The 56,270-nt window shown below is 68.3% G+C and carries 56 protein-coding genes and 3 pseudogenes (2 of these 59 cut by a window edge); 20 read left to right on the top strand and 39 right to left on the bottom strand.

The annotated features are described in order from the left end of the window. Positions 1-684: the 5' portion of a carboxylesterase/lipase family protein gene (locus A4R43_RS37295; protein WP_113696390.1), read on the bottom strand. Its footprint begins 855 nt before the window's first position; only the first 684 of its 1,539 coding nucleotides appear in the window; it begins with the start codon at positions 682-684; the stop codon falls past the left edge of the window. Then, a complete protein-coding gene (locus A4R43_RS37290) occupies positions 681-1,262 on the bottom strand; it encodes a TetR/AcrR family transcriptional regulator (RefSeq protein WP_113696389.1) in 582 nt (193 codons plus the stop codon). Before A4R43_RS37290 ends, A4R43_RS37295 begins: the two co-directional genes overlap by 4 nt. A gap of 82 nt (positions 1,263-1,344) precedes the next feature. Between A4R43_RS37290 and A4R43_RS37285 the strand changes: the two genes are divergently transcribed. Continuing rightward, a complete protein-coding gene (locus tag A4R43_RS37285) occupies positions 1,345-1,947 on the top strand; it encodes an SMI1/KNR4 family protein (RefSeq protein ID WP_113696388.1) in 603 nt (200 codons plus the stop codon). A 3-nt stretch (positions 1,948-1,950) separates the two neighbouring features. Here A4R43_RS37285 and A4R43_RS37280 read toward each other — a convergent pair whose 3' ends face one another. Then, positions 1,951-2,907: a glycoside hydrolase family 6 protein gene (locus A4R43_RS37280; protein ID WP_113696387.1), complete on the bottom strand. Its 957-nt coding sequence runs from the start codon at positions 2,905-2,907 to the stop codon at positions 1,951-1,953. A gap of 217 nt (positions 2,908-3,124) precedes the next feature. Here A4R43_RS37280 and A4R43_RS37275 point away from each other — a divergent pair. After that, positions 3,125-3,952: pseudogene (locus A4R43_RS37275) on the top strand (glycoside hydrolase family 16 protein); the annotation flags it as partial. Here the strand turns inward: A4R43_RS37275 and A4R43_RS37270 are convergent. The 4 genes and pseudogenes from A4R43_RS37270 to A4R43_RS37255 all read right to left on the bottom strand — a co-directional run. Continuing rightward, a pseudogene (locus A4R43_RS37270) lies at positions 3,952-4,614 on the bottom strand (MFS transporter); the annotation flags it as partial. The pseudogenes A4R43_RS37275 and A4R43_RS37270 overlap by 1 nt on opposite strands. A gap of 4 nt (positions 4,615-4,618) precedes the next feature. Beyond that, the gene (locus A4R43_RS37265) at positions 4,619-6,295 is read right to left on the bottom strand and encodes a recombinase family protein (RefSeq protein ID WP_113696384.1); all 1,677 of its coding nucleotides are present in this window, start codon (positions 6,293-6,295) and stop codon (positions 4,619-4,621) included. 118 nt (positions 6,296-6,413) lie between these two features. Beyond that, on the bottom strand, positions 6,414-6,917 hold the full coding sequence (locus A4R43_RS37260; RefSeq protein ID WP_113696383.1) for a hypothetical protein: 504 nt from the start codon (positions 6,915-6,917) through the stop codon (positions 6,414-6,416). A 36-nt stretch (positions 6,918-6,953) separates the two neighbouring features. Continuing rightward, positions 6,954-7,139, bottom strand: coding sequence for a hypothetical protein (locus tag A4R43_RS37255; RefSeq protein ID WP_113696382.1), 186 nt, complete (start codon positions 7,137-7,139; stop codon positions 6,954-6,956). 422 nt (positions 7,140-7,561) lie between these two features. On the opposite strand from A4R43_RS37255, the gene A4R43_RS37250 reads away from it, so the two are divergent. The 6 genes from A4R43_RS37250 (at position 7,562) to A4R43_RS37225 (ending at position 11,707) form a co-directional block, all read left to right on the top strand. Next, positions 7,562-7,780 (top strand): hypothetical protein, encoded by a 219-nt coding sequence (locus A4R43_RS37250; RefSeq protein ID WP_113696381.1) that lies wholly within the window; start codon positions 7,562-7,564, stop codon positions 7,778-7,780. Positions 7,781-8,424: 644 nt separating this feature from the next. Then, complete coding sequence (locus A4R43_RS37245) at positions 8,425-8,634, top strand: hypothetical protein (protein WP_113696380.1); 210 nt, start codon at positions 8,425-8,427, stop codon at positions 8,632-8,634. Positions 8,635-8,710: 76 nt separating this feature from the next. Then, complete coding sequence (locus tag A4R43_RS37240) at positions 8,711-9,757, top strand: helix-turn-helix transcriptional regulator (protein ID WP_236808499.1); 1,047 nt, start codon at positions 8,711-8,713, stop codon at positions 9,755-9,757. 107 nt (positions 9,758-9,864) lie between these two features. Continuing rightward, positions 9,865-10,119 (top strand): hypothetical protein, encoded by a 255-nt coding sequence (locus A4R43_RS37235; protein WP_113696378.1) that lies wholly within the window; start codon positions 9,865-9,867, stop codon positions 10,117-10,119. A gap of 166 nt (positions 10,120-10,285) precedes the next feature. Continuing rightward, on the top strand, positions 10,286-10,711 hold the full coding sequence (locus A4R43_RS37230; protein WP_113696377.1) for a helix-turn-helix transcriptional regulator: 426 nt from the start codon (positions 10,286-10,288) through the stop codon (positions 10,709-10,711). Between the two features lie 330 nt (positions 10,712-11,041). Then, positions 11,042-11,707, top strand: coding sequence for a hypothetical protein (locus A4R43_RS37225; RefSeq protein ID WP_113696376.1), 666 nt, complete (start codon positions 11,042-11,044; stop codon positions 11,705-11,707). 18 nt (positions 11,708-11,725) lie between these two features. On the opposite strand, the gene A4R43_RS37220 is transcribed toward A4R43_RS37225, so the two are convergent. From A4R43_RS37220 to A4R43_RS37130, 19 genes are all read right to left on the bottom strand, one after another. Then, positions 11,726-12,082 (bottom strand): hypothetical protein, encoded by a 357-nt coding sequence (locus tag A4R43_RS37220; protein WP_162788732.1) that lies wholly within the window; start codon positions 12,080-12,082, stop codon positions 11,726-11,728. Further along, positions 12,079-12,438 (bottom strand): hypothetical protein, encoded by a 360-nt coding sequence (locus tag A4R43_RS37215; protein WP_162788731.1) that lies wholly within the window; start codon positions 12,436-12,438, stop codon positions 12,079-12,081. Before A4R43_RS37215 ends, A4R43_RS37220 begins: the two co-directional genes overlap by 4 nt. 88 nt (positions 12,439-12,526) lie before the next feature. Continuing rightward, positions 12,527-13,411, bottom strand: coding sequence for a hypothetical protein (locus A4R43_RS37210; RefSeq protein ID WP_113696373.1), 885 nt, complete (start codon positions 13,409-13,411; stop codon positions 12,527-12,529). 10 nt (positions 13,412-13,421) lie between these two features. After that, complete coding sequence (locus A4R43_RS37205; protein WP_113696372.1) at positions 13,422-13,703, bottom strand: hypothetical protein; 282 nt, start codon at positions 13,701-13,703, stop codon at positions 13,422-13,424. Next, a complete protein-coding gene (locus A4R43_RS37200) occupies positions 13,700-15,661 on the bottom strand; it encodes a LamG-like jellyroll fold domain-containing protein (RefSeq protein WP_113696371.1) in 1,962 nt (653 codons plus the stop codon). Before A4R43_RS37200 ends, A4R43_RS37205 begins: the two co-directional genes overlap by 4 nt. 2 nt (positions 15,662-15,663) lie before the next feature. Further along, on the bottom strand, positions 15,664-18,708 hold the full coding sequence (locus A4R43_RS37195; RefSeq protein WP_113696370.1) for a glycoside hydrolase family 78 protein: 3,045 nt from the start codon (positions 18,706-18,708) through the stop codon (positions 15,664-15,666). Then, entirely contained in the window at positions 18,709-22,221 is a 3,513-nt protein-coding gene (locus tag A4R43_RS37190) for a hypothetical protein (protein WP_113696369.1), read from the bottom strand. 24 nt (positions 22,222-22,245) lie between these two features. Continuing rightward, positions 22,246-22,557 (bottom strand): hypothetical protein, encoded by a 312-nt coding sequence (locus A4R43_RS37185; protein ID WP_205215146.1) that lies wholly within the window; start codon positions 22,555-22,557, stop codon positions 22,246-22,248. A 17-nt stretch (positions 22,558-22,574) separates the two neighbouring features. Then, complete coding sequence (locus tag A4R43_RS37180) at positions 22,575-22,985, bottom strand: hypothetical protein (protein WP_113696367.1); 411 nt, start codon at positions 22,983-22,985, stop codon at positions 22,575-22,577. Positions 22,986-23,070: 85 nt separating this feature from the next. Beyond that, the gene (locus A4R43_RS37175) at positions 23,071-23,661 is read right to left on the bottom strand and encodes a hypothetical protein (protein ID WP_113696366.1); all 591 of its coding nucleotides are present in this window, start codon (positions 23,659-23,661) and stop codon (positions 23,071-23,073) included. Positions 23,662-23,746: 85 nt separating this feature from the next. Beyond that, complete coding sequence (locus tag A4R43_RS37170) at positions 23,747-24,193, bottom strand: hypothetical protein (RefSeq protein ID WP_113696365.1); 447 nt, start codon at positions 24,191-24,193, stop codon at positions 23,747-23,749. Between the two features lie 2 nt (positions 24,194-24,195). Further along, entirely contained in the window at positions 24,196-24,516 is a 321-nt protein-coding gene (locus tag A4R43_RS37165; protein WP_162788730.1) for an HK97 gp10 family phage protein, read from the bottom strand. Between the two features lie 181 nt (positions 24,517-24,697). Further along, positions 24,698-25,033, bottom strand: a complete 336-nt coding sequence (locus A4R43_RS37160; protein WP_113696363.1) for a hypothetical protein — start codon at positions 25,031-25,033, stop codon at positions 24,698-24,700. Between the two features lie 3 nt (positions 25,034-25,036). After that, positions 25,037-25,450 carry a hypothetical protein gene (locus A4R43_RS37155; protein WP_113696362.1) on the bottom strand — a complete coding sequence of 138 codons (414 nt, stop codon included), beginning with the start codon at positions 25,448-25,450 and terminating at the stop codon, positions 25,037-25,039. Positions 25,451-25,510: 60 nt separating this feature from the next. Further along, entirely contained in the window at positions 25,511-26,443 is a 933-nt protein-coding gene (locus A4R43_RS37150) for a phage major capsid protein (protein ID WP_113696361.1), read from the bottom strand. A gap of 88 nt (positions 26,444-26,531) precedes the next feature. Continuing rightward, complete coding sequence (locus A4R43_RS37145; RefSeq protein WP_113696360.1) at positions 26,532-27,146, bottom strand: phage scaffolding protein; 615 nt, start codon at positions 27,144-27,146, stop codon at positions 26,532-26,534. Positions 27,147-27,213: 67 nt separating this feature from the next. Beyond that, positions 27,214-28,371, bottom strand: coding sequence for a hypothetical protein (locus A4R43_RS37140; RefSeq protein ID WP_113696359.1), 1,158 nt, complete (start codon positions 28,369-28,371; stop codon positions 27,214-27,216). Beyond that, on the bottom strand, positions 28,355-29,869 hold the full coding sequence (locus A4R43_RS37135; RefSeq protein WP_113696358.1) for a phage portal protein: 1,515 nt from the start codon (positions 29,867-29,869) through the stop codon (positions 28,355-28,357). The genes A4R43_RS37140 and A4R43_RS37135 overlap by 17 nt, the downstream gene beginning before the upstream one ends. A 10-nt stretch (positions 29,870-29,879) precedes the next feature. Next, a complete protein-coding gene (locus A4R43_RS37130; RefSeq protein ID WP_113696357.1) occupies positions 29,880-31,385 on the bottom strand; it encodes a hypothetical protein in 1,506 nt (501 codons plus the stop codon). 378 nt (positions 31,386-31,763) lie between these two features. Here A4R43_RS37130 and A4R43_RS37125 point away from each other — a divergent pair, with 378 nt between their 5' ends. Continuing rightward, positions 31,764-32,402 carry a hypothetical protein gene (locus tag A4R43_RS37125; protein WP_162788729.1) on the top strand — a complete coding sequence of 213 codons (639 nt, stop codon included), beginning with the start codon at positions 31,764-31,766 and terminating at the stop codon, positions 32,400-32,402. Positions 32,403-32,408: 6 nt separating this feature from the next. Here A4R43_RS37125 and A4R43_RS37120 read toward each other — a convergent pair whose 3' ends face one another. From A4R43_RS37120 to A4R43_RS37110, 3 genes are read right to left on the bottom strand one after another with little or no spacing between them, the layout of a single operon-like run. Next, positions 32,409-33,086 (bottom strand): galactosyltransferase-related protein, encoded by a 678-nt coding sequence (locus A4R43_RS37120; protein WP_113696355.1) that lies wholly within the window; start codon positions 33,084-33,086, stop codon positions 32,409-32,411. Beyond that, positions 33,083-33,316, bottom strand: a complete 234-nt coding sequence (locus tag A4R43_RS37115) for a hypothetical protein (protein ID WP_113696354.1) — start codon at positions 33,314-33,316, stop codon at positions 33,083-33,085. Before A4R43_RS37115 ends, A4R43_RS37120 begins: the two co-directional genes overlap by 4 nt. Further along, complete coding sequence (locus A4R43_RS37110; RefSeq protein WP_162788728.1) at positions 33,313-34,362, bottom strand: glycosyltransferase; 1,050 nt, start codon at positions 34,360-34,362, stop codon at positions 33,313-33,315. Before A4R43_RS37110 ends, A4R43_RS37115 begins: the two co-directional genes overlap by 4 nt. A 67-nt stretch (positions 34,363-34,429) precedes the next feature. Between A4R43_RS37110 and A4R43_RS37105 the strand changes: the two genes are divergently transcribed. Continuing rightward, positions 34,430-35,089 carry a hypothetical protein gene (locus tag A4R43_RS37105; protein ID WP_113696352.1) on the top strand — a complete coding sequence of 220 codons (660 nt, stop codon included), beginning with the start codon at positions 34,430-34,432 and terminating at the stop codon, positions 35,087-35,089. Here the strand turns inward: A4R43_RS37105 and A4R43_RS37100 are convergent. The 5 genes and pseudogenes from A4R43_RS37100 to A4R43_RS37075 form a co-directional block, all read right to left on the bottom strand. Beyond that, positions 35,086-35,598, bottom strand: a complete 513-nt coding sequence (locus tag A4R43_RS37100; protein WP_113696351.1) for a helix-turn-helix domain-containing protein — start codon at positions 35,596-35,598, stop codon at positions 35,086-35,088. The genes A4R43_RS37105 and A4R43_RS37100 overlap by 4 nt on opposite strands. 91 nt (positions 35,599-35,689) lie before the next feature. Beyond that, positions 35,690-36,445 (bottom strand): hypothetical protein, encoded by a 756-nt coding sequence (locus tag A4R43_RS37095; protein WP_162788727.1) that lies wholly within the window; start codon positions 36,443-36,445, stop codon positions 35,690-35,692. Positions 36,446-36,944: 499 nt separating this feature from the next. Beyond that, positions 36,945-39,044 carry an AAA family ATPase gene (locus A4R43_RS37085; protein WP_162788726.1) on the bottom strand — a complete coding sequence of 700 codons (2,100 nt, stop codon included), beginning with the start codon at positions 39,042-39,044 and terminating at the stop codon, positions 36,945-36,947. Beyond that, positions 39,041-39,256 carry a hypothetical protein gene (locus tag A4R43_RS37080; protein WP_113696347.1) on the bottom strand — a complete coding sequence of 72 codons (216 nt, stop codon included), beginning with the start codon at positions 39,254-39,256 and terminating at the stop codon, positions 39,041-39,043. The genes A4R43_RS37085 and A4R43_RS37080 overlap by 4 nt, the downstream gene beginning before the upstream one ends. Positions 39,257-39,910: 654 nt before the next feature. Next, positions 39,911-40,519, bottom strand: a pseudogene (locus tag A4R43_RS37075) (MFS transporter); the annotation flags it as partial. Between the two features lie 50 nt (positions 40,520-40,569). Between A4R43_RS37075 and A4R43_RS37070 the strand changes: the two are divergent. After that, positions 40,570-41,010, top strand: a complete 441-nt coding sequence (locus A4R43_RS37070; RefSeq protein ID WP_236808497.1) for a YfgM family protein — start codon at positions 40,570-40,572, stop codon at positions 41,008-41,010. Here the strand turns inward: A4R43_RS37070 and A4R43_RS37065 are convergent. After that, on the bottom strand, positions 40,967-42,151 hold the full coding sequence (locus tag A4R43_RS37065; protein WP_236808495.1) for an MFS transporter: 1,185 nt from the start codon (positions 42,149-42,151) through the stop codon (positions 40,967-40,969). The genes A4R43_RS37070 and A4R43_RS37065 overlap by 44 nt on opposite strands. 52 nt (positions 42,152-42,203) lie before the next feature. Between A4R43_RS37065 and A4R43_RS37060 the strand changes: the two genes are divergently transcribed. From A4R43_RS37060 to A4R43_RS37050, 3 genes are read left to right on the top strand one after another with little or no spacing between them, the layout of a single operon-like run. Further along, positions 42,204-44,780: a glycosyltransferase gene (locus A4R43_RS37060; protein WP_113696344.1), complete on the top strand. Its 2,577-nt coding sequence runs from the start codon at positions 42,204-42,206 to the stop codon at positions 44,778-44,780. Next, positions 44,781-46,256 (top strand): radical SAM protein, encoded by a 1,476-nt coding sequence (locus A4R43_RS37055; RefSeq protein WP_113696343.1) that lies wholly within the window; start codon positions 44,781-44,783, stop codon positions 46,254-46,256. A gap of 9 nt (positions 46,257-46,265) precedes the next feature. Then, positions 46,266-47,336 carry a LacI family DNA-binding transcriptional regulator gene (locus tag A4R43_RS37050; RefSeq protein ID WP_113696342.1) on the top strand — a complete coding sequence of 357 codons (1,071 nt, stop codon included), beginning with the start codon at positions 46,266-46,268 and terminating at the stop codon, positions 47,334-47,336. Here A4R43_RS37050 and A4R43_RS37045 read toward each other — a convergent pair. Next, positions 47,333-48,163 (bottom strand): nitroreductase/quinone reductase family protein, encoded by an 831-nt coding sequence (locus tag A4R43_RS37045; RefSeq protein ID WP_113696341.1) that lies wholly within the window; start codon positions 48,161-48,163, stop codon positions 47,333-47,335. The genes A4R43_RS37050 and A4R43_RS37045 overlap by 4 nt on opposite strands. Positions 48,164-49,023: 860 nt before the next feature. Between A4R43_RS37045 and A4R43_RS37040 the strand changes: the two genes are divergently transcribed. Further along, positions 49,024-49,509 carry a SecDF P1 head subdomain-containing protein gene (locus A4R43_RS37040; protein ID WP_162788725.1) on the top strand — a complete coding sequence of 162 codons (486 nt, stop codon included), beginning with the start codon at positions 49,024-49,026 and terminating at the stop codon, positions 49,507-49,509. A gap of 2 nt (positions 49,510-49,511) precedes the next feature. Here A4R43_RS37040 and A4R43_RS37035 read toward each other — a convergent pair whose 3' ends face one another. Continuing rightward, on the bottom strand, positions 49,512-50,261 hold the full coding sequence (locus A4R43_RS37035; RefSeq protein WP_113696339.1) for an SAM-dependent methyltransferase: 750 nt from the start codon (positions 50,259-50,261) through the stop codon (positions 49,512-49,514). Between the two features lie 42 nt (positions 50,262-50,303). Next, positions 50,304-51,809, bottom strand: coding sequence for a flavin-containing monooxygenase (locus A4R43_RS37030; protein ID WP_113696338.1), 1,506 nt, complete (start codon positions 51,807-51,809; stop codon positions 50,304-50,306). A gap of 85 nt (positions 51,810-51,894) precedes the next feature. On the opposite strand from A4R43_RS37030, the gene A4R43_RS37025 reads away from it, so the two are divergent. From A4R43_RS37025 to trxA, 3 genes are read left to right on the top strand one after another with little or no spacing between them, the layout of a single operon-like run. Further along, positions 51,895-52,521 (top strand): TetR/AcrR family transcriptional regulator, encoded by a 627-nt coding sequence (locus tag A4R43_RS37025; protein ID WP_162788724.1) that lies wholly within the window; start codon positions 51,895-51,897, stop codon positions 52,519-52,521. 28 nt (positions 52,522-52,549) lie between these two features. Continuing rightward, positions 52,550-52,948 carry a MerR family transcriptional regulator gene (locus tag A4R43_RS37020; protein ID WP_113696336.1) on the top strand — a complete coding sequence of 133 codons (399 nt, stop codon included), beginning with the start codon at positions 52,550-52,552 and terminating at the stop codon, positions 52,946-52,948. Then, positions 52,945-53,271 (top strand): thioredoxin, encoded by a 327-nt coding sequence (gene trxA / locus A4R43_RS37015; RefSeq protein WP_113696335.1) that lies wholly within the window; start codon positions 52,945-52,947, stop codon positions 53,269-53,271. The genes A4R43_RS37020 and trxA overlap by 4 nt, the downstream gene beginning before the upstream one ends. Positions 53,272-53,312: 41 nt before the next feature. On the opposite strand, the gene A4R43_RS37010 is transcribed toward trxA, so the two are convergent. Then, positions 53,313-53,948 (bottom strand): TetR/AcrR family transcriptional regulator, encoded by a 636-nt coding sequence (locus A4R43_RS37010; protein WP_113696334.1) that lies wholly within the window; start codon positions 53,946-53,948, stop codon positions 53,313-53,315. Positions 53,949-54,079: 131 nt separating this feature from the next. On the opposite strand from A4R43_RS37010, the gene A4R43_RS37005 reads away from it, so the two are divergent. Both A4R43_RS37005 and A4R43_RS37000 read left to right on the top strand, forming a co-directional pair. Then, positions 54,080-54,988: an aminoglycoside phosphotransferase family protein gene (locus tag A4R43_RS37005; RefSeq protein ID WP_113696333.1), complete on the top strand. Its 909-nt coding sequence runs from the start codon at positions 54,080-54,082 to the stop codon at positions 54,986-54,988. A 104-nt stretch (positions 54,989-55,092) separates the two neighbouring features. Then, positions 55,093-56,270: the 5' portion of a cytochrome P450 gene (locus tag A4R43_RS37000; protein WP_113698140.1), read on the top strand. 46 nt of this gene lie beyond the right edge of the window; only the first 1,178 of its 1,224 coding nucleotides appear in the window; it begins with the start codon at positions 55,093-55,095; its stop codon lies beyond the right edge, outside the window.

The raw sequence follows: 56,270 nt of genomic DNA, 5'->3' as shown, positions 1-56,270 counted from the left end.
CAGCGTCATCGGGCTCTGCAGCACGGCGCGATGGAACAACCCGGCCGACGCGGGCGCGATCAGGTGCGCGCTCACCGCCTGGGCGCCGTACGACTCGCCCATCAGCGTGACGTTTCCGGGGTCACCGCCGAACGCCGCGATGTTGTCGCGCACCCAGCGCAACGCCGCCTGCTGGTCCTGAAGTCCGAAGGTGCCCGAGCCCACGAGGCCCGGGTAACCGAAGGCGCCGAACACACCGAGCCGGTAGTTGACCGTGACCACCACGGCGTCCCCGGTGCGCACCAGCGCGGACGGGTCGAACAGGCTGCCGCCGCCGACCACACCGTCGCCGTGGATCCACACCAATACCGGTTTGCCCTCCCCGGTTTTCGGCGTGGTGATGTTGAGGAACAGGCAGTCTTCGTTGGTGCTGCTGGTTTTTGCGTACTCGGTGCCCTCCTGCGGGCACAGGCTGCCCGGCTTGGTCGCGTCACGCGGTTCCGTCCACGGCTCGGCGGGCCGCGGCGGCTCCCAGCGCGCCGGCTTGGCCGCGTAGGGAATGCCGAGGAACTGGCGCTGGTGCTCGGTCACCACACCGCGCACCGGACCGGCCTGCGGGCGGGCGACGTCGGCGGGTTCCGGTTCCGGCGTGGCGCAGGCGGTGGCCAGCAGGAGCAGGGCGGCGAGCGCGGCGGCGATCCTCATCGGGTCCTCCTGGTGGCGAGATCGAACAGGGTGAGGAGTTCCTCGGTGTAGACGGCCAGGTCCAGGCCGGGATCGGCACGCAGCCGGAGCAGCAGGCCGTCACGCGCGGACCGAATGGCCATCGCCATCACGTCGGCGTCGAACTCCCGGAATTCACCGAGCCGCTGTCCTTCACGCAGCAACTCGGCCAGCCCGCGCAAATCGGCCTCCAGCAAGGGATCCGGGCCGTCGGACGGTTCGGCGCGCGCGACGTCGAGCATGGCCAGCAGGTGCGTCCGATGAGTGCTGGCGAATTCGACGTTCGCCGCGATGAACGCCCGCAGCTGCGCGGCGGGTCCTTCGCCGGTGTCGGTCCGCGCCAGCACGAATTCGGTGAACTCGGCCAGCACCGTGCGGACCACCTCGTCCATCAGCTCGCGTTTGTTCGCGAAGTGGTACGAGATCAGCCCGGTGCTGCTCAACCCGGCCTGCTTGGCGATGCGCCCGAAGGAGGCCTTCGCGTACCCGTCGCCCGCGATCACCGCCACCGCGGCGTCGACGATCTGCTTGCGGCGGGCCTGTTCCGTCACCGATGCCATGGTTGCTCACTCAAGCTAGATTTTGCTCAACTGAGCAAGACGCTATCGTGCCCTCTCACCGACACGCAACCTGGGGGAACGAATGCGGTCCTGGCACCACTGGCTGGACAAACTGGAAGCTCACGGCTTCGCGGTGCGCGACACGCTGCGGCCCGGCGCGTCCGACGCGGACCTCGCCGCGCTGACCGAGGCGACCGGGATCGTGCTGCCCGCCGAGGTGGAGGCGCTCTACCGGCTGTCCGACGGCCAGTCGGGCGGCCGCGAATACTCGGCGGCCGCGTACGTCTTCCCGCACTACCGGTTCCTGCCCATCGAACTGGCGATCACGCAGTGGCGGTTCTGGCAGGAACTCGCGGAGCAGGAGGGCCCGGACGGCATGGCCGACCACGCCGAGGCGGTCAGCGTGCCGGAGCCGGAGAAGGTGGCCGCGGAGTACTGGATCCCGGGCTGGCTGCCGATCGGGCTCGACGGCGGCGGCAACGCGATCGCCGTGGACACCACACCGCTCGACGGCGGCACGCACGGGCAGTTCATCATCATGGGGCCGGACGAGGACGAGCGACGCGTGCTCGCGCCCGGCGCCGACGCCTACTTCCAGGCACTCGCCGCCGAGGAACTCGAGATCTCCGAGTCCCCCGACGGCGAGCGCCTCTGGGAAGTCAGGTGGGCAGCGGGACTGCGCTGAGCACTACTTGCCGTCGATCAGGCGGACCGCGATCTCCGGGCTGAACTGGCCTGCCGGAATGCCCGCGCCGATCCCGCAGTCGCCGTCGGAGTCACCGGGCACCTTCACCCACAGCAGCAGGTCCGAGCCACCACCGAGCTGCGACGGCACACCGAGCTTGCGCCCGGCCGGGTTGCACCAGTCGTCACCGGGGCCGTTGCCGTTGCGGCTGGTGTCGATGACGAAGGTCTTGGTCAGCCCGCGCCCGGCCAGGCCGGACTTCACCGCGTTGCCGTAGGCCACGTTGTCCGCGGTGGTGTGGTAGTTCGACACGTTGAGCGAGTAACCGCGGACGTTGGCCACCCCGGCGTCGGCCAGGCGCTGCACGGTGGTCGCGGCCGGGTGCCAGCCCGAATGCCCGGCGTCGAGGTAGACCCAGGTGTTGGTGGCGTAGGTCTTCAGCTGCTCGGTGGCGTACTTCAGCAGGTCCAGCCGGATCTTCTTCCCGGTGGTGGGCACGCAGTCGAGCTGCGCGAGCGCGTCCGGCTCGAGGATCACCACGCTCGGCTTGCCGCCGATGCCCTTGGCGAACTCCGAGATCCAGGTGCGGTACTCCGCCTCGGTTTTCGCGCCGCCGCCGGAGTGGCTGCCGCAGTCGCGGCCGAAGATGTTGTACGCCACCAGCACCGGCAGCTTGTCCACCACGTCGGCGGCGTAGGTGTACTGGTCGGTGGCGGTGCGGATGTTGCCGCTCCAGTCGCCGAACCAGCGCGCGCCCGGTCTGTCCGCGATGGCCTGCTTGATCTTGGTGGCCCGCGGGTCGCTCGCGTGGTCGCGCACCCACCGGTTCGGGTTGGAGTCGGGATCGACGTAGAAACCGTTGGTCTTCTCCAGCGGATTGCCCTCGGCGGCGAGCGCGGTCGCCGGGGCGGCGGTGACCAGCAGGGCGAGCGTGCCGAGTGCGGCAGCGAGACGGCGCACGGAATCTCCTGACCAGAACGGGGAACAAGGACAGTTCCGGATCGTGGCACGCCGTCCGGTTTCGTGCCCAGGGACATTTGTCAGGAATCAGGACAGAAATTTTCCACCCGCAAGCCTTGTCCTCACCGACGGTCGCGGGCTAATTTGTTGTGGCTAGCAACAAAGGAGCTCCGCCCCCACCCGCGTCCCCACGAGGTGAGAGCTGATGTCAACGAAGATGTCGAAGGCGGCACGACGGCTGCTGGTCCCGCTCGCGGTGCTGGCCGCCGCCGGGGTGCTCGCCGTCCCGCTGAGCAGTGCCGCCCCAGCCGCACCGGCGGCCGTGACGTTCGAGGACAATTTCGACGGTCCGGCCGGCAGTGCCGTCGACGGCGGCAAGTGGCAGCTGGAAACCGGCGACAACAACGGCAACAACCACGAGCTGCAGTACTACACCAGCGGCACGAACAACGCCGCGCTCGACGGCAACGGGAACCTGGTGATCACCGCCAAGAAGGAGAACCCGGCCGACTACAACTGCTGGTACGGCCGGTGCGAGTACACCTCCGCGCGGCTGAACACCGCAGGCAAGTTCACCCAGACCTACGGGCGCTTCGAAGCCCGCATGAAACTCCCGCGCGGGCAGGGCATGTGGCCGGCGTTCTGGGCGCTGGGCGAGGACATCGGCACCAATCCCTGGCCGAACTGCGGTGAGATCGACTTCATGGAGAACGTCGGCTTCGAGCCGAACAGCGTGCACGGAACGCTGCACGGCCCGGGTTATTCGGGCGCGGGCGGCATCGGCGGGGTGTACACCGGCCCGAACTTCTCCGACGACTTCCACACCTTCACCGTGGACTGGGCGCCGGACAAGATCACCTGGTCGGTCGACGGCAACGCCTACCAGACCCGCACGCCCGCCGATCTCAACGGCAACAGGTGGGTGTTCGACCACCCGTTCTTCATGATCCTGAACCTCGCGGTGGGCGGTGACTGGCCGGGCGCCCCCGACGGCAACACCCAGTTCCCGCAGCAGCTGGTGGTCGACTACGTGCGGGTGACCAACTAGCGGATTTCGCCGAGGTCGACGCCCTTGGTCTCGCGGCTGCTGAGCACCGCGACCCCGGTGATCACCATGGTCACCACCAGGTAGGCGACGACCGCCCCGGCGCCGATGCCGTCGACCAGCGCGACGGCGATCAACGGCGCCGGGGCACCGGCGATGATCGACGAGCCCTGGAACACCAGCGAGGATCCGGCGTACCGGCAGTGCGTCGGGAACAGCTCGGCGATCCAGGCGGCCTCGGGACCGGCGAGCAGGCCGTGGCAGAACGCGCCGACACACACGCCGAGCCACAGCAGCGGCAGGCTTTCCCAGTGCACCAGCCAGAAGAACACCGGCGCCCAGACCAGCAGCGCCACCGCCGGCACCAGCATCGCGACCCGGCGGCCGACCCGGTCGGACCACCAGCCACCGCCGACCATGCCGATCAGCTGGCACACCGAAGCGAAGGTGACCGCGAGAATGACGTCGTCGCGCTGGAAGTCGAAGTAGTTCGTGGCGTAGGCGACCACAAAAACCGTGTAGATGTAGAAGGCGATGTTCTCGCCGAGGCGCATGCCGAGGCCGCGCAGCACCGCCTTCGGCCGCGCCAGTGCCTCGAGCACGCCGGACCGCGGTTTCTCCGCCGCGTGCGCCCGCGCCGCCTGGAACACCGGCGACTCCTCGGCGCTACCTGCTGTGGGTTACCGGACGGGTTAAAAAAGGGCCGTCCACTTGGGGAAGCTCGGGCAGGTACCCCTCGATCCGCAGCCGGGGTTGCTTGGACTGGTCCATTAGGGTGATTTTGGCCCCGAGCAGCTGCAGCACCCGGTGCTGGTCGGCCAGACCCAGCTGCGGCAGCCGGGCCGCCGCGTGGTCGGCGAGCTGTCCCACCGTGGCGACCTGGGCTCGCACGGCCGCCTCGCCCTGGGCTGCCGCCTGCAGCCGCGCCTGCTCCACCTGCAGGTCCTTCAGCTCGACCTCGATCCGCGCGACCGCCTCCGCGACCAGCTTCATCTCGAGTCCGGCCTTCATCGCGTCGGCCACCTGCGTGACCTTCGCCTCCTCCAGCCGCTGCGCCCGGCGCTGGACTTCCGCCAGCCGCCGCCCGGCGTCCGGTGCCTGCCGTTCGCTCAAGGCGGCGAAGTCGGCTGCCATCTGCTCCAGCCGCGCCCGGTCTGACAGCAACGCCGTCACTTCGGCCCAGACCGCAGCTTCTAGGGTGTCCGCCAGCAAGTACACGCAGCTGCACTTCGGTTCGTTCGGGCGAGGGCGCTTGCGGTTGCTGCACACGTAGTTGCGTCCGTTGCGGCGGTCGTTGCGGTAGAACCCGCCCAAGGTGTTGCCGCAGACGGTCTGCGCTCCGGACAGCGGGTACACCCGGTTTGGCGACCTGTGGCTTATTGCCGAGCGATCAAGCGCGACTTGCAACTGCTGGAACCGCTGCTCAGTCAGGATCGGTTCGAGCTGCATCCGGATCGGTTCGCCATAAATCGGGCTGCCGTCGCGACGAACCTGCGTGCGGCGGACTCGAGATTCGCGCTGTCTTTGGCGTCCCGGTTTGCCGGGCTTGCCCCAGATCACCTCCCCCAGCAGCGCGCGGTTACGCAGCATCCACTGCACGGTGTCCGCGGTCCACAGCTGCGGCACGCGGCTGCCGGGCCTGCCCGAGCCTCCCCGGGTCCGATACCCAAGCGCGTTCAGCCTCCGGGCCACATCGCCGGTGCTGAGCACCGCGCCGGAGCCGTCGCCGTCCACCAGCAGTTCGGTGGCGGTCAGCACGATCTCCACTTCGGTTGGGTCCAGCTCGACCACCGCCTTGGGGCGGACGCCCTCCGAGGTGCCCGGCCACACCAGGCGACGACCGTACGGCGGGATTCCGCCCGGCCAGCCGCCAACCAGAGCACGCGCCCGCTGGCCGTTTGCCATCTTGCGCAGCAGTTCGCGGCGGTCGTGCGACGAGACCACCGCCGAGATCCCGCGCATCAGCCGCTGGGTGTTGTTCTCCGGGTCGTACAATTGGCCGTCTGCGTGCACCCACACTTCGGCCGTGTCCAGGGCCCGGAAGATCTGCGCGAACACGAAGTCCTCGCGCCCGATGCGGCGAAGGTCGATCGCGACGACTACGTCCATCCGCCCGAGCTGGGCATCGTGCAGCAGTCGCATCATCTCCGGCCGCTCTTCCAGCGCCTCACCGGAGACGCCGGGGTCCACGTACTCGTCGACGAGGTCCCAGCCTTGGACCGTGCAGACCTCGCGGCCCCGTCGCAGCTGATCCGGGATGCTGGTTTGTTCCTCGCCCGCCTGCTTCTCGGTGGAGACCCGGGCGTAAATCACTGCTCTTCTGATCACGGACGGTTCGGGCATAAGGCTTCCGTTCAAAGGTGCTCAGGCCAGCGACCCGGCCCCGGTTCACGTTCGAGGCCGAGCCACCAGCAGGTCTATTGAGGCTAGCTGCTAGAACACGTTGCAGAACGCACAGTGTCTAGACCAGGGAAAACTTGCCAACGGTCTTCTCGTTTCCCTTTCCATCGGTGTAGGTCACCGCGATCGGAGTACCCGCCTCGTCCCGCGCCTCGATCACGCCGTCGTAGGTCCAGCGGCCGACCTTGACCTTCACGCGCTCCGGCTCAGCAGGCGCCTGCGGCTCCTGCGCCGGCGGCTCGTCCGGCGCCGCGGTGCCTCGCCCCGCCTTGGCCCACCGGTTGTGCGCAGCCGAGACGTACTTGGCGGCTAGGGCAGGCGTGAACACGCGCCGCAGGCTGTCGGCGACTTCGTTGATCCGGTCCTGGATGTCAGCCCGGTTCACCCCTGCCGACAGCCCCAGCCGCTCGATCCAATGCGCATCCAACTCGCCGTAGGTGGTGGTCGTCGCCAGGGTCGACACCAGACGCTGGTCGTGGCCCTGCAGGAAAGTGGACTTGCGCCCCTTCACAGGCAAGCCGCAGTTGTCGGCACAGGCACGCGGCGCGGTGGCAGTCTTGGTCATCTCGATTCCCCTTGCTCGATGGGTGGTTGAGGCGGATCAGGAGGCTTTGGCGAGCAGGTGGTCCGACACCCATTCGGGGGTCTCGCCCGGCACGAACGCCACGAAGGTTTCGGGGTGCGCGCCGTTGCGGGCCCGGACTACACCCGACCGACCCGAGGTGGTCGTTACCGTGTCGCCGGGCTTCCAGTCGTCGGCGGGGTCGAAACCGTATTCGTCGGTCATCTCAGCATCCCTAATCCGAATTACTAATTTACCATCTAGGTAAATCGAAACACGCAATCCAGACGACACACAATACTTGTACGCAATACCATTGCCATGCTTGTCTTTTCTTATGGCGGACAGCATCACAGTCGAGACCAGCCACCGGAGATGTGGCGTTTCCGGCTGTAGTCGGAAAGTCAGAACTAAAGGCTTTTGCGCATCTCACTACAAGGCTTACCGCAGGAAACTCAAGACCGACAACCCGGCAGAGCAGTGCGCGATTGATGGGTGCACGTACGTCCGCATCTGCTGGAAACTCTGCTACAAGCACTTCTTTCGCGAGTACCGCCGCCGACAGGCAGCGAAATAGCTGACCCCTGCCGAGGGCTTCCCCGTTTCGAACCAAGAGGGAGTTCTCACCGATGCTTTCCACAAATCGCGTGAAGGAATACGACGGGCTCGTCATTTGCGAGTTCTGCAGAGTATTCCACGGACAGACGGTTGCGTTCAACTCGATGTTCGGCCGGCTCGGGGTGATTGACCACCTGGATGACCACCGCGCCACCGGCGAGCAGATCTCACACAAGCTGATTTCGCGCGCTGTCGACTGGTGCCTGAAGTCGCCATTCCGCAGCAGCGGCGTTCAGACTGAAGACTAGAAATGAAATCATTTGGGGTTTGGTCGAAACGAATTCTGATTCGCGCAGGGCGCGCCTTGGCCTCGCGGCCGGAAGTGGTGTTCCCGCTGAGCTTTCGCTTCGCGATTTCCACAATTATTTGGGGGCCGATCGTCGCGGTGATCGTGACCGGTGGTCCGTGGCGGTACATCTGATGACCGAGACGATCACGGAGAAGCGCTGCAACCGGTGCCAGACCATCAAGCCGATCGACGCGTTCCGCACCTACCTGGGCAGCGACGGCGCCCCAGTTCACCGGAAGACGTGCCGGACCTGCGCCTCAGACCAACGCCGGGCCAGGCGCCACGCGACCGACGTCAGGCCCCAGCTCTACCGACAGGGAGACCCGGAACGAACCTGCCGGGATTGTGGGCAGACGAAGCCCATCGCCGAGTTCCCGCAGTACATGGAGAAGCGAGTCGGCCGCCGCAAGATGCGGTCCCGTTGCAGGCCCTGCCACGCACTGGATGTGGCCCGCCGCCGAGCTCGACGAACTGGCGAGACCGTTCCCGTGGCGCTGCGCACCGCCGTCACTCCGAGCGTGCCACTACCTACCGTTGAGGAGCTAGCCGCCTGGTATCGCGGCGGGTGTCGACTATGAAGGATCCGGAAGGTGAGGAGACCCCATGAGCGAGTTCATTTCGCAGCTCACGCCACGCCAGCTGGCTGACCGCTGCTTCACGTTCCGGCGGATGACCATCGCCTGCCCGAAGTGCGCCCGGTCGGTCCTCGCGGAGATGCGGCCGGGCGTGACCTTGCCCAAGTCCACCCGGTGGTACGGCGACTGCCCGGGGTGCGGCGCCGAGATCGCCGCGGTCACGAAGGACGACGAGTGACCACGCTGGCGGCGCACAAGCACCGCCCAGGTGACGAGTAGCCTGGAAGTGCACTTACGCACGAATGGGGACCGGGTTGGCGGAGACCTTTGGCGCGATGCTGAAGCGCCTACGGGAAGTGGCGGGATTTGCCTCGCAGTCCGCCCTCGCTCGCGCTGTCCCGGTCTCCCCGTCCAACATCAGCCGCTACGAGGCCGACCGGCAGGACCCGGATCCGACAGTGGTCGAGCGCCTGGACGCGCTGCTCGGGGCGGAGGGCGACCTAGTTCGTGCAGCCGCCGCTCGGCCGGCGGCTGCACTGCCGACTCCCAGTGGAATCGATCTTGTCTACGCGACCGCCTCCGACCTAGGTGCGGTGATCGCCGAGCAGACTCGGCAGTTCCAGCAGCTGGACGATTTCGTCGGTGGTCGTGAGCTGTACCCCGTCGTTCGCCGAGCGTTGGCGGCGGCCAGCCGAGCAGCCACGAGCAACGCCCGCGCCCTGCCGAACCTCGCCGAACTCGGCCAGGTCGGCGGCTGGGTCGCCTCGGATGCGGGCAAGCAGGACGCGGCGGCTGGGCACTACCTCACCGCGGCACAGGCAGCCGACCAGGCCGAACGCCCCGACCTCGCAGCCTCCGCGCTCTCCAGCCTGGCCTACCAGCTGGCGAACTCGGACTCGATGACCGACCGCGCTGAGGCGGTGCTATTAGCCTCGTCCGTCGCGGACCGTGCCACTGGTGTCGGGCAGGCGCTGCTGCTCGAACGTCTCGCGTGGGCGCATGCGCGCATCGGTGACGCCAGCTCGGCCGCACGAGTACTCGACGCGGTGGACGAGATCTACGCCACTGCCGACGAGCCCGCACCGCAGTGGGCGTACTGGCTCAACGAGGACGAGATCACGGTGATGCGCGGCCGATGCATGGTTGAACTCGACCGCCCCGCCGCAGCGATCGACCTGCTCACCACCGCGATCGACCGGTACGACCCGTCGCTGGTCCGGGAACGCGGGCTGTACACCACCTACCTGGCCGAGGCACTGGCGAAATCCGGCGAACTGGATGAGGCACGGCGCCTGCTTGCGGCCACCCCCGGCGCGGACAGCGCGCGCGTCGAGGCGCGTTTGCGAGCGTTGTGCGCATAGCTGTGCGCACAGCTCTACCCCTTCCACCAGGCAGTATCGCTAGCCGATGCTGGATTGGTGACTGAGAGCGACCAACCGCGAGCCCTCGCAGTGGGAGGGGCGCGACGATGAGCGCGAGGCTGAAATTCGGCGAGATCGAGCCGCTGCTGCCCACGTCCGGCGAGCTGCCGACGGTCGGTGAGCTACCGGTGCCGCGTTGGGAGGAACCCGAGAGCGCGGCAGCCGCGTTGCGCTGGTGGTGGTCGTGCGGCCGATGCCGCCGAAGGGCGCGGTCGATTTTCGACGTACTGATGCATCAGCGGCAGTGCCGGGGCGAGTGCGGCCCGGACTGGCCCACCGAGGACGAGGACGGCGCCCGGTGAGGGGCGGCAGCTCGGGTATCGGCGACGCGGCGGCGCGAGGCGCCCGGCTCTCGGACGAGGCGTACTCGGCCGAGTTGGGGCGCACGGCTCGGCGGCTCCAGGCCGAGCGGGAGGCGCGCGAGGCAGCAGCAGAGGAACAGCCTCCGGCGCGGGAGGGCGAGGGCTCATGACCTTCGACCGGACGTTCCAAGTCAGACTCGGCAAGAACATGCGGATCGCGCGGGCCGAGGCCATGCTGACCCGCGAGCAGGTCGGCGAGCGGATGTTGCCGCCGGTGAAGGAACCCACCGTCCGTAGCTGGGAAGCGGGTGAACGCTCCACACCGACATTTCGGCTGGTGGACTTCTGCCGGGTGGTCGGCCGCCCAGTCGCGGCGGTGATCCCGACGGACGACGGCCCGGCTCAGGTGATCCATGCTCCACGCCTGGTGCTGGCCGAGGATCCGAAGCTTCAGCCGCTCGCCGCGTGGGCACGCGGCTACGGGCGTGACCTGATCCGGCTCACCCCGGAGGCCATCGCCGTGGCGGCCGAGCTGTGCGGGGTGAAGCCGGACTGGTTACGGCGGCGGCTGCTGAAGATGCAGCGCATCTAGCCCAAAGACGGTCCGGTGTGCCTGCGCAACCCCCTCGTGCAGGCGTCCCGGACTCGCGGACCGACCGGTGTTCTGGCACCTCCCCCTCGACTGGGGCATCGGTTGGGTCCGCACCAACGGTCCCGCCTGCCGGGCCTCACCGGGCACCGGCAGCGGTCCCCGAGAACGCGCGTCTATCCCGTAGCGCGGCCGGGGGTCGGCCGGGGGCAGCCTGCTACGACACCCAGGCTGCCCCCCGGTGCGCATCCGGGCACGGCGAAGCCCCCGCACCGACCCGGCGAACCGGCAGTACGGGGGCTTTCGTTGCGGTCGTAGGTATGATCCCGCGCCATGGCAGTCCACAGGCGAGGTGCGGAGCGTCCAGAGTCGCGCCCGCCCAGCCGCTACCTCGGTCCCTTGCTTGTCACTATCGACGACCTCCGCGCGTTACGCGACCTTCTCACCGAGATGGGCGAGGCGCCTGTGATTGAGTTCTCTGGCGGAACGATCGACACCCCAGACGACCTCCGGGAACTTTCAGACAGCGAACTGCTGCATATTACCGTCAAGACGGCGGGTGTTGAAATCACCTTATCGAAGCAAGGCGCCCGTGCTGTCGGGCAGGGGAATCTGGTTTACGCGGTACACGAGAGTTGGGCGAGGACGCGACAGTCGAGCTTAGGCAAGTCCAGGCGCTGGTGGGCCAAATACTGGGGTCTGCTCATCGCCGGTATTTCCGTCGTTGCCGGATTTACGGGAACCACCCTCGAATGGCTGCCGTCTGACGCTCAGGCCGCACCGTGGGTATTCGCCGTCATGTTTGGGGTTTCAGGCGGAATGATCGCCTACGGCTATTCACAGATGCCTATGCCGACGGTCGTCGTGCCTACGACCCTCGACGAATTCCGCAAGAACAGGACACTCGCGAACAGGCACTGGCAGACTATCGCCATTGCAGCAATCGCGGCCTGCATCGCCCTTGCGGGCGTTTTGGTGGCCGTGCTGGTCAAGAAGTAGAACCGCCGCTCTGACCCATCAGTGCTCGCCCCTCATTCCATCGATCTCGGCTTGTTTCGCCTGTAGGTCCTTGGTCAGGTGTTCGACCTGGCCGCGCAGGTCGCTCACCTCGGTTTGTGCGAGCTGCAGGCCGGTTTCCAGTTCGGACACGCGGGCGTTGGCCTGCGCGAGCTTCGCGTTCACCTCGTCGAGCTGGGCCTTCATCGGGGCCAGCAGCGCGACCGAGGCGCTGGACAGGACCGAAGCGGCATCGGCCTTGGACTGCTCGGACTCGGCGGCCAGCTTGCGCCGCTGTGCCGGGATCATCACCAGCGCAACCACCCCGGCCACCAGCCCGCCGGCGCCTACCAAGAGACTTACCCACTGCGGGATCATTCGGCATCGCCTCCGTTCAGGAAGGCTCTCGCGGCGGTCAGCTCCTTGATCTCCCGGCTGATCTGGAAGGCGCGGAACAGGTTCGCCAGCCCGAACGCCGTCAGGAACACGGTGAAGGCAGTGCCCCGCCAGCCGTTCACCACCAGGATCATCCCGGCGTAGCAGAAGCTCAGGCCGATTAGTCCGATCAGTCCGGCCCGCTCGACAAGCGCACCGGTGACGCCAGGCCAGAACACCCCGGCGAGGCTGATCACCGAGCCGACCGCGAGCGAGGCGTAAAGCACGTGGCCGAACGGCTCGGGCAGCGCGCGGACCGTGGTGCTGGCAACCACTTGGAAGGTGAACGTTCCAGTCACCCCCATGATGAAGGCGGCCAGTAGAAGCGCCACCTCGTGCGGGTGCCGCCCGCTTCGGATTCGAATAACCATGTCTATCCTTTTCGGACTACGGAGCGGGCAGGACCTCGACCTGGCACCAGTTCCGGATGTTGACCGCGGCGGTGCTGCCCACGTTCGAGGTGCCGCGCACCCAGACCGTGGTGGCGCCGGTGCGCGAGGTGAGGTCAGTGACCGAAGGGATCTGGAATGCGGTCCACGACTCGGTCTGGTACCCGACATCGAAGGTGTACAGCGCCGTTCCGGTCTCGCTGCCCACCACGAACGTGATGTAGCCATAGCGAGCGGACGAGCCGCCGAAGCTCACCGGGAACCCGGCATTCAGCTTCAGGCAGTAGGCGTAGCCAGGGCTCGGGATGCTCACCGAGTAAATCGAGACGTACGTGCCGCCGGTGCCCATGGTGACGTTCGCGCCGCCAGCGCCCAGCCAGGTGCCCGTGTAGATCTTGGGCTTGACGCCGGGGCCGGTGATAGCGCCGCCGACGGCCAGGGCTCCGGCCACCGAGCCCGACCCGCCCACCGACAGGTTCGAGCCGGTGCCGCTCACGGTCAGGTTGCTCAGCGCGGTCAGCGCTCCGGCCACCTCGAACGCGTCGTCGGTCTTCAGCTTATCCGCGGCGGCGCGGTAGAGGTTGGTGTCCAGCGCGGTGTTCCCGCCAGACCCCCACTGGTGCTTGCCGTCGAAGTCGACGGAGTGCGCGTCGTTGGTCTCGCCCTGTTTGCGGTAGCTCTGCGCGCGGTTGCCCGCCAGCGTGCTCGTGGTGTCGGTGCGCAGCGCGGCAGCCGAGCCGGTGGCGCCCGCGACCAGAGCCGCCGCCTTGCTCGGCACGTTGTCGTCGATGTGCTGGACGAGCGGGTTGATGTCCAGGTCCACGTCCGCGTCATCGGCGTCGGCGGGCTTGCGCAGGCCCAGGCGGGCGGAAGTCGTTGCCATGGCGGGCCTCCTAGGAGTTCTGGACCTTGCCGACGATCACGTAGGTGTTGCCGACGGGCAGCACCAACACGCGATCGCTGGCGGTCGGGGTGTAGCTGGCCAGGTAGGGCAAGGACTTCTCGCCCAGCGCGGTGTCTCCGTCGAAGGTCACCCGCGGCTTGGTCGACGGAGGGGCCGCCGGGTGCGCCGGGTTGACCGTGGCCAACCGGGGCGCGCGGTCAGCGGCCGATGCCAGCTGCGCCTTGATGTACGCCGCCACCTCGTCGAGGAAGGTTCGGGGGTCGGGAATCACGACAGGTTCACCACCTTCCGTGCGGTGTGACGCATCCGAGCGCCTTGGCGCAGCTCGTAGGACCAGCGGTATTCCGAGTACTTGTCGCCGATTCCGAGCGCGGAGTACGCGATCCGGTAGGTGTCGGCGTGCTGGTGCACCGGCATCAGACCGGTGGAGAACTCGACCTGCTCGAACACCATGCTCGATTCCTGCGCGAGCCGGTCCACTTTGGCTTGTAGCGCCGCCTGGTCCACCGCGTCTTGCTCGTCGCGAACCTCGACGATGGTTCGGCCGCGTGCCACCGTGGACACCGGGGAGTTCGGATTGCTGTTGGTCGCTTCGGCTCGCAGCACTGGCCGGTCTGGGTCGCTGACGGTCAGCACCCACTTGTTGGGCTGGTCGAAGGTGTCCAGGGTCTGGGTCATTCCCGGCAGCAGCACCGAGACCTCGCTGTCGTCGTAGACGTAGCCGGGTGCCCGCTCGGCGAGCGACTGGTACGGCCGGGCGACCGCGGTGCCGTCCTCGTCGAAGTGCAGCCCCTCGTAATTGATCGCGCCGAGCAGGTCGTTGGCGATCTGCAGCCGCGTCGTCCCGGTGTCCCACATCTTCGACACCGGAAGAGTCGCCGCGTTCGGCACCACCGAGTACCGGGCGATGCCGTCCACGCCGGACAGCAGCTCTGCCACCGCGTCGGTGTACTTCTCGCCCGCCCCCACGTAGTACGGCTCGGGCACTTTGTCCGCGCGCAGCACCACGAGCTGGTCGTAGGCGTTGATGTCGCGAGTGACTACGCCGGTGTCCCCCGCTTCGCGTTCTGGGCTGGACAGCACGAACAGTCCTTGTGGCCATTCGACGAAGCCACTGCGGAAGTCGTCGGAGCGAGCGCCCGCACGGTAGAGCATGCGCACGTCGTCAGCTGCCAACCTCCGCGCGGTGACGAACCAGTCGTCAAGGTCGCCGTTCCATCCCGCGCTGTCGTTGTAGTGCTCACCGAGGTACAACGTCGACGAGGCGGCGTAGGTCTGGCCGATCGCAGTTGCGTTGGTGACCGCGCCGGTGCGATCCTCGCCATTGATGTAGATGCGCAGCCCTGCGCCGGAGCGCCAGGTGACCACGACGTGAGTCGGGTCGGCCATCGTCACCGCAGGACCGGACACCTGCGCCGATAGCAGCGTGCCGGGTGAGCCGGGTTGCGGGAAGACGTACAGGTAAGCAGTCAGCACCGAGCCCATGTAGACCAGTGCAATGCTGGCCGAGCCGACCGACTGCGACAGGGCGAGCAGGCCCTGGCCGGCGGGTGAGCCGTCTGCCCGAGCCCAGCCGCCGAATGACAATTCGGTGTGCCCGGTGAGCCAAGTCGCGCCAGCAACCGAGACGGACCCCTTGCCGCGCGGGCTTCCGCTCGCTGTGCCGAGCGCGCGAACGCTCCCCGCGAACAGTGGCGGCCGGGCGGCGGTGGCGAGCTGGCCCATCACGCCGTGCCTGCCGTTGCCCGAGGAGTCCTCGACCCCGGCAAGCATCCAGTCCACGACCGGGGCGCCCCAGGTGCCCAGCTCTCCCCACTTCCGGGTTGCCATCGCTCCCCAGGTCTGGTCCGCGCTCGGCGTGCCGGTGGCTCCGGTGGTCTCGTTCATCCGCCAGCGGCCGAGTGGGTCCGGCACCACCGACCCGAACACCTCGTCGTAGGGCCGGGTGTCGGTGACCGCGGACATGTCCAGCCGGGCGAACGGCTTGATCCGGTCCCCGGCGAAGTCCACACTCCCGTCGTCGACCACCTCGAACTTCGCCGCTCGCTTGATGTCGGCGAGCGAGTCGTAGGTCACCGACCCAGACAGCACGTTCGTCAGCGGCCGGACGTATTCGCTGTCAGCGTTATAGAGGTCGTAGCGGAACGACCAGGCACGCGGCCCGCGCACGCCCTGGAGAACCTGCCGGATCTCGGCCGGGTCGTACCCGTTCTGCGCGTCCAGTCGCATCGCTACACCCCCTGGAACTCCGAGCGGGTCAAGGTGATGGCCACCTCGGTACCCGCGGCTACGTCGGTCTCGTCGAAGTCGGTGACCACCGCGTAGAGCGCCCGCCCGCGCACGTCCCGGTAGTGCACGACTTGCCCGCGCACTGGCAGCGATTCGGCGGCGCGTACCTGCTCCGCCCAGGTGTCCTCGCCGCTCGGGATCAGCACCTTTACCTGAAGCACGTGGGTCTCCTCGTCGCCGAAATCGAACACCGGATGCCGCCTGCCGACGAACCGGAGTTCGGTCCTAGCGCGGCCGATGCGCAAGTTCCGGCGGCTGTCGCCGTCGTACTGAAACTGCCTGCTCGTGCCCGCCGGGTTGGCGGGGTCGTGCAACCAGACCCCGTTGAGGTAGACCAAGCCGGGCGCAGGTTCGCTCGCCGAGGCGCCCGGGTCGCCAATCGCGAGCGCGTAGTACTCGTAGAGCACGTTGGACCCGGCGGTGTAGTCGGCGAACGTCTCGTTCGGACCGCACGAACCGACGCGCTCGTACAGCCCGGCCGGAAGCGCCCCCAGCGCAGCCGTGCGCCGGTAGATGTCGTTGCGCTGCGCCGACGGGAACGACTCCTCAGGCTCGTTCGCCGGGTTCGTTACGGCGACGTCCACCCACACCTGCCCTGCCGACACCGTGACCGCTGGGGGCTTCGGGGAGGAGAACACCGGCCGGATCAGACGCGTGCCGACACCAGATGTTTGCGCGTTGGTGTCCTTGACGGTCACTTCGATGCGCTGGTCCACATCGGACAGTAGCCCGGTGATCGTGTGCTCGGTGACCCCCGAGCCGACGACGAACCCCGTGTCATAGACCGTGGTGTTCGTGTCGGTGCGCACCACCGCGACCCGGTACTCCGCCTGCGTGGCCCCGGAACCGGATGAGAACGACCACTCCACGGTCAGCGTTGAGGACACCAGTCCGGGCGGGTAATCGTTCGCGGGGTCGACGATCGCGACCACGCCGGTCGAGGTAGTGGCGAGAGCCTGCTGTGGCGACCAAGCCCCGGCGGCGTCGGCCACGTCCCAGTTGCGGACGCGCCACTGGTAGCCGACCCCGTTGGACAGCGTGCTGCCCGGGATGCTGTGCGCGCCGGTCACCGAACTGACCTTGCCAGTATCGTAGGCGCTCACGCCGGTGGAGGCGTTGGACACCTGGAGTTGGTAGGCGGTCTGCACGTCGGCGGTGTTCGGGTCCGAGAACACCCAGGACAGCGTGTTCGCCACGGCCGCGTTGACCGTGCTCGGCGAGCCGCTCTGAATCGGGCTGTTCGGCGCGACGTTCAGTGTCGTATCCGCGGTGTACACCAGCCCGTGCGTGGTGCCGTCGCCCGCGAGGTAGGCGATGCGCACGAGCGCGTACCGGTCGTCCAGCGCGGCCGAGGCCACTGATGTCGCCAGGGTGGTCGAGCCCGAAGGTGTGACCGTGGCCGCCACGGTGACCGTGCTTGACACCCCGGTGCCGATGTCATACCCGTAGCGCACCAGGTTGCGGCTGGCGTCCACGCCGTAGTGGTACAGCGAGTTGGTTCGAGCCGAATACCAGACGGGAGCCAGCCCGCTCAGCGAACCTGAGGCTAGCCGCGCGACGCTGGAGTCGTAGAGAGCCCAGGACGTTCCCGCCTGGACGATGAACCGGCCGCTACTGACCGGGATTACCCGCACGTTCGCGTTGGGGTCCTGCGGCGTTCGCGCCCCGCCGGTGAACGACAGCGCGGCGCGGGCAGCCACCGCCGAGATCTGCCCGCTGGAAGAGATCGAGTACCGGTACGCCTCGGTGGAATCCCCCACCGACGTGACGATGACGCCTTCGGTGGTGTCGCCCAGGCGCGCGATGCCGAGGTTCGAGCCAGTGGGGTTGATCCGCCCGCGCTGCCGTCCGGAGACGGACCCGTCCGAATCGGTGATGAACGGCTCCTGCTCGCCAAGCACCGCGCCGGCCACCAGGCCGAGGGCGACCCGGCAGTTCAACGCCACCAGCACCAGCTGGTTGTAGGACTCGGTCCCCTGGTTGTGACCGACCGCCACCGCGAGCGTGCCCGAGTTCATCGGGTGCCAGGTCGCGGCTACGTTGTTGATCCCGCCGAGGTCGTAGGCCAGCAGCGGCACCGCCAGCAGCGCCTTGGCCACCCACGTGTGCCCGGAGCCTTTGGCGAACGCCTGCACCGCCAGGCTGTTGCTCGCGCTGCCTTGGCGGCCGACCACAAACAGGTTGTCCGATGGGTCGACCGCGAGCGTGAGCGCCTGCGCGGCCACCGGCATGGCGAACTGCGCCGCGGTGGTGCCGACCTGGATAGTCGCGATCGTGGTCGGCGAGCCGGTGCGTGTCCGGTACCGCAGTGCGATTCCCGGCGCGGTCGGTGTGCCGGTGGTCTCCAGCCAGACCTCCGTACCGTCGCTCAGCTGTACCTGCGCGTTGCGGGTGTAGTTGAGCAGGTGCGTGGTCAGCGTGCCGTTGATCATCCGAGCGTCGGAGTTGTACAGCCGGATGCGGTCGTACTGGGTACCGGCGCCCTCGCCGGGGAACCGGTTCTCGGTGGTTTCCGCCGAGACCGCGATGGTGTCGATCAGGCCGGAGCTGGCCTGTGCGGCATTGATCAGTGCTTCGCTGCCCACCACCTGGCGCGGGAAGTAACTCCCGCTGTCCCCGGCCGGGATCGGCAGCCGCGCTAGCAACTGCTTGGCTGCCAGGTTCCCGCCGGGCACGTAGGCCGCGTTGTGGGCGTGCGCACGCCACTCCAGGGTGAACGGGCTGGTGCTGGCGAGGTCCCAGCGCGCGTCCAGCGAGGCGTAAACCGTGCGCTGTCCGGCGGGCACGGCGGTGCAGGGATGCCGCTGCACCGACTCGCGGATGGCGTATTCGCCGAAGCGGAATTGTCCGACATCCGGGAAGTTGTCCGCGGTTGCGCTGGTTGTCACACCGGCGCCGCTTCCGTTGCGAACGTCGTTGTAGAAGCCGGACCCGGTGCTCTCCAGCTCGGTGGACGTGCTGACGTACGCGTTGGTGACCACCGCCATCTACTTCACCCCCGCCAGCGAGCCCGATCCCTGCCGCGCGGCCGGAATCACCTTGTCGAAGAACTCAGCGATGTCACTGATGTCCTGAATGGACTTCGCGTCGATCACCACGTCGCCTGTCCAGTGCACGACCGTGCCGCCTGCTGCCGAGCCGCCTTTGCCGTCGCCGAGGTTCAGGCCGAACGCCTGTTCCGGTGGGACACCGGCGTTGACGGCCAGCAGACCTTCGCGGTGTTCCTGGGATTCCTTCTCCTTGATGACGATCTCTCCGTTGGAGAGCATCGCCGGGATGGAGTCCGACGTGCCGGTACCCGGCCCGACGACGGGGCCGCCGTCGTCGAAGTTCTGGACCTGGCCGCCGTCGGCGTACCCGCGGACCTCGCCGCCGGTCGCGGCGCCGCCCCAGATTTTGGTGAAGATGTTCGCGACCTTGGAGGCGGGCTGCCACCAAGCCCAGGTCTTCATGGCCGAGCTGATGTCCGCGTTCACCTTGCCGGTCGCGGTGGTGGCTCGGACCGCCGCCGACCAGTAGGCCAGCGACTTCAGGGCCGCGTCGTTGTTCGCGTCCTGCCTACCGATCGCCACCGCCGAGTTCCCGGCGCCCAGCCAGCCCTTGAGCGCACCGAAAGCGCCGCCGGGGTCGGCGTCCAGGTCCGCTGTGGACGTCGAGTTCTCGACGCCCCAGCCCCATTCCTGGAACTTCTGGCTCGCCTGGTGGGTGTTGGCGGTGATCTGGGTGATGAACTCCAGGTGCTCCAGGTCGTTCTTGAAGCCGTAGAGCGCTTCCTTGGCCTGGCCGGTATCCGCCGTGAACGTGATCTCTTTGCCGTCCGGCAAGGTGTAGATCTCGTTGCCCAGTTCATCGACCCGCTTGGTGATGCCCTCGGTGGCCAGGGTGCCTTCGCCGACGCTGTGCAGGTACTGCCCCAGCGCCTCGGTGGACAGGCCGTACCGGTCGGCCAGCTTCTCTGCCGCCTCCCGGGAAAGCCCCTGCGCGTCGGCCATCTGGATGAAACGCTCGCGCGCGGTCAGCAGCTCGTTGTTCGTCGTCGTCAACGCCTCGCCGAGCGGGACACCGGCCTGCACCAGGTCGTCGATCGACATCCCGGCGTTGGCGAAGCCGCCGCCGAGCTGGGTCACCACGTCGAACAGCTTCGACCCGACCTCGCTGGTGGTGTTGATCTTCCCGTTGGCATCAAGCAGCTTGTCCGACAGTCCGCCGACTCCCTTTTCGAATTCCCGCAGGGTGTCGTTCATGCCCTTGATCGAGGCTTCCTGCGAGAAGTCCGCGTCCTGGATCTTCTCCAGCACGTCCAGGAACGCGGCCGTCTTGTCCTCTGCGGACGCCGCGCGGTCGGCGATGACCTCGTAGGCCGCACCGAGTTCCTTGGTCGCCTGGGCCGCGTTCTGCGAGGCGGTGTCGACGTTGCGCCGCGCCTCCTCGTCCTTCTTGAACGCTGCCGCGGCTTCCTCGACCGCGCCCTTCATCGAGTTCAACTGACCGACCAGGTTAGCCGCCGCGATCAGCTTGTTCTTGTACGACTCGGTTTCGGCGTCGGACGCACCGGTCGACTTCTGCCAGGACCGGGCGATGTCGTCGATCTGGGCGACCATCTGCGAGGCGCTGCCGCCCTGCTGGGCGAACTCCTCGATCTTGCGGAACACGCTCTCGGTGGTCTCGTCGGCACGGCCCGACTCGGTGACCAGGCTCTTGAACGCCCCGACCGCCGAGTCCCGGAACGAGTCGTACGCCGGGCCGCCACGCCCCACCGCGTCGGTCATCGCGTTCACGTCCAGGCCGACCGCGCGGGCGTTGCCAGCGGCCAGTTTCCACAGGTCGGTGGCCTGGAGCTGGCTGGCCGCGTAGTCGTCGAACACACCCCCGCTGGCCTGGAGTGCCGCGGTCAGCGTGTCGATGGCGTCGCGATGCTCGTCGAGCTGCGCGGTGCCCTCCTTGGCGCGCCGCTGCACGGAGAACATGGCACCTTCGAGGATCGCGGCGAACGCGACCATCGCACCGGCGCCCTTGGCCGTGCTGGCGAACCCGCCGCCCAGCCCTTCCACGTCGCCCTTGGCGGACTTGGCGTTCTTCCCGATACCGCCGATGGCGTCGCCGAGCTTGCCGAACGACAGCATGTTCAGCGCCTTGTAGGCGCCGAGCATCGACGCCAGCGGCCCCAGCGAGCCGCCCAGCACCTCGTTGAGCCCCTTGAACGCCCCGGCCACGGTGGTCACCGCGCCGGAGAAGCCGCTGAAGAAGCTGTACAGCGCCGAGCCCTCGTCGGTGACGCTTTCCAGCAGCGAGTAGACCGACTGCAAGGCCGCCCGGAAGTCCTCCAGCGCGGGACCGCCGTTGGCCGACAGGTTCCCGAAGATCTCCCCCGTGCCGCCAAGGAAGTCCTGGATCATGTGGCCGAGAGTCTTCAGGATCTCCTCGGAGCCCTCGGCTCCCTCGGACAGGTTGTCGAGGAAGTCGGTCAGCCCGGAGCCCGCCGACTTGAGCAGGGCCTCCCAGCCGCGCATCGGCGCGTCGCTGTTCTGGATCGCGCGGACGAAGCCGGGCATGGCCCGCTCGGCGAAGCCGGTCACGCCGTCGATCAGCGGGTCGATCGCGTCGACCCCGGCCTCCATCGCGTACGCGATCTGGGGTGCCATCCGATCGAACGAGGCGCCCACCTTGTCGGCGATGTCGACAAGATCGTCCTCCAGCGGCTTGGCCATCGCCTCGGTGCTCGACACCACGTGCGAGGCCAAGTCGTCGAACGACTTCGCGACCTTCGGGTTGCTCTGCGACGCGGCGACGGCGATCGCGGCGAACAGCAGCGGCACGCCACTCAGCGCGGCGGCGGTCGACGCTCCGGCCGCAGCCGCGGCAATCGGCAGCCCGGCGAAGTAAGCGCCAAACTCCAGCGCCTTGAACTGCGCGTTGGCGCGTTTGGCCACACTGGACAGTGCGTCGTCGGTATCCTTGGCCTTGGACTTCACGCCCTGCGCGAGACCGTCCCCGAGCGCCTTCCCAGCCTGCTCGCCGAGCGCGCGCATCTGGGCACGGATCTTGTTCTCGTTGACCTCGATCTCCGCGACCGTGCGAACCTTCGTGGCCTTAATCTGCTCGATCTTGGCCTGGTACTTCGCTACGTCGGCGTCGACATCGACCTTCTTGTCGGCCGCCTTCTTGCGCAGCGCCTCGATCGCCGCTTCGGCCTTGCGCACGTCGGCGTCGTAGGCCAGCGTGATGGCGTTCTTCTTGGCCGACAGCTCGTTCAGCTTCGCCTGGGCGAGCCGGATCGCCTGCTGAACATCGATCTCGGTCGCGATCTTCGCGGCCGGGCCGGACTCGACCGCCTTGCGGATCGCTGCGGCGTTCTTCGGGTTCTTCAGCGCGGTGTCGAAGTCGACCGGCTTGCCCTGCTCCAGCTTGCGCCGGATCGCGGCTTCGTCCTGCTGCGTCTTGTCCCGCAGGTGGACCTCGACGTACGCACCGCCGAGCTTCACGTCTTCACCGTCGGCCACGTTCTCACCTCCGGGGAAGTCGAGCTACAGCCGGTTGACCTTCAAGACGGGCACGTTCTGCCCCAGGTGTGGAGCGGCGCCGAACATCGGGTCGTTCTCGGGGTCCGGCGAGGCGTAGCCCGGCCGGACGGTCTGCGGTACTGGTCTTGGCGCCGGAGCGGTGACCGGGGCGCCGGCGGGCGCCTGCTGGACTGCGCGCGCCGCCCGAACCGCGCCGTCGTAGTGGGCGAGCCGGTCGACCAGGGCGCCGAACCGCTCGGCCTCCCAGGCGGTCAGATCGTGCTGCCGATGGAACACAGACAGGTCCGAAGCGATCTCGGGGAAGAAGGTGCCCATCCAGCCGACTTCCGCCACTACTGCTGCCCAGGCTTCGACGGCTGGTCTTTTGGGTCGGCCGCCACTCCCGGGCGCAGGCGCTTGATGACCTCGGCCGAAATGAGCACCAGGTCCTCGTCGAACATCAACGAGTCGCGCAGCGCGGCCAAACCCTTCTCACCGAGCATCCGCTTCATCGCCCAGGCCACGGCAGCGTCCACGCCTTCGTCCTTGACCACGAGCGCGAATATCGCCTGCCAGCCCGCGGGCGCGGTGACGGGGATGTCGTAGGTGATACCGCCAGCGGTGAACAGCGGCTCGCGCTCCAAGTTCAGTTCGGCGTCTGGCCGGTCGAGGACGATCCCGAGCTTGCGCACGGTCTTGCCTTCGGGCGGACGCTGCGCGGCCTCGGTGCGCCGCTTGCGGTTGCGGTTTCTGTTGCTGCCCATGGGTTTCCTCCTAGATAGGAAAGTCGGGTCCCGCCCGATCAGCACGGCGATCCAGGCGCCGGTGACCGGGCGGGAGCCGGTGGGATCAGGCCGCGAGCGGGGCGTCCCACGCCTCCAGCGGCTCGATGTCCTTCTTGAAGTAGAAGACGTTGAACACGTTCGCCAGGGTCTGCTGCGTGGCCTTGCCGTACACCAGGCTCAGCCCGCCGGTGTTCTTGGTCTTGCGCAGCACCAGCCGACGCCGCCGGAACAGGCCGGACGGGTCCGGTGCGAACCCATCCATCAGCAGCTTGACCGCGGGCTGCCGGAACGCCTGCGGGCCGCTGGTCAGCTTGAAGTTCTCGCCGGTCTCCGGGGTGCCCGAGTAGGTGCCCATCGACGCGCGCGCCAGGTTCTTCAGCGTGACCTCGGCCAGCGGGATCGCCAGGGAGATGACCCGGCCGGTCATCTGCTGGTCGGCCTCGTCGGGGATCTGGTCGATGGTGAGCGGGGTGAACGTCGGCTGCACCAGCAGGGTCACGTCGCCGAGGGTGCCGCCCATGTGATCCCACGCCGAGGCGGCCGGGGCCTCGTTGATCGCGCCGCTGGCGGGTTCGAGGGTGTTCAGGCCCTGGAGGCCGTAGTAGACCTCGCACGGTCCCATGAGGACGTTGCCGGGCTCGAAAGTCGTTGCCATGGTGTGACTCTCCTTTGCGCTGGGATCGATCGATCCCGAATTCGCGGTTCGTTGATCCCTCCGCGCGCGGGCGGAAGTCCTTGCGTCACTGGGCGATCGGCGCCCAGAACAGCTGAATGTCGGTGGAGTAGACGGCGTAGCCGCCGAAGTCCCCGAACGTCTTGCGCGGGTTGCCGCGCACCACCGCGCTGTTGACCTTCGCCTTCTCGTCGGAGTAGGGCAGGCCAAGCAGGATCGGCACGCGCCGATACGTGGCCACCCGCAGCCGCTCGGCGAGCTGGCGCGCCTTATTCCACGGCGGCACGTCGGAGTTCGGCGTGTTGGCGAAGCACTGGAAGGTGACCACCGGGCTCTGGGTGCGGTAGTTCATCCCAGAGTCGCCGCCGACGATGGTCGGGGTGATGAACCCGGAGGCCGACCAGGAGGCGTTGTTGCGCGGCAGGGTCTCCCCCGCCATGTCCGCGGTGACGTCCGGCGCAGCGAGCGCCCAGGCGACCGCGACCGCTTCGGCGGTGGCGTAGCGAACGGCCATGCTCACCCCCGATTCCGGTACAGCGCCGGACGCAACCAGGGCTGCGGGGGCACCACGTCGCCGGTGTAGACGGTCTCCCCGTCCGGCCCGACGTAGGCCACTCGGTGGCCCTCCTCGACGTAGAGCCCGTAGTTCAGCTCCGTGCCGATCCGGCCCACGTCACCGTCGACCGTGGCGTACACGGAGTCCCGCAGGGTCCCGGTGTCGACGGGCACACCACGTACGGCGTCGTCGCGGACCTCGCCCACCAGGTCCCCGAACCACTCGCGCACGTCGGCCGCGATGCCCTCGCGCCAGTGCGGGTTAGGCACGTACTGCGCCACGGCGCACCCCCTTCCTGAGAGGCCAGCCCGAGAGCATCCGGAGTGCGTCCCGTCCCCGGGACGCACCAACGAGTCCGGCGGGAGTGCGTCCACGCGTTCCGCTATAAGCGCGGGACGCGGGACGCATATGCCGCACCGCGTCCTGGGACGCATTGGGACGCATTGGGACGCACCCCGCTCGTCAGCCGACGCGACGTAGCTCCAGCACCGTTTCCGGGCGGTGGCCGGCGGGCGCTCGGGGTCGGGTAACTAGCTGCACCGTGAACGTCTCGCCGTTCGTGTCGTCGCGTAGCCGATCGCCGATCTCGACTTCGAGCGTGGACGGCACCGTGCAGCGGATGACCCGAACCACCCGAGGTGTCTGCGTGCTGGAGTCCCACACCCGCGACTCACGCTCGTCGATCGCGGCGGGGAACGGCGTGCCAACCGGCTCGGTGCTGGGCATCTCGTCGCCGGTGTGCGGGTCGGTGGTGTAGCCGCGGAACAGCGACGCACGGCAGGTCGCGAGCGCGCGCATCGGCTACACCTCCACCCAGGGGAACCGCTCGTCGTCCTCGCTGCCGTGGTCGTAACCGCCGGGCGGGCGAACCCGCAGCGACCGCGACCTCCGCCAGGACACGCGACCGAGCGCCTTGGCCGCGAACGGGGCGAGGATCAGCGCCTCCGGGGCGAAGTCCACGCCGTCGCTGCTGCCGCCCGTCGAGGTGATCTCGGTGCGGTCGAAGGCGTCCGGCTGCGCGGCCAGCCACGCGGCTTGGTAGGCGGTGGCCAGCTTCAGCCAGTACCGGTCCCGCGCGCCGATCCGATCCCGGTCGGCGTAGATCCGGCCCGCGTGCAGGTCGATCGTCGCCTGTGCTTGCACCATGCCCGAGGCGGCCACGGTGGTGTTGGTCAGTTCCAGCACATCGGCTTCGGTGGCCCAGGTGTCCGCCATCGCACTCCCCTTCCGGCCAGAACCGAGCGCCCCGCTCTTTGCAGGGCGCTCGGTTGCGGATCAGCCCAGTTCGAAGATCGCGAACGCGCCCGGGGCGCCGTAAACCACGCCCTTACGCGCTCGGAACTTCAGCAGGTTCTGGTCGGTGAGGAACCCTGCGCCCTCGTCGGCCCCCTGGAACTGGACTTCCAGTTCGGAGCGGTCGCCGCGCTGCAGGTAGCGACGGTTGCCGATCACCAGCAGCGGGTTCCCGATCGGCGCGGAGGTCCCGGCCGCCGAGGTCTTGAGGCCCATGGACCAGTTGAACGGGTGCCCGAACAGCGACAGGCCACCGCCCTGGCCACCGCCAGCAACACCGGCGGTCGACTCGTTGAAGATCGGGCGGCCGTCGGTGCCCTTGATCCCGCGCAGGGTCTGCGCGAACGCCGGGTGGGCACCGATCACGGTGTCGGCCGGGTCGAAGAAGTCGCCCTGCTCGACCTTGCCCAGCGTCGCCGACAGGTTGTCGTAGGTCGCCGTGGCCGATTTGGTGATGTTCGAGTTCGCGGTGTACCCGGTCACCGTGTCGTTCTGGGTGAGCACGTAGTACAGCGAGTCGTACAGCCAGCCGTGGGTGCCCTTGGCCGCGGTGACGGCGATGGCCGAGTTGTCGAGCAGGCGGGCGTAGGAGTCCGCCGCGTCGACCGACTTGGTGTCGATCACATCGGCCAGAGAGTCCTCCACGTCCTCCTCGTCGATGCGCACGACGCCGCCGATCTTGTCGACGTACATGGTTACCGAGTCGTTGGCGTCGCCGGACTCGCCGAACGGGTCGCCCTTGGCCACGCGGCCGAGCACGACACCGCCGGAACGCGGGACCAGCTTGGTGCGAGTGGCCATCGGGACCTTGTTGCCGAAGCGCTCGACGAACGAGGACTGCTGGATCTTCTGCAGAACGTCGGGGTGGGTGCCGACCGGAATCCAGCCAGCACCGGTGAACGTGGACGCAGCCATGACGCTGCTCCCTTCCTTTCGTTATGGGACAACAGAAACGCCGTCATCCCTCACGGGTGCGGCTGGTGCGCCGTCTCGGCGCGGGGTGCTACTGGTTGCGGGAGGCGGCGATGATCTCGCCGGGCGTGCGGGCCTCCTCGGCGGGAGCCTTGCCACCGGCCGGGATCTTGCCCGGCTTCGGCTTTTCCTCCTGCGAGGATTTGAACAGCTCGGGGTACTCGGCCTTGACGCGCTTGACCTCGTCGTCCAGGCCGGTCACCTTGCCGCCGTCCAGCTCGATCTTGCTGTGGTCGAGCAGCTTGGTCAGCCCGGCCAGCCGCTCAGCCTTGGCATCCGCGCGCAGCAGCGCAGCCTCGGCCACCGCGGCGATCACGGCGGGCTTGGACTCGGCCCGCGCAGCCTCGACCGCCTCGCGGACCTTCTTGTCCGCCTCGGTCTCCTGCTGCCTGGTCAGCTCCTCGATCTTCTTGCGCCGCGCCGCGCTCTCGGAGTTGGCCTCCCGCAACTTGCGCTGGTGGTCCTCCCACTCGGCCTGCGTGGGCGGCTTCCACTCCGGCGGCTTGTTATCGCTCCCGGTGCCGTCCTTGCCGTCTCCGTTGGCCGTCCCGGGACTCGTACCGCCTCCGCCACCTCCGGTGCCCCCGTCCCCTCCCGTGTCGCGGGAGAAGCGTCGGAACCGGTCGTTGAGCATCTTCACAGCCATCTCGGCTACCTCCGTGCGAATGCAAATGCTCCATCTCGGAGCCACCTGTGCCCCATCTCGGGGCGGATCACCAGTTCGTCGGAACGGGACCGGTGATGAACGTGCCCTGCTTGAGAGCGCGCTCGGCCCGCTTCTTGACTGAAGCGGGAACCTTCCAGCCGCTCGGGCTGGGAGCGTTACGGCCGCTGCCGATCTGGGTCAGCAGCTTCTCGGCGGCGCGCACGCGCACACCCTCGGACTCGGTGGGCAGCGCGTAGCCGTTCAGGATCGAGCGCTCCGCCTCCCGGCGCAGTGCCCGTGGCAAGTCGTACGCGGCCGACTGATCAGCCGCTGTTGCGGCCTTGCGGGCTGCTGCCTCCGCCACCTGGCCGCCCCGCGCTTGTGCGTCCGCGATGGCACCAGCCCAGTCGTGGGTGCGCTGCCGCGCGGCAGCCGTGTCGTGCCCGATCCACGGGGTTAGCCGACACCGGCAGTTCGGATGGCGGGGCGGTCCGGTCAGCTCGACCTGGTCGCCGCTCGCGTCGGTCGGCGGGTACGCCTTCTTGCCAAACGTGCGGCGCCAGTTGAACACCCCGCTACGCGCGAAGTGCCCCGACAGCGCCAGGCACGCCACGCAGGCATCTCGCTCAGCGACCCACAAGGCGCGGGCGCCGGTCTCGTCGATCACTTCGGCCAGGCCCTCGTTCAGCTCGGCGTTGACCACGGTGCGGGCGGTCCGCTCGACGATGTTGGCCGCCTGCTGCGCCGGAGCGAGTGCGCGGTGGATCGTCAGCAAACTGCCCCGCTGCAGCCCGGCGACCTGGAGCGGGGCGAGCGCCAGTTTCTCCCGCACGCGGGACACCGAGTGCTCGACGACCAGCTGGGTTTCCGGCGAGATCCCAGGCACTCCGGTGGCCGGCGGGACATTCGCCTCCCGGCGGCCCTGCTCGATCCCGAGCAGGCGACCCAGTTCGGCGTACTCCAGCAGCGCCGGAGCCGGGTCGATCTGGATTCCCAGCAGCCGCGCAACCAGTTCGCCTAGGAACTGCTGGAACGCCGGGCCGGACTGCAGTTCCCTCGGGCGGCGGAACCGGCGAGCCCACTCCGCGTGCGCCCACGACACCGCGACTTTCAGCGCTTCGCGGACGGGTCCCGCGGCTGCGATCGCGGCAGCCTCCTCCAGCGACAGCGCCTCGCCGTCGTGGTCCTGGATGATCGTGGGCCGAGGGTCATTCGCCGCCGTCATCGCTGCCGCCGTCGATATCCCCGATCACCTTCGCCACGGTCGCGGCCACCACGGACTCGTCCAGCACCCCGGCTGCTACCGCGGTGGCCATCGACGAAACCGCATCGCCGAGCCGTGCCAGCAGCTCCACCCGGGCAGCGAGGTCGCCCTCGCCGGTCTTCAGCCACTCGTCCACGTCCTCGCCGCGGTAGCCCAGCTCGCGCAGGTACTGTGCCGGGGGCACGCCCACGTCACGGCGCTGCGCGGCTTGCGCCAGCTTGGTCGTGTCGTCGGTGGACTCCACCGGCGCCCAGGAGATCGACACCGTGGCGTCCTCGTGCCCCAGCAGCTTCAGCACGAACCGGTAGAACTGCCGCCACGTCCCGTCCAGCGACAGCAGCCGCTTGTTGGTCTTCTTGTCCAGCGGCTCGTTCGCCGTCTTCAGGCTCTCGCCGCTGGGAATCTGGCCTGTGCGGTCGAACAGGTGCAGCGGGGTCTTGCTCGCCAGCGCACCTTCGCGCAGGTAATGGGTCGCCGGGTCCAGGAACGCTGCCGGGTCACCGGTCGAGAACTCCTTGACGTCCTTCACCCCAGACAGGTCCCAGAGCGTGCCGGGCCCGCTGGTCAGCGTGGACAGGTCGTCCTCTCCGGACTTGGTGGTGGTGCGCTCGCCGTCGGGCGAGATCGCGAAGTCGTCTTCATCGAGTTCGGCGGCTTCGGACGAGTTGCTGCCCAGCTCCCGCAGGGCCACCCGCTGCGGCGCCGAGTTGAAGTCCACGCCAGCCATGTGCCCAACGGTCAGCTTGATCAGCTTGTCCTGCGTGCCGTAGAACGGGCGGTGCTCCGGCGTGCCGTACTCGCCTGGCAGGCCAGTGCCATGGAAGTGGAACACCGGGACCTCGCCGTACGGGTTCGGTTCCTCGGCCTCCCGACCGTCCTCGGTGTAGGGCACGAAGTCGTTCGCCGAGCTGGCCCGGCCGCCGTCGGACTTCGAGATGTAGTGCTCGATGCGGTCGGCGTAGGCCAGGTCCACGCGGACCCGCTTACCCACCTCCCACCGGAAGATCGCCAGCTTCGGCACGCCCGGATTCTCCGGGTCGTAGAGCACCCGGCAGGTGCGCGGGTCCCACACCGAGACCTTGACCTGCCCGGCGACTTCGTTGCCGTCCTCGTCCAGCGCAGGCCAGGCCGACAGGTAGGCGTCGCCGAACTGGAGCGCGCGCCGGTTGGTCTCCGGGCGGGTCAGGGCCATGTTGTTGGCCTCGTCCACCGCAGCGACCGCCTGAGTCTGGGCGTCGTCCTGGCCGGTGATCGCCGTGATCTCCAGCTTGTCCGCCACGCCATCGATCACCACGTCACCGAGCAGCGTGATGAAGCTGTTCCCCTTGGCGCGCAGCAGGCGCCGCAGCTTCGGACTGACGAACGTCTCCGACACCGGGCCCTCGCTGTACGCCTTGGCCTTGTCGTACCCGGGCCGGGCCTTCTTCATCGCGTTCAGGGCGTCGTCCAGATCGGACACTGGTCACCCCCTACGCGTAGTCCCGCGACCGGCCGGCGGCCCGCTGCGGCTTCTTGTCGTCCTTGAGGAACACCTGCACGCCAGTTCCCACCGCGTCCACCAGGTCGTCGTGCCCGAGCGGGAACCGGACCATCTGTGCTTCCAGCACCGGAATCCGCTTCTCGTGGACTACCCGGCCGCGCTGGTACTTCGCCAGCAGCGATCCCGCGCGCACTTCCTTCGGCTCGTCCTGGTGCACCGTGCGTACCGGCACCGGCAGGCCGTGCAGGATGGCCAGCCAGGTATCCCCGCCCTGGTTCGTCTCCACCACCACACCGGCGATGTCCGGGAACTGCTCCAGGATCACCAGCACGCGGGCGCGCAGCTTCTCGCCGGGCGGGATCTTCACCTGCCACGCGTCGCGAACCACGCATTGGCGTCGTGACCCCTTCGCCGTCGCACCGATCACGGCCAGCGCGGTGAAGTCGGACTTCTCCTTGGTCGTGACAGCCGGGTCGATGGTCAGCAGCTGGTGCGTGATCGGCAGATCGGACCGGTGGGTGAAGTCCTCACCGGTCCAGAACGCTGAGTCCGCGGCCATCGGGTTGTTCATCATCTGGCTCTGGAACTGGCGCGTGTGCCGCACCGAGAGCAGGTAGGCCAGCGTCCACTTTTCCGGCCACAGCGACCGCTCTTCGCCCGTCTCCGGGTCGGTCACGATCGCCGGGTAGTACCGAGGCGTGAACCCCTCGTCGTCCACCCAGTCCGGATAATCCTCGCCGCGCTGCTTCGCCGCGATGTCGTCGATGATCGCGCCCGGGATCGCCACGGTGCCCGCCATCGTCACCGAGGCGTACACGTTCAGCGGCAAAATCCCGGACAGCAGCGTCGCGAGCCGGTGCTTCTTCTGCGTCTCGGTGTAGTTGCCTTCGGTGCCTTCGATGTCGTCCAAGATCAGGTGATCCGGCCGCCGGGTACCGATCTTCATCCCGAGGTTCGCCGAGTCGATGCCGCGCGCGACGAACACGAAGTCGCTGCGCGCGATGTACATGCTCTGGCTGTCCGAGACCGTCACCCCGGACGGGCGCCGCGCAGGCGTGCACAGCTCCGGGAAGTCCCGCCGCAGAAGCCGGTTGCTCTCCAGTTCCCGCTTGAACGTCATCAGGTGGTCCATCGCCTGCGTCGCCGAGTTCGCGAACGCGGCCAGGAACGACCGGTGCCCGTGCGCCGCCAGCCACAACGGCAGGATCGTGAACAGCCAGGTCGACTTACCGACACCTCGCGGGGCGACGTACGCGTCTCGGAGCTGTCCCGGCTCGCCGCCGATCGGCCGGACGTACCGCTTCGCGTGCTCGGCCAGCTCTACGTGGAACTCCGAGAACGTGATCTGGTTACCGGTCTCCGGCCCGCGCAGGTGGTGCGGCAAGTAGGTCAGCGCGAACAGCAGCGGATCAAGGCGGGTCAAGATCCGGCGGCCCTCGGGCTCGGCCAGCAACCGCGGGTCAAACTTCGCGAGGTAGGCGGCAAGATCGAACATCGCTCACCACCCGTAACACCTTGATCAGCTGCGACGACTCTCTTCCGCAGGCTCAAGCCAGAAGGGGACGGTCCAGTGGCAGTCGTGATTTCCAAACCAAGCGGTTCCGACGACCGGGAAGACGGCGTTGACGTCAACGTGTCGGATGGTCACTTGTACGTCTACGGCGCAGACCGTCAGGTGATTGCGATCTACGCACCTTCGAATTGGCGGAACGCCCAGGTTAAGCCGAAGAACTGATTACGTGGCAGTGCCCTCCGCGTCCTGCCCGTGCGCGGGCCTGGACCGAGGGCTCTCCCCGGCTCCGCCAGAGAGCGTGTCGTGTAGCTCGCCGCGTGGCCTGCTCTGGGCAGGCCAGATTGGAACCAACGTCCCGCCGTGAACTTTGCAGCCGAAGAACCGAAGTGGACCGAGGTGGCCAGTTTTTGGGCCTCGGTCGGGTCAGGTGTCATTGCACTAATCGCCCTGATCGCCGCCATCATCGCGGCAACCGCCGCGTGGAGAACTAACGAACATCAGAGGAAGCAACTGGACCAACTCACCCAACGCGACGCAGAGCGACACGCCTACAGCTTCGGCATGTGGGTAACCCGGGATTTAGACGACTTCGCGGTCTTCTACAGCAACGCAGGCTCGCTACCCGTCTACAACGTCGCTGTCCGCGTTTGGGTCAACTACGGCGACGAAGCTTTTCACTTTGGCAACTGGCGGGACATTGGTGATCTTGGACCAACAACAGAACCGCAGAAGCTCATAAAGTTCTCCGAAGATTACTTCCAACGGGTCGTCAGCTATGCCGAGAGCGAGGCCGAAGCGAAGTTCATTGACAACAAGGGGAATCGCGATCAAAAAGTGCTACAAATCGTCGACTACTGCATCTCGTCAGCTTCCCTTGAATACCAGTTCTATGATAGCGAGGGGCAACGGTGGGAGCGGGATAGAGAAGGCATTATTCTGCGCGAGGACCCTGTAATCACCACAAAAACGCGGGCGCGCTTTATTGCGCTCCGGTCCTAACGCCCGTCAGCGTCCGCGGACCCACGTGTCCAAGTACAGCCGTGTGTTGGGATTGGCCTCGGACGTGTCGTCCCGGAAGGCGTGACCCTCGTTGTCGTGCCACAGTCCCCGCAGCGGCCCGCTGTAGAACTCTGAGCGGTACGGGTGCACATCGCGGCACAGCCGGTTCATCAGGTCCACGTCCTCCCAGCCCCAGCCCTGATATCGCTCGTCGAAGCCGCCCACCTTGTCGAAGGCGGAGCGGGTAATGAGCATCAGGCCCGGCATGACGCAGCCGGTGGTCTGGGTGACCCACTCGACCGGCTCGCCGGCCAAGTAGCGCTCGGTGTCCTCTCCGGACAGCATCGCGCTGGAGTTGTACGGGAACGCCCAGTCCAGGCCGTGGCGCTCCATCAGCTCGGCCGTCCAGGCGATCGCGCCCGGGTCGGGAAGCTGGTCCGCGCCCCACAACATGAACCGGTCGTACTCCGGCGGCGCCAGCCTGGCCGCGTTGTTGATGGCGCGGCCCACGCTGAACGGATGCCGGTCGATGCCGGACTCGGCGTTCGTCGGGCGCCGGAACAATGGATCGGCGGCCACGATCAGGTCGAGGCCGGTCAGCTCCCACTCGGCGCGGAGCTTCGTCCAGACACGCTCACGCTGCCCGTGGTCAGTGCCCCACGGGATGATGACGGCGATGCTCATCCCCGATCACCAGTCCCGTACACGTCGAACTCGGACCGCGTCGGACCGCTGGCGCCACGCGGGCACGTGCACCAGGTCTCCTGGTCGAGAGCTGCCTTCACGCAGCGCGGTCCGTTCTCGAAATCCTCACAGGACACCGTTTCGAGCAGCCGGGCCGCTTCCTGCTCGGTGAACGAGTGGACTGTCCCGGCCGGGTGGTCCGTGTAGTCATGGCACTTCACGTTGATCATTGCTCGTACGCCTCCTCCCACAGGTGGGCGTTGCCCTCGATCGTTCGGCTGGCCGCCCACTCCCGGGCCTGCTTGCCCAGTTGCACCCGGTACTCCGGGTTCTCGACCAACTCGGCGAGCGCGGCCGTCCACTGCGCCGAGGTCGAGCACGGGATGTTGGGGCCGCCGTGCACCGTGGCGTACGGGCCTGCGTCCGAAGTGATCGCCGGGATGCCCAGCGCGGCCATCTCCAGCACGGCCAGATCCGACTTGGACTGGTTGAACCGGGTGTCTCGCAGCGGAACAACGGCCAGATCGAAGTCCACCTTCTTCAGGAAGTCGGCAACGCCAGCGGTCCACGCGGTGTGCCGGGTCCGGACGTGCCTGCTGGCCACCCTCGGGGTGTAGTCCGCGCCCATCGCGTGGAACTCGACCTGCCCGCGGCTGGCGGGGCGCTGCAGGAAGCCCCGCAGCGGCTTGGCCAGCTCGCCGAAGTCCCGGCCGTGGGAGTCCCCACCGCGCCAGCCGACCGTCACCAGGTCGCCAGCGGTCGGGCGCTCGTGGTCGAGCAGCCACGCCGGGACCTGGTTCGGCAGCACGACAACGTTGTCATTCCATTGAGAAACGACATCGGCCAGCGGCTCGGTGGTCACGGTGACCATGTGCGCGACCCGGATGTTCTCGATCATCCGGGCGCGGAGACCGTCATCGAAGTACGGCGTCCGCTCCAAGCTCCCATCCAGCCCGACCCTGGTGTGAGCCGAGATGTTCAGGCCGAAGAACTGGTGGGCGTGCCGGTTGCTCGGGTCCACGGCGAACAGGTCATCGTCGATCTCGTAGACCATCCGTGCGTGGTTCTCGCGCGCCATGCGCTGGAACACCGCCGAGGGGCCGGGTAGGCAAGTCCGCTGCGCCACGATCACGTCCGCCTCACCGTCGCGCACGGCGTCCGGCATGGCGGTGTCGAACCAGGTCGCGTGTCCGCGGTCGGCCAGCTCGGTCATTGGGAGGATGCCCCGGTAGTAGCCGCATCCTTGCCGGTCAGCAGCCCAGAAGAACACCTTCACCAGATCGTCACCCCTTCGTGCCCGAAGCGGGCGAAACGCTGGTGATCACCAGCGCGACGTACGCGCCGTGAACGTTAAGAAGCTGCTGTTCGGGGTCGTGCTGCCCGGAGTGCTCTCGCTCGGAGGAGCGGTCTATCTGGTCGTCTACGGACAGCAGAGGGACCTACCGCCGGACTGGTGGGCTGCATGGGGCCAGTGGGTCGGCGGTGTCGGCTCGATCGGCGCGTTCATCGCCGCTGGCCTTGCTGTCCGCGCCGCCTGGCGCACCAACCAGCAGCAGGCGGAGCAACTTAGACATCTACAACGCGATCAAGAACAGGCCCTGGCCGCTCAGTTCGGAGTGTGGATCGGGAAGCAGCGTAACGGCACCTTCAGGGTCATGTACCACAACGCGGCTGCCCTGCCCGTCTACTCCGTCTTAGCTGTATTCAAATGTGAAGAAAGCGCCGGAGAAACAAAGCCGCGAGACCTTGGACCAACCACGGAACCCGAGATATTCAATGACGCAGATGAAACAATGGAAGCAGTCATTAAAGACCAGGCAGAACGTGAGCTCGGTTCACGCATGTACAACGAGACCATGCACAGCCGCATGCTGTCCGACGAAGCATTCGATCGCATTGACGAACTCCGGGAGCTTGTTCGAATGACCGTATTCTTCCGAGACGGGAACAGCGAGGAATGGGTTCGAGATCACCAGGGCGTCCTAACCCCGAAGGCGCCCTAGTCGTTGGCTAGCCTGGCCTCGGTCGCGCTCACTTCGGCGCGGGCTTTCTCCAGCAGCTCGATCAGCTCGGCCGGAACCGGTGGCGTCTTGTCCTCGATCTCCGCCTTCACCGGCGCGTCCAGCCCGAGCAGCTTGGCCGTGCGCTCGATGTTGCGCAAGATCCGGTCCTGGGTCTTCAGCTTCAGCTCCAGGTCTTCCAGCGGCTTGCCGTCCTCGCTCAGGATCACCTTGCCGTGCGACACCAGCGGGTGCGAGGTCTCCAGCACGTCCGCGAGCTGCACGTACATGCGTTCCAGCTGGACTAGTTGGCGCTCTCGCCACTCGGCGGCGGGTACTCCGAGCCGTTCGTTCAGGTCCTTCTTGCGCCAGTTCGCGATCGTCTGTCGCGACACTCCCATGATCTCGCCGATTGCGGCGTCGGACAGTCCGCGAAGCTTCAGCTCCCAAGCCTTCTCGCGCTTCTCGGCTTGCTCGGCAGGATTAGGCATCGACTGGGGGATGAAAGTCATCCAGCACCCCCGATCCGCAGCCCAGCGGGGAAATTAGAACAGGGAATACGGTTCAGCCCCCACGGTGAGATTGAAACATGCGCCATTTCGGCTACGCAATCTTGGGCGCACTTACCAGCTCGGCCAGGTCCAGCACCCGGTATTTGCGAACCTTGGCGCCGGGATTGACCGGCTGCAGCCGCGCCAGGTACCGGAACAGGGTCGCCCGGCTGACCGGTTTAGGGCTCCACGCCTGCCAGCCCTCCAGCAGCTGCGCGGCGGTCCCGGTCACCGCGGCTGCGGCTGCCCGCCGCCCCATCAGTGACTCGTCCACGCTGTAGGCCCGCCCGCACCCCGGGCACGTCGCGCTGTCCAGGCCGCGGACACCGAAGACATCCGTGGCGCACTCGCCGTCGGCCGTCTCCTCGCGGCAGCGGCCCAGGAACACCCGGTCCGCCGAACCTCGCGCCTGCGCCCGGCCGGCGCCTCGCACTGCCTGCCGGAATTCGGCAACCATCTGCGCCGCCTGCGGGTGCTCTGCCAGCAGACCGCCCAGCGAAGCCATCCAGTGCGCCGACGATGGCGTGTCCACCCCGCTCCGCGTCCGGTGGCTGAACTCGGCCTGTGCCGCGGCGGCCCAGTGCAGGACCAGGGCCCGGAGGTTGTCCCGCTGGCCGCTGGCTCGGTCGTCGAATGGCAGCGGGGTTTCGCGGCTGCTGGCCCGATGCACTCGCGCCCCGCCGCCTCCACGGCTGCCGGACCACACCGCCTCGCCCAGTTCGCCCCACAACCGGGCCACAGCCCGCAGATCACGAATGAGGGAAGCGAGGCACGCGGAGCAGATCACATCCGCCGTACGCACCACCAAGCGTCCACATGCCACGCTTCCACAAATTTCCATTGCCGACCTTTCCCAGCCAAACAACAGAGGGTTCTCGCGATGCGACCATTTTATCAGTAACGGTTTTGTGACAACTAGCGCCGTTTCCGCCGCGCACTCCCGCTAGCGCATTTGCCGGAACTGCGGACAGGTGTCGTCGTGATGCACAGTCACGTGCCACATCCGCCGATGCTGCGCGTCTCGCTTCACGGTCCGGTACGCGTCGCAGTCCTCGCACCCGCCCGGCACTCGCTGGCCGATCAGTGGCCCCAGTGCTTGCGCCAGCTGTGCCGCCGGGTCGTCGTGGTCGTTCATGTCGGGGCCTTTCGTCTCTGCTCGGGTGCTGGGCCGGAATGCGTCCCGGGACGCGGGACGCATGGGTGTGTCTGGGGGCGGAAGCGTCCACCGCGTCCCCCCTTCGGGAGGGACGCGTTGGGACGCATATCGCGGAATGCGTCCGAGACGCATTGGGACGCACTCAGACGCATTAGCCTGGAGAGGGCTCCGGGGGTGGTTTCTCGGCCAGGCTCCAAAGGGTTGCCGTGCCGGACTTGCGACTGACGAACGTGCCTCTCGCTTCGCCTATCTTCAGCGCCTCGCGCTTGGCGGAGGCGTTGCCAGTCACTCCGCGCTCGACTTCCCTTCCGGAGCTGCCTGGGTGTTCCTGCAGGAACTCCGCGACCTTCTCTTGCATCTGATACGACTCGTCGAACTGGTCCGGCTCGTCTTCCTTCGGAGGGAACAGGGTGATGTCGATCAGGTCGCCGGTGGCGTCCATGACCGCGTCGGCGAACATCTGCAGCCGGTCACGCTTGTCCCAGCCTCGGGCGTGCTTGCGGACCTGGCCGCCCCGGTCTTTGGCGACCTTGATCCGCATCCGGCCGACTCTGCCGGGAGCGATGGGGTCGACGGGCTCGACGATGAACGCGGCACCATTGATGCCCGCCATCTTGTACTGGCCGCCGATCGAGAACCGGCCCCGGGTGTCCGCGTTCTTGGTCACGTGGTCGATGCAGACCACCGCGGCGCCGGTGTGCTCGGCCAGGGTGCGCGGGACCCGCCGGACCCACGAGGCGATCTCGTCGTTGTCGTTGGAGGACTTGCCCTCGATCGACAGGGCTTCGGTCACCGCGTCGATCACCACCAGCCCGTACCCGCCTTCCCGGGTCAGCAGGAACTGCCACTGCGCCCGCTCGTCGTTCGAGTCGGGCCGGGCGTCGGGGTTGATGTAATCGAGCTGGTTCAAGATCTGGTCGCGGGACAGGCCGAGCGACTGGAATCGCCGGACGGTCTCGGGGCCGTCGTCCTCGTAGTCCACGTACATGACGCGCCCGCCTGCCCGGATGACCTCGACCGCAGCCTGGATGCACAGCCAGCTCTTGCCGGACTCGGACTCGCCCGAGACCCAGTGGATTTTGCCCGGGTAGAACATGCAGCGCCCATCGGTGCGCGCCAGCACGGTTGGTTCGAGTGGCTTGTGGGTGCCGTCCAGGATCGCGGTCAGGTCCTTGGGCATCCACGACGGCTCGTCGTCTTCGCCGGGCAGCGACTCGGGTGGGCGGTCGCATTTGCAGCCCCGCTTCTCCTCCGGTGTCGGCTTGGCCAGGATCTGGCCCACGCCCTGGTGGCCAAGCACCATTCGGCCGAACTCGTCCTCCGCCACCCTGTCGTCCGACCGGTTAGACACCGCCGTGATGAACTCGTACCGAAGGCGTTCCATCGCCTCGGGCACACCGGAATGTCCTTGCTCGCCTCGGCGCAGCAAGTCCAGCACCCGGGGCAAGACCCCATCATGGCGAGAGGCCCCATGGCACGCTTCGAGCGCGGTCTCCAGCGCATCGTTGACCGCCCGGCATGGCTCACCAGCGGGCAGCCCATCATAGAACTGCTGGACTTGTTCGCCGTTGACCCGCAGGGACTCGCGGAACCCGGCGCCGTCGGCCAGGTGCTGTACCCACGCCTCGGGCAGCTTGGGCAGCTTGCTGGGTGGAGGCAGCACCTCGACCAGCCGCCGATCCGAGCCGGGCGACCACAGCCGGACGGGCCGCCCGCCGTCGTCCCCGTTGGTCGAGGGGTAGGTCATCACGTAGCGGTGGAACCACTGGATGATCTCGACATCGGGAAGGCGGGTGACCAGCTTGGTTCCGGCGGGGACGCGGAACAGGTACTTGCCCGAGATCGCGTCGTCGCCGCGCGAGGTGATTTTCCAGGTCCGCTGCAGCGGCAGGGTGCCGAGCGTGCGTTCCAGCTTCTTGATCGTCTGGCCGCCGGTCTTGACCTTGCCACCGTGCTCGTAGTCGTCGATGTCGATCGCGATCACGTCGAATTGCTCGCCGCGCGGCATCCGGACCGCGAGGTTGTCGAAGCCGTGCCGCTTCATCTTGCGGCGGACCTTGTCCAGCGGCCAGTCCTGCCCTTCGTAGCCAGTTACCCCGGTCGGAACGGGCGCCTTCCTACCGGTCGGCAGCGGGATCTGGCCTGGCCAGCCAGCCGCGTGATTGCGCTCGGCGATCTCGAAGGCGGTGAGGCTACCTTCGGGCTCAGGCGGTTCTTCCATGGCTCGAATGACCTCGCCACTGAGTTTCACCACTGCTGCCCCCGCTCTCGGCGCTGGCGCTCGCGGCGGCGGCGCTTGTTCTCGGTGATGATCGCGATCCGCTTGCGGCGGAACTCGGGGTCGGCGTGGTATCGCCGCTTGATGTAGCTCGCCGTGTAGTGCGTGGCGCACAGGTCTTTGGCTCGGCAGGGGCGGTCGCAGCCCTCGCGGGAGCACTCGCGGTCTCGCTGAAGCTCACTCATCGTCGCCCCCACCCTGGCCGGCGGGTGCCGGGTCGGCAGGCTGGTCGAACTCTCCGAACAAGATCCGGAGCAAGCTCCGGTAGTCGGGTTCGGGCATCTGGACAGGCGAGAACCTGACCTCGTTCATCTGCTACTCCATGGTTCGAGCAGCAAATAGCCGAGCGGACTGGGCAACCACGGGGCTAGCACCCGTGTTGCGACTCCAGTGCACTCGGCTGGTCAGGGCGTCTGCGCAGGCGAGAAACCTGCGCCGAACTCCGTACTACGCGTCCCCACCGTGACGACAGGCGGTAAAGCTCGGGCTGCACCTACGCTCGCTGGGCGAACGCCGTCCTTGCGGACTCCGGGCCGGGCTTGGTGCGATTCTTCGGGAGTTCGTGCGGTGTTCGGTTATCTGCTTGGTGGTCGGCGGTGTCCGCCTGGGACGACTAGTCAACCAGTGCAAGTTTACTTGCACAAGATTCCGCAGGTCAGAGAGCCTTCGAGGCTGCCAGTTCGCTTTGCTCCTTCCACCCGGACGCCGGAGTGGCACCGGGCAGAAGGAGCATAAGCACATCCGAACAAGTTAGGTTTACATTATCGACACAGAGTAACCAACGAGGTTATGTCCTGACGACTAGCAAGAACGGCACGCTGGTCCCGGTAACCCAGTCTGGGTAGCTCTTCGACCCCGCGCCGGATCCAGAACCCGACCACCAGCAGCGGCAGTGCGAGCAGGAAGGCCAGCCGCCAGCCCCAGTCGCCGAGATCGGTGAACAGCCCGATCACACTGAGCACCACGGTGGCCAGCACGGTGCCCGCGGGAGCGCCCGCCTGCGGCCACGATGCCCAGAACCCGCGCCGGCGTGGTTCGCCGTACTCGCTGACCAGCAGCACCGCCGCGCCGAACTCGCCGCCCAGCGCGAATCCCTGGATCATCCGCAGCGTGACCAGCAGGATCGGCGCGAGCAGCCCGGCGTCGGCGTAGGTCGGCAGCAGGCCGATGGCCGCGGTCGCCGAACCCAGCATGGCGAAGGTGATCACCAGCATCGGCTGCCTGCCGAACCGGTCGCCGAGATGGCCGAACACCACTCCGCCGAGCGGGCGCGCGACAAAGCCGAGCCCCTGCGTGGCCAGCGCGAGCAGCAGTTTCGCCACCGGCTCGTCACCGGGGAAGAACAACGGACCGAGCACGGTCGCCGCGAGCAGCCCGTACAGCGCGAAGTCGTACCACTCCAGCACGGCACCCGCCATGCTGCCCGCCAGCACCCGCCGGAAGCCCATGATCGTCACTCTCGCAAGTAACCTGGGCCCCTGTCGAGATGGGAGTGCGAGTGACCGACGAGGTGATGACGCGGCTCGGCGCCGCGATGGAACTGGCGCAGCGCGGTGATCGCGAAGCGGCCCGCGAGCGGTTCACCGAACTTTGGGCGGAGGCGAGCGATCCGCTCCACCGGTGCATGATCGCGCACCACCTCGCCGACCAGCAGGACGATCCGCGGGAAGAGCTGCGCTGGGATCTCCTCGCGCTGGAAACGGCGTCGTCGATCACCGACGAGCGCACCGCCGAAGCCGGGGCCACCGGTTCGGTGCGGGCCTTCTACCCGTCGCTGCACCTGAACCTCGGTGACGTCTACCGCCGTCTCGGTGAGCTTTCCCTGGCGCGAGAACACCTCGAACTCGGGCTCGCCGCGGTCGACGCGCTCGGGGACGACGGCTACGGGCAGCTGATCAGGACCGGACTGGATCGGCTGGCAGAACGACTGGCGGCCTGAGCCGCCTGGCCCCGAGCGCGGCCGGCACGATCAGCACCGCGACCACCCCGGCCAGCGCCATCGCGCCGGGCAGCCCGGTCAGCGTGGCCACCCCGCCGATCACCGGCGGTCCGCCGAGCAGTCCCGCGTAGGCGACCGTGGTGACAAAGCCGAGTTCCCGCTCACCGCCCGTGCCGCCCGGCTCGCGGCCCGCCGCACCGGCGAGGTCCATCGCCAGCGGGAAGCAGAACGCGAGCCCGATCCCGGCGAGCGCGAAACCGGTGTACGCGGCAAAGCCGGACGGCACCACCGCGGCCAGGAACACGCCGGACGCGGCGAGCGCGCCGCTGCCGACCAGCAGGCGGTACGGGCCGAACCGCCGCTGCGCCCGTTCGCCGGTCAGCCTGGTCACCGCGATGGCCACGGCAAAAACCGAGTACGCCGCCGCGGCACCGGCTTCCCCGAACCCGCGCGCGTCCACCAGGAACAACGCCGACCACTCGGCGCAGGCGCCCTCCGCGACCGCCGCGCACACCGCGATCCCGGCCAGCAACCACAACCGGCCGCGCGACATGACCTGGCGGTAACCACCGGACGGGCGTTCCTCCGCGGCCGGCCGCTCCCCCGGCACCGCGCGCACGGTCGCCAGCACGGCGGTCAGCCCCAGCACGCCGATCACTCCGAACTGGACAGCCGGTTCGACCGCGAGCGCCGCCGCGACCGCGGCACCGAGCGAACCACCCAGGCCGCCGAAGCTGAAGCCCGCGTGGAACACCGGCATCAGCGGCCGGTCCAGCTGCCGCACCACGGCCACCGCGCCGATGTTCATCGACACGTCCACCGCGCCCATCAGGCCGCCGAGCAGCGCGAGCGCCAGGCCGAGCGTCCACACCGAACCGGCCAGGCCCAGCAACGGCAGCAGCAGGCAGGCGGCGGGCAGGCAGAGGGCGAGCACCGGCCGCGCACCCCAGCGGGCACACGCCTTCGCCGCCGGTGAGGCGGTCAGGATCATCGCCACGCTCGGGCCGAGCAGGGCGAGGCCGAGGCCGCCGGTGCCCGCCCCGGCCTGGTCGGCCAGCGCCGGCACGCGGGCCGCCCACGAGCCGTAGAGCGCTCCATTGACCACGAACGCCGCGGCCACCGCGATACGCGACGAAGTCAAGCCGAACTCCCACTTGTGCGAACCGGTGTATTCGCCCGTAACATTAACCACCATGGTTGCCCTCTGGGGAATATCCTTCGACGGCACGCCGATCTCCGGATTGGTCGTCGAGTTCGTCAAGACGGCACGCCATTTCCACCAGCGCGGGATTCGGGTCCACCTCGACCTCGGATACGACATCAAGGCGGACAAGAACGCCTTCTTCCGGCCGTACACGGACGAAGCGGACCTGCTGCCCGAGTGGATCGCGCTGGACCGGATCGAGGCGGTACAAGGGATCGAGGGTTACTCACCGGAGCTGGTCAGCACCGTGCTGGCCGAGGTGATCGGCCGCGGTGACGACTCACGACTACGGTCGGTGATGAATTCGCTGACCGCCACCCTGCGTGACCGAATTCTGGCCAAGTGGACCCAACTCGGCATTTCTTTCGTACTGGTCGAGAATGGCACGCTGCCCGAGAACGTCATCTACACGCGCGCGCTCTACCAGGCGATCGAGGAATACGGCAACCGCCATCGGCTGGGTTGCTTTGTGCTCTGGCGCGACCACGACCTGATGTGGCAGAGCGAGCCGAGCAGCGGCAAGTACGGGCGGTTCCCCTATCCGCACACCCCGCTCCCGGTGCACAGCCCGTTCATCCACTACGTCGCGCTGCACGAGGAGGCGAAGCGCCGGACGCTGGAGTGGGCTCCGCACCTGCGACGACTCAGCGTGCTGCCGAACACCTTCACCCACCGGCGGGCCGAGGTGACCCCGCACAACGCCGGTTTCCGCGCCGCACACGGCATTCCCGAGCACGTGCCGCTGATCGCCCGGTTCACCAGGATCGTGCCGCAGAAGCGCATCGACCGCGACCTGCACCTGATCGCCGCGCTGCCCGGCACGCACCTGTTCGTGGCCGGTGATCCCGCCGAACATCCTGGTGAATTCACCAGACTTCGCGAACTGGCCGGCTCGCTCGGCGTGCGGGACCGCGTGGTCTTCGGCGGCAGGCTGGCGCCGCACGACGCCGAGGTCGGCAGGCCCGGTTACTCCGTTCGCGACCTGCTCGCCCACGCGCAGCTGGTCTCCTTCCTGACCTCGTACGACTACGAGAGCTACGGCAACCCGATCGGCGAGGCCATCGCCTCCGGCGTGCCGTACGTGACCAGCCACTACGAGCTGTACCAGGCGGTCTACGGCGACAAGGGGTTCCGCGCCCCGGTGCTCGACGTGCGGCGGCACGACCTGCCGGACATGTCCTTTGTGGACGAAGTGGCCGAACTGCTCACCGACGAGACAAAAAGGGCGAAGATGGCGGAGCACAACTACGCGCTGGGTCAGCGGCACTTCGGCGAGGGGCGGGCCGAGCGCCTGCTGGACGAGCTGTTCCTGGCACCGATGGGCGAGCGCACCCTGGCCAGCGTGGTGCTACCGGTGTACAACGAGGCGGCGAACCTGCCCGCCGTGCTGGACTCGCTCTACCACCAGCGCGGCATCGACCGGTCGGCGTACGAAGTGGTGCTGGTGGACAACAACTCCACCGACGACACGGTGGCCATCGCCCGCCGGTTCGCCGAGGAGCACCCGGATCTCGCGTTGCACGTGGTGCCCGAGCCGGAGCAGGGTGTGGCCTGCGCGCGCCGGACCGGGATGGACTTCGCCAGCGCCCGCAGCAAGAACCGCGGCGCGGGCGCGGACGAGCGGTTCCTGCTGGTCTCCGCCGACGCCGACTGCCGCGTCGATCCCGGCTGGCTGGCCGAGTTGCTGGCGGCGATGGAATCCGGCAAGGCGGCCATCGGCGTCTGCGACTACTACTACGCACCGGAGCACTTCCAGGGCCGCCCGCGCCTGTGGGACGCGATCTCCCGCACGCTGCGCTGCCGCGCGGTCACCTTCGCCCTGTTCGGCGGCTTTCCCGACGGCAAGGGCTTCGCCGTGGACCGCGACGCCTACGACCGGGTCGGCGGCATCGAGATCTTCTACCAGCTGCGGAACGGGAAGTTCGTCAACCACCTCTCCGACGACTGGGACTTCGGCATCAAGGTGCGTGGCTCCGGCGAGGAGATCCTGTACGCGCCGAAGTCGCGAGTGGAGATCAACCCGCGCCGGGTGGACCACGCGATCGACGAGGTGATCACCGGCCGTGCCTACGGTTCGGACGGCATCATCGTGATGCGTGACATCCGGGTCGAGGAGCCGGCGCGCGAAACCGACCTCACCGAGGCGGAAGCCTTGCAGGCGTGGGAGTTCTCCATCAAGGACTTCACGCCGAAGAACACCGTTCTCCCCGTGCTGCTCACCCCGTCCCTGCTCGACGACGACGCGGTGATCGAGTTCTTCGGCCCCGAGCTGGCCGAACGCCTCGGCAGGCGGATCGCCGAGATCAAGGACGAGATGCGGGTCACCGACTTCACCCCGATCCACTCGTACAAAACCCCTTGTTACCGCCTGTACTTCGAGTTCGCAGACGAGCTGTTCGCGCGGCTGCGCGCCACCGTCGGCGAGGACATCGGCTATCCGCCGCCGCTGCCGTCGTGCTTCGACGACGTGCCGCCCGAGCGGTTCACCGAGTTCGTGAAGTACTACTGCGAGGACCGCGAATCCGGCGACGCGCACAACTACTTCGGCAACGGAGGGGTGTTCTGAATGGACTACGAGCAGGCATTGGCCTCCCTGCGGCAAACCGACCCCACCGCACCGGTTCCGGCGGTGCTCGGCGCGCTCGCCGCGCCGGAGAACCGGCACCTGCTGGAGTACGTGGTCGAGGACCCGTTCGGCGCACACGTCTTCCCCGGCAACGAACCCGGCTACGCGCCCGAAACCTTCCTGGCCGATCTGGAGGCGCAGCTTTCCGGCACCGCCCCGATCCACCTGTGGTCCTACATCCCGACCTGCGCCTACCGCTGCCGGTTCTGCCAGTACCCGGTGGTGCTGGTGAAGGGCAGCGCCGAGGTGACCGACGCCAAGGCGAGCCAGTGGGTGGACTGGAACATCCGCGAGGCGGAGCTGTGGCTGGAGCAGGTGCCGTCGCTGGCGTCCGCGCCGGTCGGCGAGTTCAACGTGTTCGGCGGCACGCCTTCGCTGCTGCCGAAGCACGCGATCCGGCGGCTGCTCGAGTTCTACCGGGAGAACTTCGGCTTCGGGCCGGAGACCACGATCCGGTTCGAGGGTGATCCGAGCACGTTCACCCCGGACAAGCTCGAACTGCTCGCGGAACTGGGCTGCACCAAGCTGTCCAGCGGCGTGCAGTCCTTCGACGACCCGGTGCTGCGGCAGTCCGGGCGCGAGCACAGCGCCGAGATGTGCGTGGAGTTCATCCGCAACGCGCAGCGCACCGGTTTCGACTGGATCAGCATCGACCTGATGTACGGCCTGTTGGACCAGACCGTGGACAGCGTGCGGCGCGACCTGGACGTCGTGCTGGCCGAACAACCCACCGCGGTGGTCTGCACCAAGCTGCACCTGAAGTCCTATTCGGACACGCGGACCGGGGTGGCCGGCGTGCAGCCCGCCGCGTGGCAGCTGCCGGACTACCGGGACAGGCTGGTCCGCGACGGGCACCGGTGGCCGCCGCTCGGTGAGCAGTACCAGATGCGCGAGGTGCTCACCGAGGGCCTGCGCGCCGGCGGGTACACCGAGCACCCGACGATGTACTTCGCCAGGGACGGGCTCGGGCCGGAGAAGTGGAAGTCGATCATGGTCGACCAGGACCGGCAGGAGGCCGAGGTGGCGATCGGCCTGGGCGGGAGCTCCAGCTGCCGGGCGTCCGAGGCGATCACCGACGTGCACTGGAAGCGGTACTCGGAGGCCGTGGAGGCGGGCCGCATCCCGCTCGGCTCGGCGACCGGCTTCTCCCCGGCCGCGCAGGAGGCGCGAGCGATCAAGATGGCGTTGTCCACGCTTCAGCCGCTCGACGACGCCCTGCACCAGCGGCGGTTCCCCGGCAGTTCGCTGTTCGCCGAGCCGTGGCGCGGGCAGTTCGGCTCGCTGGCCGAGCGCGGGCTGCTCCGGCTGGACGAGCGCGCCGGGCGGGTCGAGCTGACCCCGGACGGCGAGGTGCTGGTGGAGGCGATCATCAACACCGAACTCGACCGCGACGCCGCGCCCGCGCTGTCACCGTAAGCTACCGGGGTGCCTGCACCCCGGAAGCGGAAGCCGACGCTCGACAGCGTCGCCGATGCCGTCGGCGTGTCCAGGGCAACCGTGTCGAACGCGTTCAACCGGCCCGACCAGCTGTCCGCGGAGCTGCGCGAGGAGGTGCTGCGCGTGGCGCGCCGCCTCGGTTATCCGGGGCCGAACCCGGTGGCACGCAGCCTGGCCACCAGCCGGACCGGGTCGATCGCGTTCATGCTCGACACCCCGCTGCGCGCGGCCTTCTCCGATCCGGCGCTGTCCATCACGTTGGACGCGCTGGCGACCGAAGTGGACACCGAGGGTTACGCGCTGCTGCTCCTGCCCGGCGGGGACGACGGCGGCCCGCGGGCCGAGCGGGTGCTCGCCGCGCAGGCCGATCTCGCGGTGGCGTACTCGCTGGCCGACGGCGCGCCCGCGTTGAAGGCGGTGAAGCAGCGGCGGCTGCCGCTGGTGGTGATCGACCAGCCGATCGTGCCGGGCGCGGCGGTCGCGGGCATCGACGACCGCGGCGGCGCCACGGCGGCCGCCCGGCACCTGCTCGACCTGGGGCACCGCCGCTTCGGGATCTTGTCCGCGCAGTGCCTTTCCGTGCCACGCGGTGGTCCGCTGTCGGTGGAGGAGGCGGTCCGGAGCCGGTTCCGGGACAACCGCGAGCGCATGATCGGTTACCTCGACACGCTCTCGGCGGCGGGCGTCGACGTCGAGAGCGTGCCGACCTGGGAAACCTCCGGCCTGTCGCGGGCCGAGGCGCAGGTGGCCGCGCGGGCCGTGCTGGAAACCGGGCCGACGGCCGTGCTCTGCATGTCCGACGAACTGGCCATCGCGACACTGGCCGCGGCGGGCGAGCTGGGCCTGCGGGTGCCCGAGGACCTGTCCGTGGTCGGGTTCGACGACACCGCCGAGGCGGGCTGGACCACACCCGCGCTGACCACCGTGCGCCAGGACCTCGCGGGCAAGGGCCGCGCGGCCGGCCGGATGGCGCTGGACCTGCTCGCCGGGCGGCCGGTCAAGGCGCCGGTGACGCTGGAGACCGAGCTGATCGTGCGCGCCTCGACGGGACCGGCCTAGGTGGTGGTCAGGAGGGGGATCAGCTGTTCCTCCTCGTAGGTCAGGTGGCGCTCCAGTTCGTCGGTGAGCCGCTCGACCTCCGGCAGCACGGCCGCCGGGTCCGCGTGCTCGGCTTTGACCAAAGTGGACAGTTCGGCGATGAGCGCGGCGATCTTCTCGTGCTCGCCCGAAAGTCGGTCGATCGTCGGCGCGGCCTCGGGAAAGCGGTCGGCGAGGTACGGGAACAGGGCGGTGTCCTCGCCGGTGTGGTGGAAGGTCAGGCCCTGGCACAGGGTCAGGCAGTTCATCCGCAACTGCACGCCGAGCGAGTGCCCCGATTCGCTGAACTCCTTGCGGATCAAGGAAAGCTCGCGGCGGAACGCGTCGTGCACCAGCTTGAGCGCGGCCCCCGGCGACGACGCGTTCGGCGGTCCGCCCGCGACCTCGGTCAGCGCCACCACCGGCAGCACACGGCTGGTTTTCTCCTGGTAGTCACCCCAGCCGCGCTCGGCTTCGACCGCGCGGGCGAACACGCGGTCGCGCTCCTCGCCTTGGAGCACGGTCGCTTCGGCTTCGTAGGTGAAGACGCCGTTTTCCACGGTGACGCGGGGATTGGCGAGCAGGTTGTGGTACCAGGCAGGATGGCGTGGACCGCCACCGGCACTGCCGATGACCAGGACGCGCTCGGCGCCGTCGGGCAGGTAGGCGAGCGGCACGGTGTGGGGTTTGCCGGTGCGTGCTCCGGTGGTGGTCAGCAGGAGCAGCCTGGCTCCCTCGAAGTAGCCGCCGACACGACCGGCGTTGGCGCGGAACTCGTCGATGACGGGTTGGTTGAAATCCTGGGGCATACGCTTCTTTCGTGGTTTTTGGGGCAGGACGAAGTGCCGCCCGGGCAGGCGGACACGTTTTGCGGAAAAAGGCCGGGGGGTACTGAGTGAAGGCAGCGCGGCAAGGCGCGCGGAAGAATGCGGAGAAAGTGGGGGCGGGGCTCGCGCCCGCCGAGGGCTCACGCCTCGGCCGGGAACCCGTCTCGAATTTGGCCAAAGGCCGACCCGGCAGTCACGATCGTGAATCGTAGGGCAAAGGGGGTGGGGATGGCAAGCGAATGGATCGGGGGCGGGTGCCACCCCGGCGTTTCATTGTGACGACGGCGAAGAACTCGTTGTCAAGGCTGGGGGGCGTACCTTGACAACGAGTTCTTCGCCGTGTGTTGGCTGTGGACCGGGTGGGGGAAGGGGGAGTTTGGGTGGTCGTCGGGTCCCGTGCCCGGCTTCCGGTTTGGAGGGGTGGCTGGGCACGTTGAGATTGGATGCCTGGCTGGGCACGTTGAGATTGGATGGCTGGCTGGGCACGTTGAGCTTGGGAGTTGGCTGGGCCCGTTGAGCTTGGGAGTTGGCTGGGCCCGTTGAGCTTGGATGATCTTGGGGCACCTTGGGCCGGGATGGCGTGAGCGCCTTGCGCCGGGTTGGCGGGGTGGACACGTGGAGCTTGGATGGTGGCGGGCCGCCTTGCGCCGGGTTGGCGGGGTGGGCACGTGGAGCTTGGATGGTGGTGGGCCGCCTTGCGCCGGGATGGTGGTGGGGCACCTCGGGCTGGGGTTGCGGTGGGCTGGGGCTGGGCGGTGTCACGAATGTGGCTTTCGGGACGTCTGGCGTCTCGAAAGCCACATTCGTGACATGGGGGCACCGCCCGGGGCCATAATCGTCGGGTGACTGGACGAGTGCGGGTGAAGTTCCGCCTGTGGCCGCTGCTGCTGCTCGCCTTCCTGCTGGCCGCGTGCTCCGACGAGGTGGCGGGCGAGGCCGCGCCGGCGCCGGTGTTCAACGCGGGTAGCCCCGTCGAACTGCGGGTGGTCACGCCCGGCGGCGGCACCACGCTGACCGACAAGCAGGGCACGACCTACGAGGTCGGCCCGGTGGTGCTGGTGCTCGACCGGTTCACCAAGGTCGAGGCGGTCTACCGCCCCGAGGCGAGCGGGTTCGTCGTCGGCCTGGCGTTGCCGGAGGACCTGGCGGCGAAGTTCGGGAAGCTGACCGAAGAGAACGTCGGCAACCAGGTGGCCATGGTGACCAACGGCCAGGTCCTGTCCGCCCCCAGCATTCAGGCCCCGATCGCGGGCGGCCAAATCGAGATTACCGGCAATTTCAGCCGCGACGAAGCCGAAGCGCTCGCGGCCTCCATCGGCGGCCGCTGAATTCAGCGGTCCATCAACGCGAAAACGCCCCAGCCGAGATACTCCCGTTGGTAAAGCACGTGCTGCACGGGCGCTTCATCCAGTTCCGCGCGCATTTCCGCGAACAACTCGTCGTCCGGGTTCTGGTCCAGCCACAAACGCGTGTTCAGCCATTGCGCGGCAGCGTACCTATCCCAGCCGTCCTGGTCGGCGAGTACCATTTCCACCACATCACAGCCCATTTCCCCGAAGGCCGAAAGCAGTTCCGGCAGCGAGGAGAAGTCGTCGCGCGTGCGTGCGTGGCAGCGCTCCACAGTGGTCTGATCCGGCGGGTCCTGCCGCCAGTACGGCTCCCCGACCAACAGCATTCCACCCGGTCGCAGGCTGCGCCGGAGCAGGTCCACGGTGCCATGCAGCCCTCCCCCGATCCAGGTGGCCCCAAGACAAGCGGCGACGTCGACCGGGTTCTCCGCGACGTATCCGACGGCGTCGGCGTGGACAAAGTGGACGCGGTCCTCGACCGCCAACTCGGTTGCCCTGGCCCGCGCGGAAGCGATGAACAGCGAGCTGATGTCCACGCCGGTGCCGGTGATCCCGTGGTCACGCGCCCACGTGCAGAGCATCTCACCGGAACCACAAGCAAGGTCGAGCAACCGCGTGCCGGGCGTCAGATACAGGGCCCGGCCCAGCGTCGCCAGCTTCTCCTCGGTGAACGGGTTGTGCACGTGGTGGCGGCTTTCGCGGATGGTGAACTGCCTCGGCAGGTCCGGCAAGACGGATTCCTTTGTCCAACTGAAAAGCGGTCGCCGCGCAGGTTAGGCGCGCGCCACCGGCGCGTCCACCGGTTTTCCGGTGAACCGGTAGTGCCCCAGGTCGAACCGCGCGCTGGTCCACATGGTTTCCAGGGTGAGCGACGGCCGGAACGGCACGTCGCCGTGCTTGTCGAAGTAGTAGCTGTTGGCCGAGCCACAACCACCCTGGAAGAACACCTGCTGCGGGCGCCGGCTGAGCATGTGCTCGAAGTACGCCCGGTTCGCCTCCGGCGTGACCTCGACCCTGGTCGCGCCCGACCGCCGCGCCTCGGTCAGGCAGCGCAGGATGTGCCTGCTCTGCGTCTCGATCAGGTTGAAGTACGAGGAACCGTTGTACCCGTACGGCCCGAGGATCATGAACAGGTTCGGGAACCCGGGCACGCTGACGCCCTGGTACGCCTGGAACCGATGGGTGTCCCACCAGGTCTCCAGGTCGGTGCCGCCGACACCGGTGGTGCGGAACGGCGGCATGTTGCCGGATTCGAACACCTTGAACCCGGTGGCCAGGATCAGCACGTCGACCTCGTGCTCCACGCCGGCCACCGTGCGGATGCCGTGCGGGGTCACGCGTTCGATGCCCGCCGTCTCCAGCACCACGTTGTCGCGGTTGAAGGTGCGCAGGTAGTCGTTGGAGAAGCTCGGCCGCTTGCAGCCCAGCGCGTACCGCGGCGTGAGCTGGTCGCGGACCACCGGGTCGGCGACCTCCTTGCGCAGGAACCGCCGCGCCAGCTGCTCGCCGAGCTTCGCCACCGGCACGCTGGTGAAGTGCGCGGCCAGCGGGAAGTTCGCCTCGACGTAGGCCTGGCTGAGCACGCGGGTGAGCCGTTTCGCGCCGGGCACGCGGCGCAGCACCTCGCGCAGCGGCTTGGTCAGCCGCGCGTCCGGCTTGGGCAGGCACCAGATCGGCGTGCGCTGGAACACGGTCAGCCGGTCCACGGTCTCGGCGATCGACGGGATCACCTGGACCGCCGACGCGCCGGTGCCGATGATCGCCACGCGCTTGCCACGCAGGTCGACGCCGTGGTCCCAGCGCGCGGTGTGCATGACCGTGCCGCCGAACGAGTCCAGCCCGTCGATGGCGGGCGGTTTCGGCTGGGTCAGCACACCGGTGGCGACCACGACGTGCCGCGCGGTGAACTGCTCACCGCCGGTCGTCCCGAGTTGCCACAGGTCACGGGCCTCGTCGAACTCGGCGGAGTCGATCCTGGTGTTCAGCCGGAGCCGGTCACGCAGGCCGTAGCGGTCCACGCAGTCCTCGGCGTAGTTCTTCAGCTCGTCGCCCGGCGCGTAGACGCGGGACCAGTCGTCGCGCTTGTAGAAGGAGAACTGGTAGCTGAACGACGGGATGTCGACGGCCACGCCCGGATAGGTGTTCCAGTGCCACGCCCCGCCGACGCCGTCACCGTCCTCGACGATCAGGAAGTCGTCGAACCCCGCCTCGCGGAGCTTGATGGCCGCGCCGATCCCGGAGAACCCGGCCCCCACCACCATCACGTCGTAGTGCGTCATCGTCACTCCTGACCGCCGAAGGTGACAGAGCGTCCTGTCAACAGCAGGCTCACACCTGACCGGCGGGTCTGTCAAGATGGACCGCATGCCTCCCGTCGTCCGCCCGTTCCGCGGGGTCAGCGCCGAAGACCGGCGAGCCACCCGGCGTGAGCAGCTGCTCGACGCCGCGCTCGACGTGCTGGGCGAGCACGGGCGGGACGGGTTCACCATGACCGCCGTCTGCCGCCGCGCGAAGCTGACCGAGCGGTACTTCTACGAGAGCTTCGCCAACCGCGACGAGCTGCTCATCGCGCTGTTCGACCAGCTCGCCGGGCAGGTGAGCGCGCAGGTGCTGGCCGCCGCGGACGCCGTCCCCGCCGACGCGAGCCCGGAGACCAGGTACGCCACCGCGCTGCGCCCGATGATCGGCGCGCTGGTGGCCGATCCGCGCCAGGCCCGCGCGTACGTCGAATGCTTCACCTCCGACCTGCTCCGCGCGCACCGCGCCCAGGTCGTGCAGACCTTCACCGCGGTGATCACCGACCAGGTGCTCGCGCTCAGCGGCACGCCGGCCCGCGCGCGGGTGGAGGCGACCGCGCTGCTGCTCATCGGCGGCATTCACGAGGTGCTGCACGGCTGGCTCACCGGCGGGGTCGAGCTGACCGAGGACGAGCTGGTCGCCGAGCTGGCCGGCATCGGCGCGACGCTGACCGAACGGCTCATCTTGCCTTGACGCTCGCGTCAACGTTTACCGTCGAATCATGAGGATCGGCGAACTGGCCAGGCGGGCTGGGACGACCACACGCGCGCTGCGGTTCTACGAATCACAGGGCCTGCTCGACGCGCCGCGCGCGGCCAACGGCTACCGGGACTACGGCGAGGAACACGTGCGCCTGGTCACCGAGATCCGGACGCTGCAAGCGGCGGGGCTCAGCCTGGACGACACCCGGCCGTTCGTCGACTGCCTGCGGTCCGGGCACGAGGCCGGGGACTCGTGCGCCGATTCGATCGAGGTCTACGAACGCAAACTGGCCGAGGTGGACGCCTGCCTCGACCGGCTCAACGCGGTGCGGGCCGAGCTGCTGGCCAAGCTGACCGCGGCGATGGCCAGGCAGCCCGACCCGTGCCGCGTGACGACGAACCAGGAGACAGGAACATGATCGAGACCATCACCGACGCCACCTTCGACGAAGCGGTGCTCCGCCACGACCGGCCGGTGCTGGTCGACTTCTGGGCGCAGTGGTGCCCGCCGTGCCACATGATCGCGCCGGTGCTGGCGGAAATCGCCGTCGAACGCGCCGATGCGCTGACCATCCGGAAGCTGAACACCGACGAGAACCCGCTGTCCATGCGGAACTACCAGGTGATGTCGCTGCCCACGCTGATCCTGTTCCGCGACGGCGTCCCGATCCGCTCCCTGGTCGGCGCGAAGCCGAAGGCCAGGCTGCTGGCCGAGTTGGACGCGCTGCTCGTGCCCGCCTGAACGGGCGCGAACGGTCGTCCGGGAGCGTCCACTTCGGACGCTCAAGCCGCCGTACCGGCGTCGGCCGCGCGCAGGGCGGGGGCCACGTGCGCAAGGGCCTCTCGCAAGCCGTCGGCGAGTGAGGGGCCCTCGGTCACGACCAGCAGGTCGCCCGCTGCCTGCGTCCAGCCGCCCACCCAGCGCTCCACGGCCACCCGAGCGGCCGCGGCGACCGCGGCGGCGAGCACGGTGGTGGCGAGGTCTTCGTCCCGGCCAAGGCGTTCGGCGATCGCCGAGGACAGCGGCGACTGGAGTGACGCGACGGCGTCCACGAATTCGGCACGCAGCGCCGGGGCCGTGGTGATCAGCGTCAGCGCGTCCCCCGTCGGCTCGCTGTGCTGCTCGATCACCGCTTCCACCACGGCTTCGGCCAGCGGCTCGTCCGACGGCCGCGCGCGCAGCGCCGCCCCGATCCGCTCCGTGCGCTCGGCCGCGATGGCCGCCACGATCGCCTGCTCCCGGCTGGAGAAGTAGTTGTTGTAGGTCCGCGGTGACACGCCCGCGGCCTCGGCGATGTCGTCCACCCGCACGTTTTCCGGGCCGCGTTCCAGCGCCAGCCGCAGCGCCGCCGCGCTGAGCGCCGCCCGCGTCGCCGCCTTCTTGCGCTCTCGCAGCCCGCCGGCCTCCCGCTCCACCATGCCGTCAATTTAGTGCGGCGCCGGGTGATCGGCTTCCGGTACCGTCGGCCCCATGCTTTGACGCTGGCCCGGCTGCCGGGCACCCCCAGTACCTCCTTCGTCACGCACCCGAAATCCGACGAAGGAGTCCCATGAACACGTCGATCGACGTGCCGAAGCAACTCATCGAGTCCCACGGGGACCAGTACCCCGAATGGCTCGCCGCGCTGCCCCGGCTGGTCACCGAATTCCTCGGCCGCTGGTCGCTGCGCCGCGAAGGTCCCGTCTGGAACGGCTGCGCTTCGCTCGTGCTGCCGGTCGTGCGCCAGGACGGCACACCCGCGGCACTGAAGCTCCAGCCACGCACCGAAGAGAACGCCGGAATGGCGCTCGCCCTGCGGACGTGGAACGGCGACGGCATCGTCCAGCTCCTCGAGTACGACGAGGAAACCACCACGCAACTGCTGGAACGGCTGGACGAGAGCAGGCCGCTGTCCACCATGCCGGACGACTTCGCCGCGCTCACCGTGCTCGCCGAACTGCTCGCGCGGCTGACCGCCGTGCCGGCTCCGGCGGGCATCCGGAGCCTGGCCGGCGTGGCCGCCGAGATGCTCGACGAAACCCCGGCGGCCGTGCCCGGGCTGGCCGATCCGGCCGAACGGCAGCTCGTCCGCCGGTGCGCCGCCGCGACCGCCGAAGTGCTCGGTGAGCCGGGTGACCGGCTGCTGCACTGGGATCTGCACTACGACAACGTGCTTGCCGGAAGCCGCGAGAAGTGGCTCGCCATCGACCCCGAACCGCTGGCCGGTGACCCGGGGTTCGACCTGCTGCCCGCGCTCGACAACCGGTGGGACGACGTGGTCGACACCGGGGACGTGGCACGCGCGGTGCTGCACCGGTTCGACCTGATGACCGAGGTGCTGGGCCTGGACCGCCAGCGCGCCTACGCCTGGTCGATGGCGCGGGTGCTGCAGAACGCCCTCTGGGACATCCAGGACGGCGAGACCCGGCTGCAACCAGTGCAGGTCGCCATTGCCGAAGCTCTCAGCGCGCGGTCGTGACGACCGGGCCGCCCCGCCTCCGGGCGCGGGCGGCCCCAGTCTGGCATCACGTTGCGCGCCAGTCCGGCTTTACATGGCACCATGACTGTGCCATCTTGGCGTTCATGAGTGCCGAAGCCACCACGCAACCAGAAATCCCGCACGGCCTGCCCATGGACCGCGACGCGGGCCCGTTCAACCCGCCGAGCGCCATCACGCGCCTGCGCGAGCTCCGGCCGGTCAGCCCGCTGCTCTTTCCCGACGGCCACGAAGGCTGGCTGGTCACGGGTTACGAAGAAGTCCGGCAGCTGCTCGCCGACACGCGGTTCAGCTCACGCAAGGACCTCGGCGTGCTCCACCTGCCGTACGAGGTCCCCGGCACGCCGGTGATGACGGAACCCGCACCCGAGGAACCGGGCGTGTTCCTCGCCATGGACCCGCCGAAGCACACGCGGCTGCGGCGCAAGCTGACCGGCGCGTTCACCGTGAAGCGCATGAAGCAGCTCGAAGCCCGCATCGAGGAGATCGCCGAACGGCAGCTGGACCACCTGGCACAGCTGACCCCGCCGGTGGACCTGGTCAAGGAGTTCGCGCTGCCGGTGCCGTCGCTGGTGATCTGCGCGCTGCTCGGGGTGCCCTACGCCGACCGGGAGACCTTCCAGGTCAACTCCAGCAAGATGATGGAGCGGGAGGTGACGCTCGAGGACAAGATGGCCGCGTACACCACGCTGTCCACCTATCTGGGTGAACTCGTCACGGGCAAGCGCGCCGATCCCGGTGACGACATCCTGTCCGACCTGGCGCGCGACGAAGACCTCAGCGTCGAGGAACTGATCGGCATCGCTTTTCTGCTGCTGCTCGCCGGGCACGAAACCACGGCGAACATGCTGGCGCTGGGCACCTTCGCGCTGCTGGAGCACCCCGATCAGCTGGCCGAGCTGCGCGCGAACCCGGAACTGATGCCGGGCGCGGTCGAGGAACTCATGCGGTACCTGACGATCGCCGACACCTTCTACCGCTACGCCTCGACCGACATCGAACTCGGCGGGGAAACCGTTCGGGAAGGCTCGACCGTGGCCGTCTCACTGCTGGGCGCGAACCGCGATCCGCGGCGGTTCGACAATCCCGATGCCCTGGACATCCACCGCGCGGCCCGCGGGCACACGGCCTTCGGGCACGGCATCCACCAGTGCCTTGGCCAGCAACTCGCCCGGATCGAAATGCGCGCCGGCTTCGACGGGCTGCTACGACGCTTCCCCGATCTCCGGCTCGCCATTCCCGCCGGTGAGGTGAAACTGCGGAC

Origin of the sequence: Amycolatopsis albispora, assembly GCF_003312875.1 — a bacterium.
Taxonomy (GTDB): domain Bacteria; phylum Actinomycetota; class Actinomycetes; order Mycobacteriales; family Pseudonocardiaceae; genus Amycolatopsis; species Amycolatopsis albispora.
This window is presented reverse-complemented; position numbering and strand designations above follow the sequence as displayed.

Bases quoted from the DNA above. Each gene is read 5' to 3' on its own strand.
- A4R43_RS37290 (WP_113696389.1), bottom strand. From the start codon at position 1,262: ATGGCATCGGTGACGGAACAGGCCCGCCGCAAGCAGATCGTCGACGCC.
- A4R43_RS37285 (WP_113696388.1), top strand. From the start codon at position 1,345: ATGCGGTCCTGGCACCACTGGCTGGACAAACTGGAAGCTCACGGCTTC.
- A4R43_RS37265 (WP_113696384.1), bottom strand. From the start codon at position 6,295: ATGCCCGAACCGTCCGTGATCAGAAGAGCAGTGATTTACGCCCGGGTC.
- A4R43_RS37260 (WP_113696383.1), bottom strand. From the start codon at position 6,917: ATGACCAAGACTGCCACCGCGCCGCGTGCCTGTGCCGACAACTGCGGC.
- A4R43_RS37255 (WP_113696382.1), bottom strand. From the start codon at position 7,139: ATGACCGACGAATACGGTTTCGACCCCGCCGACGACTGGAAGCCCGGC.
- A4R43_RS37245 (WP_113696380.1), top strand. From the start codon at position 8,425: ATGAGCGAGTTCATTTCGCAGCTCACGCCACGCCAGCTGGCTGACCGC.
- A4R43_RS37235 (WP_113696378.1), top strand. From the start codon at position 9,865: ATGAGCGCGAGGCTGAAATTCGGCGAGATCGAGCCGCTGCTGCCCACG.
- A4R43_RS37230 (WP_113696377.1), top strand. From the start codon at position 10,286: ATGACCTTCGACCGGACGTTCCAAGTCAGACTCGGCAAGAACATGCGG.
- A4R43_RS37225 (WP_113696376.1), top strand. From the start codon at position 11,042: ATGGCAGTCCACAGGCGAGGTGCGGAGCGTCCAGAGTCGCGCCCGCCC.
- A4R43_RS37220 (WP_162788732.1), bottom strand. From the start codon at position 12,082: ATGATCCCGCAGTGGGTAAGTCTCTTGGTAGGCGCCGGCGGGCTGGTG.
- A4R43_RS37210 (WP_113696373.1), bottom strand. From the start codon at position 13,411: ATGGCAACGACTTCCGCCCGCCTGGGCCTGCGCAAGCCCGCCGACGCC.
- A4R43_RS37200 (WP_113696371.1), bottom strand. From the start codon at position 15,661: ATGCGACTGGACGCGCAGAACGGGTACGACCCGGCCGAGATCCGGCAG.
- A4R43_RS37195 (WP_113696370.1), bottom strand. From the start codon at position 18,708: ATGGCGGTGGTCACCAACGCGTACGTCAGCACGTCCACCGAGCTGGAG.
- A4R43_RS37185 (WP_205215146.1), bottom strand. From the start codon at position 22,557: ATGGGCACCTTCTTCCCCGAGATCGCTTCGGACCTGTCTGTGTTCCAT.
- A4R43_RS37180 (WP_113696367.1), bottom strand. From the start codon at position 22,985: ATGGGCAGCAACAGAAACCGCAACCGCAAGCGGCGCACCGAGGCCGCG.
- A4R43_RS37175 (WP_113696366.1), bottom strand. From the start codon at position 23,661: ATGGCAACGACTTTCGAGCCCGGCAACGTCCTCATGGGACCGTGCGAG.
- A4R43_RS37170 (WP_113696365.1), bottom strand. From the start codon at position 24,193: ATGGCCGTTCGCTACGCCACCGCCGAAGCGGTCGCGGTCGCCTGGGCG.
- A4R43_RS37160 (WP_113696363.1), bottom strand. From the start codon at position 25,033: ATGCGCGCGCTCGCGACCTGCCGTGCGTCGCTGTTCCGCGGCTACACC.
- A4R43_RS37155 (WP_113696362.1), bottom strand. From the start codon at position 25,450: ATGGCGGACACCTGGGCCACCGAAGCCGATGTGCTGGAACTGACCAAC.
- A4R43_RS37150 (WP_113696361.1), bottom strand. From the start codon at position 26,443: ATGGCTGCGTCCACGTTCACCGGTGCTGGCTGGATTCCGGTCGGCACC.
- A4R43_RS37145 (WP_113696360.1), bottom strand. From the start codon at position 27,146: ATGGCTGTGAAGATGCTCAACGACCGGTTCCGACGCTTCTCCCGCGAC.
- A4R43_RS37140 (WP_113696359.1), bottom strand. From the start codon at position 28,371: ATGACGGCGGCGAATGACCCTCGGCCCACGATCATCCAGGACCACGAC.
- A4R43_RS37130 (WP_113696357.1), bottom strand. From the start codon at position 31,385: ATGTTCGATCTTGCCGCCTACCTCGCGAAGTTTGACCCGCGGTTGCTG.
- A4R43_RS37120 (WP_113696355.1), bottom strand. From the start codon at position 33,086: ATGAGCATCGCCGTCATCATCCCGTGGGGCACTGACCACGGGCAGCGT.
- A4R43_RS37115 (WP_113696354.1), bottom strand. From the start codon at position 33,316: ATGATCAACGTGAAGTGCCATGACTACACGGACCACCCGGCCGGGACA.
- A4R43_RS37100 (WP_113696351.1), bottom strand. From the start codon at position 35,598: ATGACTTTCATCCCCCAGTCGATGCCTAATCCTGCCGAGCAAGCCGAG.
- A4R43_RS37080 (WP_113696347.1), bottom strand. From the start codon at position 39,256: ATGAGTGAGCTTCAGCGAGACCGCGAGTGCTCCCGCGAGGGCTGCGAC.
- A4R43_RS37060 (WP_113696344.1), top strand. From the start codon at position 42,204: ATGGTTGCCCTCTGGGGAATATCCTTCGACGGCACGCCGATCTCCGGA.
- A4R43_RS37055 (WP_113696343.1), top strand. From the start codon at position 44,781: ATGGACTACGAGCAGGCATTGGCCTCCCTGCGGCAAACCGACCCCACC.
- A4R43_RS37045 (WP_113696341.1), bottom strand. From the start codon at position 48,163: ATGCCCCAGGATTTCAACCAACCCGTCATCGACGAGTTCCGCGCCAAC.
- A4R43_RS37030 (WP_113696338.1), bottom strand. From the start codon at position 51,809: ATGACGCACTACGACGTGATGGTGGTGGGGGCCGGGTTCTCCGGGATC.
- A4R43_RS37025 (WP_162788724.1), top strand. From the start codon at position 51,895: ATGCCTCCCGTCGTCCGCCCGTTCCGCGGGGTCAGCGCCGAAGACCGG.
- A4R43_RS37020 (WP_113696336.1), top strand. From the start codon at position 52,550: ATGAGGATCGGCGAACTGGCCAGGCGGGCTGGGACGACCACACGCGCG.
- trxA (WP_113696335.1), top strand. From the start codon at position 52,945: ATGATCGAGACCATCACCGACGCCACCTTCGACGAAGCGGTGCTCCGC.
- A4R43_RS37010 (WP_113696334.1), bottom strand. From the start codon at position 53,948: ATGGTGGAGCGGGAGGCCGGCGGGCTGCGAGAGCGCAAGAAGGCGGCG.
- A4R43_RS37005 (WP_113696333.1), top strand. From the start codon at position 54,080: ATGAACACGTCGATCGACGTGCCGAAGCAACTCATCGAGTCCCACGGG.